This window comes from Streptomyces sp. NPDC060366, assembly GCF_042725135.1.
In the GTDB taxonomy this organism is placed as follows: Bacteria; Actinomycetota; Actinomycetes; order Streptomycetales; family Streptomycetaceae; genus Streptomyces.
This window is the reverse complement of sequence record NZ_JBHXDC010000001.1, coordinates 114,262-171,932: the sequence shown is the minus strand read 5'-3', so window position 1 is coordinate 171,932 and position 57,671 is coordinate 114,262. Positions and strand designations below refer to the sequence as shown.

The 57,671-nt window shown below is 70.8% G+C and carries 50 protein-coding genes and 1 pseudogene (2 of these 51 only partly in view); 22 read left to right on the top strand and 29 right to left on the bottom strand.

The window, feature by feature from the left end; all coding sequences use genetic code 11:
• A protein-coding gene (locus ACFWHU_RS00635; RefSeq protein WP_387222859.1) for a helix-turn-helix transcriptional regulator crosses the window boundary here: on the top strand, positions 1-845 show its 3' portion. Its footprint begins 7 nt before the window's first position; 845 of the gene's 852 nt are visible here — the last part of the coding sequence; the start codon falls outside the window, past its left edge; it ends in the stop codon at positions 843-845.
• A 547-nt stretch (positions 846-1,392) separates the two neighbouring features.
• A complete protein-coding gene (locus tag ACFWHU_RS00630) occupies positions 1,393-2,589 on the top strand; it encodes a HEAT repeat domain-containing protein (RefSeq protein WP_387222857.1) in 1,197 nt (398 codons plus the stop codon).
• Between the two features lie 121 nt (positions 2,590-2,710).
• Here the strand turns inward: ACFWHU_RS00630 and ACFWHU_RS00625 are convergent, their stop codons facing one another.
• The 5 genes from ACFWHU_RS00625 to ACFWHU_RS00605 all read right to left on the bottom strand — a co-directional run bounded on the left by ACFWHU_RS00625 (position 2,711) and on the right by ACFWHU_RS00605 (position 8,248).
• On the bottom strand, positions 2,711-3,232 hold the full coding sequence (locus tag ACFWHU_RS00625) for a YcxB family protein (protein ID WP_387222855.1): 522 nt from the start codon (positions 3,230-3,232) through the stop codon (positions 2,711-2,713).
• 203 nt (positions 3,233-3,435) lie between these two features.
• Positions 3,436-4,452, bottom strand: coding sequence for a TerC family protein (locus ACFWHU_RS00620; protein ID WP_387222853.1), 1,017 nt, complete (start codon positions 4,450-4,452; stop codon positions 3,436-3,438).
• 209 nt (positions 4,453-4,661) lie between these two features.
• Positions 4,662-5,987, bottom strand: a complete 1,326-nt coding sequence (locus tag ACFWHU_RS00615) for a geranylgeranyl reductase family protein (RefSeq protein ID WP_387222851.1) — start codon at positions 5,985-5,987, stop codon at positions 4,662-4,664.
• Between the two features lie 220 nt (positions 5,988-6,207).
• Positions 6,208-7,479 carry an LAETG motif-containing sortase-dependent surface protein gene (locus ACFWHU_RS00610; RefSeq protein WP_387222849.1) on the bottom strand — a complete coding sequence of 424 codons (1,272 nt, stop codon included), beginning with the start codon at positions 7,477-7,479 and terminating at the stop codon, positions 6,208-6,210.
• A 172-nt stretch (positions 7,480-7,651) separates the two neighbouring features.
• Entirely contained in the window at positions 7,652-8,248 is a 597-nt protein-coding gene (locus tag ACFWHU_RS00605; protein ID WP_387222846.1) for a winged helix-turn-helix domain-containing protein, read from the bottom strand.
• An 81-nt stretch (positions 8,249-8,329) separates the two neighbouring features.
• Here ACFWHU_RS00605 and def point away from each other — a divergent pair, with 81 nt between their 5' ends.
• The 7 genes and pseudogenes from def (at position 8,330) to ACFWHU_RS00570 (ending at position 14,032) form a co-directional block, all read left to right on the top strand.
• Positions 8,330-8,902, top strand: a complete 573-nt coding sequence (gene def, locus ACFWHU_RS00600; protein ID WP_385793235.1) for a peptide deformylase — start codon at positions 8,330-8,332, stop codon at positions 8,900-8,902.
• A 213-nt stretch (positions 8,903-9,115) separates the two neighbouring features.
• Positions 9,116-10,717 carry an FAD-binding oxidoreductase gene (locus ACFWHU_RS00595; protein ID WP_387222844.1) on the top strand — a complete coding sequence of 534 codons (1,602 nt, stop codon included), beginning with the start codon at positions 9,116-9,118 and terminating at the stop codon, positions 10,715-10,717.
• A gap of 68 nt (positions 10,718-10,785) precedes the next feature.
• Positions 10,786-11,355: pseudogene (locus tag ACFWHU_RS00590) on the top strand (class I SAM-dependent methyltransferase); the annotation flags it as partial.
• 48 nt (positions 11,356-11,403) lie between these two features.
• The gene (locus ACFWHU_RS00585) at positions 11,404-11,835 is read left to right on the top strand and encodes a VOC family protein (RefSeq protein ID WP_387223919.1); all 432 of its coding nucleotides are present in this window, start codon (positions 11,404-11,406) and stop codon (positions 11,833-11,835) included.
• Between the two features lie 125 nt (positions 11,836-11,960).
• Positions 11,961-12,893 carry a sigma-70 family RNA polymerase sigma factor gene (locus tag ACFWHU_RS00580; protein WP_387222842.1) on the top strand — a complete coding sequence of 311 codons (933 nt, stop codon included), beginning with the start codon at positions 11,961-11,963 and terminating at the stop codon, positions 12,891-12,893.
• A 54-nt stretch (positions 12,894-12,947) separates the two neighbouring features.
• Positions 12,948-13,331, top strand: a complete 384-nt coding sequence (locus ACFWHU_RS00575) for a DoxX family protein (RefSeq protein ID WP_387222840.1) — start codon at positions 12,948-12,950, stop codon at positions 13,329-13,331.
• A gap of 92 nt (positions 13,332-13,423) precedes the next feature.
• The gene (locus ACFWHU_RS00570) at positions 13,424-14,032 is read left to right on the top strand and encodes a TetR/AcrR family transcriptional regulator (RefSeq protein WP_387222837.1); all 609 of its coding nucleotides are present in this window, start codon (positions 13,424-13,426) and stop codon (positions 14,030-14,032) included.
• Positions 14,033-14,149: 117 nt separating this feature from the next.
• Here ACFWHU_RS00570 and ACFWHU_RS00565 read toward each other — a convergent pair whose 3' ends face one another.
• Positions 14,150-14,716 carry a TetR family transcriptional regulator gene (locus ACFWHU_RS00565; protein ID WP_387222834.1) on the bottom strand — a complete coding sequence of 189 codons (567 nt, stop codon included), beginning with the start codon at positions 14,714-14,716 and terminating at the stop codon, positions 14,150-14,152.
• Between the two features lie 147 nt (positions 14,717-14,863).
• On the opposite strand from ACFWHU_RS00565, the gene ACFWHU_RS00560 reads away from it, so the two are divergent.
• Entirely contained in the window at positions 14,864-15,799 is a 936-nt protein-coding gene (locus tag ACFWHU_RS00560) for an SDR family oxidoreductase (protein WP_387222832.1), read from the top strand.
• 27 nt (positions 15,800-15,826) lie between these two features.
• Here ACFWHU_RS00560 and ACFWHU_RS00555 read toward each other — a convergent pair whose 3' ends face one another.
• The 11 genes from ACFWHU_RS00555 to ACFWHU_RS00505 all read right to left on the bottom strand — a co-directional run bounded on the left by ACFWHU_RS00555 (position 15,827) and on the right by ACFWHU_RS00505 (position 26,066).
• A complete protein-coding gene (locus tag ACFWHU_RS00555; protein WP_385793246.1) occupies positions 15,827-16,408 on the bottom strand; it encodes a TMEM165/GDT1 family protein in 582 nt (193 codons plus the stop codon).
• Positions 16,409-16,715: 307 nt separating this feature from the next.
• Positions 16,716-17,717, bottom strand: a complete 1,002-nt coding sequence (locus ACFWHU_RS00550; protein WP_387222830.1) for a proline racemase family protein — start codon at positions 17,715-17,717, stop codon at positions 16,716-16,718.
• The gene (locus ACFWHU_RS00545; protein ID WP_387222827.1) at positions 17,717-18,676 is read right to left on the bottom strand and encodes a dihydrodipicolinate synthase family protein; all 960 of its coding nucleotides are present in this window, start codon (positions 18,674-18,676) and stop codon (positions 17,717-17,719) included. Before ACFWHU_RS00545 ends, ACFWHU_RS00550 begins: the two co-directional genes overlap by 1 nt.
• On the bottom strand, positions 18,673-20,205 hold the full coding sequence (locus tag ACFWHU_RS00540) for an NAD(P)/FAD-dependent oxidoreductase (RefSeq protein WP_387222825.1): 1,533 nt from the start codon (positions 20,203-20,205) through the stop codon (positions 18,673-18,675). Before ACFWHU_RS00540 ends, ACFWHU_RS00545 begins: the two co-directional genes overlap by 4 nt.
• 11 nt (positions 20,206-20,216) lie before the next feature.
• Entirely contained in the window at positions 20,217-20,543 is a 327-nt protein-coding gene (locus ACFWHU_RS00535) for a (2Fe-2S)-binding protein (protein ID WP_078074084.1), read from the bottom strand.
• Positions 20,540-21,772, bottom strand: a complete 1,233-nt coding sequence (locus ACFWHU_RS00530) for an NAD(P)/FAD-dependent oxidoreductase (protein WP_387222821.1) — start codon at positions 21,770-21,772, stop codon at positions 20,540-20,542. Before ACFWHU_RS00530 ends, ACFWHU_RS00535 begins: the two co-directional genes overlap by 4 nt.
• Positions 21,773-21,855: 83 nt before the next feature.
• Positions 21,856-22,449: a helix-turn-helix domain-containing protein gene (locus ACFWHU_RS00525; protein ID WP_387222819.1), complete on the bottom strand. Its 594-nt coding sequence runs from the start codon at positions 22,447-22,449 to the stop codon at positions 21,856-21,858.
• 134 nt (positions 22,450-22,583) lie between these two features.
• The gene (locus ACFWHU_RS00520; protein ID WP_387222816.1) at positions 22,584-23,837 is read right to left on the bottom strand and encodes a DUF1266 domain-containing protein; all 1,254 of its coding nucleotides are present in this window, start codon (positions 23,835-23,837) and stop codon (positions 22,584-22,586) included.
• 258 nt (positions 23,838-24,095) lie between these two features.
• Positions 24,096-24,536, bottom strand: a complete 441-nt coding sequence (locus tag ACFWHU_RS00515) for an arsenate reductase ArsC (protein WP_387222814.1) — start codon at positions 24,534-24,536, stop codon at positions 24,096-24,098.
• Positions 24,526-25,653 carry an ACR3 family arsenite efflux transporter gene (gene arsB, locus ACFWHU_RS00510; RefSeq protein WP_387222811.1) on the bottom strand — a complete coding sequence of 376 codons (1,128 nt, stop codon included), beginning with the start codon at positions 25,651-25,653 and terminating at the stop codon, positions 24,526-24,528. The genes ACFWHU_RS00515 and arsB overlap by 11 nt, the downstream gene beginning before the upstream one ends.
• Positions 25,650-26,066 carry an ArsR/SmtB family transcription factor gene (locus ACFWHU_RS00505; RefSeq protein ID WP_387222809.1) on the bottom strand — a complete coding sequence of 139 codons (417 nt, stop codon included), beginning with the start codon at positions 26,064-26,066 and terminating at the stop codon, positions 25,650-25,652. Before ACFWHU_RS00505 ends, arsB begins: the two co-directional genes overlap by 4 nt.
• Before the next feature lie 80 nt (positions 26,067-26,146).
• Between ACFWHU_RS00505 and ACFWHU_RS00500 the strand changes: the two genes are divergently transcribed.
• Both ACFWHU_RS00500 and ACFWHU_RS00495 read left to right on the top strand, forming a co-directional pair.
• Positions 26,147-26,593, top strand: a complete 447-nt coding sequence (locus ACFWHU_RS00500; RefSeq protein ID WP_387222807.1) for an ArsI/CadI family heavy metal resistance metalloenzyme — start codon at positions 26,147-26,149, stop codon at positions 26,591-26,593.
• 69 nt (positions 26,594-26,662) lie between these two features.
• Positions 26,663-26,929, top strand: coding sequence for a hypothetical protein (locus tag ACFWHU_RS00495; RefSeq protein WP_078079332.1), 267 nt, complete (start codon positions 26,663-26,665; stop codon positions 26,927-26,929).
• Positions 26,930-26,969: 40 nt separating this feature from the next.
• On the opposite strand, the gene ACFWHU_RS00490 is transcribed toward ACFWHU_RS00495, so the two are convergent.
• Positions 26,970-27,950 (bottom strand): acetylxylan esterase, encoded by a 981-nt coding sequence (locus ACFWHU_RS00490; protein WP_387222805.1) that lies wholly within the window; start codon positions 27,948-27,950, stop codon positions 26,970-26,972.
• A gap of 160 nt (positions 27,951-28,110) precedes the next feature.
• Positions 28,111-30,243, bottom strand: coding sequence for a glycogen debranching N-terminal domain-containing protein (locus ACFWHU_RS00485; RefSeq protein WP_387222803.1), 2,133 nt, complete (start codon positions 30,241-30,243; stop codon positions 28,111-28,113).
• A gap of 141 nt (positions 30,244-30,384) precedes the next feature.
• Between ACFWHU_RS00485 and ACFWHU_RS00480 the strand changes: the two genes are divergently transcribed.
• From ACFWHU_RS00480 to ACFWHU_RS00445, 8 genes are all read left to right on the top strand, one after another.
• Positions 30,385-31,434, top strand: a complete 1,050-nt coding sequence (locus tag ACFWHU_RS00480) for a LacI family DNA-binding transcriptional regulator (protein WP_385793262.1) — start codon at positions 30,385-30,387, stop codon at positions 31,432-31,434.
• Positions 31,435-31,549: 115 nt separating this feature from the next.
• A complete protein-coding gene (locus tag ACFWHU_RS00475; protein ID WP_387222799.1) occupies positions 31,550-32,791 on the top strand; it encodes an extracellular solute-binding protein in 1,242 nt (413 codons plus the stop codon).
• Positions 32,792-32,862: 71 nt separating this feature from the next.
• A complete protein-coding gene (locus ACFWHU_RS00470) occupies positions 32,863-34,020 on the top strand; it encodes a carbohydrate ABC transporter permease (protein ID WP_387222796.1) in 1,158 nt (385 codons plus the stop codon).
• Positions 34,017-34,967 (top strand): carbohydrate ABC transporter permease, encoded by a 951-nt coding sequence (locus ACFWHU_RS00465; RefSeq protein ID WP_385793266.1) that lies wholly within the window; start codon positions 34,017-34,019, stop codon positions 34,965-34,967. Before ACFWHU_RS00470 ends, ACFWHU_RS00465 begins: the two co-directional genes overlap by 4 nt.
• Before the next feature lie 55 nt (positions 34,968-35,022).
• Complete coding sequence (locus ACFWHU_RS00460; RefSeq protein WP_387222793.1) at positions 35,023-37,596, top strand: GTPase-associated protein 1-related protein; 2,574 nt, start codon at positions 35,023-35,025, stop codon at positions 37,594-37,596.
• 197 nt (positions 37,597-37,793) lie between these two features.
• Entirely contained in the window at positions 37,794-38,450 is a 657-nt protein-coding gene (locus tag ACFWHU_RS00455; RefSeq protein ID WP_387223917.1) for a tellurium resistance protein, read from the top strand.
• Complete coding sequence (locus ACFWHU_RS00450) at positions 38,447-39,373, top strand: protein phosphatase 2C domain-containing protein (protein WP_387222789.1); 927 nt, start codon at positions 38,447-38,449, stop codon at positions 39,371-39,373. Before ACFWHU_RS00455 ends, ACFWHU_RS00450 begins: the two co-directional genes overlap by 4 nt.
• A 16-nt stretch (positions 39,374-39,389) precedes the next feature.
• On the top strand, positions 39,390-40,739 hold the full coding sequence (locus ACFWHU_RS00445; protein WP_387222787.1) for a protein kinase: 1,350 nt from the start codon (positions 39,390-39,392) through the stop codon (positions 40,737-40,739).
• 62 nt (positions 40,740-40,801) lie between these two features.
• Here ACFWHU_RS00445 and ACFWHU_RS00440 read toward each other — a convergent pair whose 3' ends face one another.
• From ACFWHU_RS00440 to ACFWHU_RS00430, 3 genes are all read right to left on the bottom strand, one after another.
• Positions 40,802-43,018, bottom strand: a complete 2,217-nt coding sequence (locus ACFWHU_RS00440; RefSeq protein ID WP_387222785.1) for a hypothetical protein — start codon at positions 43,016-43,018, stop codon at positions 40,802-40,804.
• 77 nt (positions 43,019-43,095) lie between these two features.
• Positions 43,096-43,620 (bottom strand): hypothetical protein, encoded by a 525-nt coding sequence (locus tag ACFWHU_RS00435; protein WP_385793274.1) that lies wholly within the window; start codon positions 43,618-43,620, stop codon positions 43,096-43,098.
• Positions 43,617-45,158: a hypothetical protein gene (locus ACFWHU_RS00430; protein WP_387222783.1), complete on the bottom strand. Its 1,542-nt coding sequence runs from the start codon at positions 45,156-45,158 to the stop codon at positions 43,617-43,619. Before ACFWHU_RS00430 ends, ACFWHU_RS00435 begins: the two co-directional genes overlap by 4 nt.
• A gap of 293 nt (positions 45,159-45,451) precedes the next feature.
• On the opposite strand from ACFWHU_RS00430, the gene ACFWHU_RS00425 reads away from it, so the two are divergent.
• A complete protein-coding gene (locus ACFWHU_RS00425) occupies positions 45,452-46,207 on the top strand; it encodes a cupin domain-containing protein (protein ID WP_387222781.1) in 756 nt (251 codons plus the stop codon).
• 62 nt (positions 46,208-46,269) lie between these two features.
• On the opposite strand, the gene ACFWHU_RS00420 is transcribed toward ACFWHU_RS00425, so the two are convergent.
• A complete protein-coding gene (locus tag ACFWHU_RS00420; protein WP_385793402.1) occupies positions 46,270-48,636 on the bottom strand; it encodes a discoidin domain-containing protein in 2,367 nt (788 codons plus the stop codon).
• 384 nt (positions 48,637-49,020) lie between these two features.
• Here ACFWHU_RS00420 and ACFWHU_RS00415 point away from each other — a divergent pair, with 384 nt between their 5' ends.
• Complete coding sequence (locus ACFWHU_RS00415) at positions 49,021-52,293, top strand: family 78 glycoside hydrolase catalytic domain (RefSeq protein WP_387222778.1); 3,273 nt, start codon at positions 49,021-49,023, stop codon at positions 52,291-52,293.
• Between the two features lie 85 nt (positions 52,294-52,378).
• On the opposite strand, the gene ACFWHU_RS00410 is transcribed toward ACFWHU_RS00415, so the two are convergent.
• The 6 genes in view from ACFWHU_RS00410 to ACFWHU_RS00385 are tightly spaced (at most 44 nt apart) and all read right to left on the bottom strand, a layout consistent with a single transcriptional unit that may run on beyond the window.
• Positions 52,379-53,416 carry a LacI family DNA-binding transcriptional regulator gene (locus ACFWHU_RS00410; RefSeq protein ID WP_387222776.1) on the bottom strand — a complete coding sequence of 346 codons (1,038 nt, stop codon included), beginning with the start codon at positions 53,414-53,416 and terminating at the stop codon, positions 52,379-52,381.
• Positions 53,416-54,834, bottom strand: coding sequence for an arabinose isomerase (locus tag ACFWHU_RS00405; protein WP_387222773.1), 1,419 nt, complete (start codon positions 54,832-54,834; stop codon positions 53,416-53,418). The genes ACFWHU_RS00410 and ACFWHU_RS00405 overlap by 1 nt, the downstream gene beginning before the upstream one ends.
• 44 nt (positions 54,835-54,878) lie before the next feature.
• Complete coding sequence (locus ACFWHU_RS00400) at positions 54,879-55,199, bottom strand: L-rhamnose mutarotase (protein WP_387222771.1); 321 nt, start codon at positions 55,197-55,199, stop codon at positions 54,879-54,881.
• Between the two features lie 7 nt (positions 55,200-55,206).
• Positions 55,207-56,304: a rhamnose ABC transporter substrate-binding protein gene (gene rhaS, locus ACFWHU_RS00395; RefSeq protein ID WP_385793285.1), complete on the bottom strand. Its 1,098-nt coding sequence runs from the start codon at positions 56,302-56,304 to the stop codon at positions 55,207-55,209.
• Positions 56,305-56,339: 35 nt separating this feature from the next.
• On the bottom strand, positions 56,340-57,347 hold the full coding sequence (locus tag ACFWHU_RS00390; RefSeq protein ID WP_385793287.1) for an ABC transporter permease: 1,008 nt from the start codon (positions 57,345-57,347) through the stop codon (positions 56,340-56,342).
• A protein-coding gene (locus ACFWHU_RS00385; protein ID WP_385793289.1) for an ABC transporter permease crosses the window boundary here: on the bottom strand, positions 57,344-57,671 show its 3' portion. 725 nt of this gene lie beyond the right edge of the window; only the last 328 of its 1,053 coding nucleotides appear in the window; its start codon lies beyond the right edge, outside the window — the gene reads right to left on this strand; the stop codon is at positions 57,344-57,346. The genes ACFWHU_RS00390 and ACFWHU_RS00385 overlap by 4 nt, the downstream gene beginning before the upstream one ends.

Genomic DNA, 57,671 nt, shown 5'->3' with positions numbered 1-57,671 from the left:
AGCAAGAGCTGGGGGCGTTCCTCCGTACCCGTCGCGAGCGGCTCCGGCCGGAGGACGTCGGCCTCCCCTCGGGCTCGCGACGCCGGACACCGGGTCTGCGCCGTGAGGAGGTGGCGGTCCTCGCGCACATCTCCACGGAGTACTACGTCCGGCTCGAGCAAGGCCGGGCCCCACGGCCGTCGGGCGAGGTGCTCGCCGGGATCGCAGGCGCGCTGCGGCTCACGGATGCCGAGTCCGATCACCTCCACGTCCTCGCGGGCACCGCGCCGAGCCGTACCCGACTGCATCGGCGCGACGTCCGCCCGAGCATCCTCGCGCTCCTCGATCGGCTGCCGCAGACGGCCGCTTTCGTGATGTCCACCGCGTTCGAGGTGCTCGCGTGGAACGACCTCGCGGCCGCGCTCATGGAGGACTTCGCCGACCTCGCCCCGGAGGACCGAAATCTCGCGCGCCGGGCATTCCTCGGGCCGGCGCGCGCCGATACGAGGCTGTACGGGGTCTCCGACGCCGCGGAATTCCGGCACCACGTCGTGATGGAGCTCCGGTCCACCCTCGCCCGGTACCCGTCCGACCCCGCGGTGTCCGGACTCGTCGACGAACTCCGCGAGGGCAGCGCCGAGTTCGACCGACTCTGGGAGCGGCACGATGTGCAGGCCGCGCTGATGCTCACGAAGACTTTCCGTCACCCGGTCGTCGGGGAGATCACCGTCGACTGCGACTCACTCACGCTCACGGACCGCGACCAGCACCTCGTGCTCTACAGCGCGCCGCCGGGGTCCCATGCGGCCGAGGCGCTGGCTCTGCTGAATGTACTTGGAACAGAGGCCAGTGATTATCCGCGGTAGCGTCGCAGCCGGCCACGGCGAACACCCTCGTCCGCAGGGGTGACTTACTGATTTTCCAGGACGGTGGCGGTCAATCTCCGACCAAGCTCGCCGCCGTCGTACCGCCATTCATCGATCGCCCATGGACCGGCGGGCGGGTGCACCTACGCACGGGTCGCGGCCCGACCAGTCGCAGGATTTTGAATTAGCGATGCGTGTCGAGGAAATTGAGAGCGGCGGCTTTCTCTCTCGCCCGCAGGGCCCGTCTCGCGTCGGATTGACGCTTCTCTTCAAGTCGTCGGACATCGTCTTCCAGGCTCATGGGTAAACGCTACAGGGCAGGGGCGAGCTCTTTGGGGCCAATTGCAATAACTGGCTTGGGGCGAGGCTTCATTCGGGCGCGCTGCCCTGCACCAGGCGCGTCCGCGGCTGGTGCACCGTGCGATAGCTGGTCGTCTCTGCCGACTATCCTCTCCGCAGAGGCCAATTGGGTGCCGGGTGGCGGGGGAGCGATGCCGTGGCGGAGGACCCGCTGATCGGGGCGGTGCGTGCTGGGCACGCGCATATTGTGAGGGACATTCTGCGGGCGGGGGGCGCCCCGGAGACCACGGATGCTCACGGCGTTCCTGCGCTGTGCCTCGCTGTCGGCGCGTTCGACGGATACGTCGCGGAAGTCCTGCTGGAAGCGGGTGCCGATCCGCTCCGGCCGCTGCCTGACGGGAGCACACCGATACTGCGGACCGTCACCTCCGGCAATGCCGGCCTCACCGCCGGCATGCTCAGACATACCGCGAACCGGCTTGCGGAGGAGGACCAGACGGACCTCGTGGCCTGTGCGCGACGCTGGTACGAGACCGGCGCCGAAGCCGGGCTCCGTCAGGCGACCGGCGCCCCTGGTCCGGCCGAAAGCCGCAGGATCACGGACCGGTACGGCTACAACGAGTACCACGTGATCACGCTCGGCGGGGCGAGTGTGTACGACGGTCATGGCGCCGTTCTCACCTGCCTGGAGGCGAGGTTCGGGGTGCACCGGTCGTTCGACGACCTGCTCGCCCGGGCAGTCGCCCGCGGCGACGGGAGTCACGCCGACTGGTCGGAGGCGACGGCCGTGCTCGCCGGCCGGCTGGACGAGGAGACCTGGGAGGCGGCCCTGGCGCTGCGCTCCGACCTCGATCCCCTGCGCCGACTGTTTGCCGCGGACCTCGTGCGGCTTTTCTCCATCGCCAGCGGTCCGGTCATCCCTGATGAGTGCCCGTTCGAGCGGCGGGCGTTGGACGTCCTCCTCCCGTGGGCCGTCGAGGAGACGGACCCGGCGGTGCTCGCGTCGGTGCTGTGCGGATTGAGCGGCCTCGACGACCCGAGGATTGAGGGGGTGGGGCCGGCCTACCGAGCGCACCCCGACCCCCGGGTGCGCGTCCAGGTGCCGTCGACACTGCGGAGGACGCGATACGCCTACACACACCCCGAAGCATTGGACGTGCTCGCCGCACTGGCCCGCGACCCTGACGCCGGGGTCCGCCGGACCGTGTGCGAGGAGCTCCACGAATTCGAGGGCCGTGGCACTGCCGTCGCCGACATCCTGGCCGGATTCCTCGACGAGGACGACCAGTTGGTCCGTATCAAGGCCGTCAGCGGCCTCGCCGACGCCGACGACCCCCGTTGCGTGGAGGGGGCCCGCCTGATCGGCCCGGTCGATCCGGCGGAGTGGCCGGACACTTGGCTGCTCGACGCGGTGTCGCGCTATGAGCGGCGTCGCGACGGCTGAACCGGGCCGCAGCGTGATGAGCGGGCAGCTTGGTGGCACTCCCCGGCCCGCCGGCCGCGCTCCGCGTGGACCTGCGCGGCGCGCGCCATCCGGCCAGGAGCCGCCCGGGAACAGTGGACGCTCACGCTGCTGTGAGATGCCTGGTGATCAGTGACCGCAGTCGTTCGGAGTCCTGCGGAGCGCCCAGACCACGTTTGGGGAGGATCAACACTCCGGTTCCCCACACGTCCGGGGTGATCAGTACGAATACCCGCGGGCCCTCGACGCTGCGCCCGTAGAACCCCCAGTCGGTCCGGTTCGTATGCCGCTCGGAAACGGTACTGATCCCGTCCTCGTCGACCGTCACGCGATGTTCGCCCAGATGCCGGGCGTAGGCGAGCAGGGCCAGAGCCATCAGCCAGCGGACGGCCAAGAGGAGGAGGCAGGCGATCAGGAAGAACCGCCACAGGCCCAGGAAAGCGGCGTCGGGGCCGCTGGTCAGCAGGCGGGCCGCGGTCACCAGGGCGAGCAACGCGCCCAGTCCCCACAGGACGCGGTAGCACCACCGTCCGGCCGGGCTGTGCCGCATCTGAATCTTCAGTCCGTCAGATATCTCCCGCCATGTCACTACGTATCTCAGCTGCACCGAAACATCACCGGTCATGCGCCCTCCCTGGATTCGATGAGCAGGGACTGTACCGGTAGGTGATCAACGCCGGTGAGCGCATAGGGGATTGTAGGGGTCGGAACAGGCGCTTCCGAACGGTTCGCCGCCGAGGCCTCCGCCGTGGCCGGGCACTTGGGGGAGAAGGCCAACGCCAGGCCCTGTCCGACCGACGGACAGGACCTGGCGGGTGACGCGAGGGCTCAGCCCTGGGCGTCCGTCTTTTCGGCCGGCTCCGGCTTCGCCGCCTCGGCCTCCGCTACCTCCCGCTCGGCGGCCTTCTTCGATGCCATCAGGCTGGTGATCGTCGTGATGATCAGCACGCCGCAGATGACGCTCAGCGAGACCGGGAGCGAGATCTCCGGCACGTGCAGGCTCGTCGTCTCGTGGATACCGTGCAGGACCAGCTTGACGCCGATGAAGGCCAGGATGACCGACAGGCCGTAACTGAGGTGGACCAGCTTCTTCAGCAGGCCGACGATCAGGAAGTACAGCTGCCGCAGACCCATCAGCGCGAAGGCGTTGGCGGTGAAGACGATGTACGGGTCCTGGGTCAGTCCGAAGATCGCGGGGATCGAGTCCACCGCGAACAGCACGTCCGTGACGCCGATCGCCAGCATGACGATCAGCATCGGGGTGGCCAGCCGCTTGCCGTTCTCGCGGATGACCATCTTCGTGCCGTGCCACTTGTCGGTGGAGGGAAGGCGCCGTTCGATGGCTTTCATCAGGCGCCCCTCCTCCCAGTCCTCGTCCTCCTGGCCGGCCCGCGCCTCCTGGATGAGCTTCCAGGCGGTCCAGATGAGGAAGGCGCCGAAGATGAAGAAGACCCAGGCGAAGGAGTTGATCGCGGCGGCGCCCGCGGCGATGAAGACGGCGCGCAGCACCAGAGCGATCAGCACACCGATCATCAGCACGCGCTGCTGGTAGATCGAAGGGACCGCGAACTTCGCCATGATCAGCACGAAGACGAAGAGATTGTCGATGCTGAGCGACTTCTCCGTGACGTAGCCCGCGAAGAACTCACCGGACGCCTGTCCGTCGCCCCAGATCAACAGGCCGACGCCGAACAGTACGGCGAGAACGACCCAGACGATCGTCCAGATGCCCGCTTCCTTGATCGATACTTCATGCGGCTTCCGGCCGCCTATGAAGAAGTCGGCCGTGATGAGTGCGCACAGACCGACAATCGTGAGCACCCACATGGTCGTTGAGACGTCCAACCCCGGTCCCTCCCTATGGTCTGGAGCGCCAACGGTACAAGGATGACCAAGGAATGGTAAAGAGAAGGTCTAAAGTACCTGGTCGTGGCGATCCGTGCGGACAGGGCGAGTTCGCGACGTGCTGGACAAGGACCTCGGAGTCCCCGGCTACGAGTGGCCGAGAGCACCGGAGTTCACGCCGAAATCCACGCCGGAGTCCATCCCGGAGTTCACGGTTTCGGCGTCCTGCGGCTCAACGACGGTCTGGGCACCAGACGCAGAAGACCGTGCAGGACGGCGTCGATCGCGTCGTGGCCGGGCTCGTCGGCGACTTCGGTCAGCAGCCGGGCGAGCGATCGGACCAGGACGGGGGAGGCCATGACACGGCGGTGGAGGACGGGCCGGTAGCCGTACCGTCCGAGGACGCGGTCGGCGGCCTGGTTGCCCAGCCGGTAGTAGCGCCCCCAGAGGCGGTTGATCTCTTTCGGGTACTGCCGCAACGCCTCCTCCCGCCCCGGCCCGCTCGGGCGCAGCAGGGCGAGGACGACAGCTTCGGCGGCGGCTTCGCCGGCTTCCATGGCCTGTGCGACACCCTCGCCGCTCCAGGGGCTGATCATGCCCGCGCTGTCGCCGACCAGCAGCAGGCCGCGGCTGTACTGCGGCCGCCGGTTGAAGCCCATCGGCAGTGCCGCGCTCCGCAAGGGCGAATCGGCGTTCTCCTCACTCAGCCCCCACTCCTCGGGCAGGCGCGCCAGCCACTGATCCATGGTGGCCCGCAGATCGACCGCCCCGTGTCGACGGTGGGGCAGTGACCCCAGGCCGACGTTGACCCGGCCGTCGCCCAGAGGGAAGATCCATCCGTATCCGGGCAGGTCACGGCCCGTTCGGGAGCAGCGCAGATCGGCCCAGAGCTCAAGGTAGGGGTCATGGGTGCGGGAGGCGCTGCGGTAGTAGCGGCGGGCGGCGGTGGCGATCGGGCGGGTCGGGTCGCGCTCCAGGCCCATGGCGAGAGCCGTTCTGGCCGAGGCGCCGTCGGCGGCGATGACCACCGGCGCGCGGTACGTCCTCGGCTGTTTGTCCGGGCCCGCGACGGCCGTCACGCCGATGATCCGCCCGGCGCGGTCCGTCAGAGGTCCGGTGGCTTTCACTTCCGCGCGCAGCCGCGCACCGGCCTCGCAGGCATGGCGGACCAGAATGTCGTCGAAGTCGTAACGGCTGCGCGTGAGTCCGAAGTCGGGATGACCGCCGAGGCGGGGCCAGTCGATGTGCACCTGCCGTCCCTCGCACATCCAGCGCATTCCCCGGGTGCGCGTCCAGCCCGGGGCGTCGATGTCGACGCCCATGCGTACGAGCTGCCGTACGCCGCGCGGTGTGAGGCCGTCGCCGCAGACCTTCTCCCGGGGGAACGTGCCCTTCTCCAGCAGCAGGACGTCCACGCCCGCGCGCGCCAGATACATGGCGGCGGTCGCACCCGCGGGCCCCGCGCCCACCACGATCACTCGTGCCTCTTCGTCGCCGGTGACCGCGTCCGGCCGCTGCGGGTCTGTACTCGGCACGTACGCCTCCTGGAATCGTCGGCTGACCGTGTCCGCACCGTGTTGCGCGAGCTTCCGCGGCTTCGTCGCGGGTACTGCTGGTCACGTCCAATGGGACGGAGTTACCCAATCGGAAGCCGATGCAGTCCGTTCGGCCACGGCGCGCGACGACGAAAGCGCCAGCCGTCGGCGCTCCTGCTCCGGTAGTTGCCCGTAGGAGCGCCCGACGACAACGTCGGAGTCAGCCGGCGTTCTGGGCCCGGCGGCGGCGTACGACGAGGACGATGCCCGTACCCGCGACCACCGCCGCGGCTGCCGCGCCCGCGATCGGCAGCGTCGAGGAGGAGCCGGTGCTGGCCAGGTCGCCGCCGGCCGTGGCCGACTCGTTGCCGCCGGTCGAGGAGGAACCGGAACCACCGGTCGTCGACGAGCCGCCGTCAGACCCGGCGCTGCCGCCGGTCGAGCCGGAGCCACCGGAGCCGCCGGCCGAGCCGCCGCCGGTGGCGCCACTCGACCCGGACGTCCCGCCGCCCGTCACGTCGAGCGTGATGGTGGCCTTGTCGTTCGTCTTGTCGGGGTCGAAGGGCCGCGCCTCGTCGCTCAGCGCCACCGAACCCTTCGCGCCCGCCACCTGCTTGTCGATCTTCAGCTTGAAGGTGTAGGTCTCGCCCCCGCCCTCGTTGACCCACCGCTGGCTGGTTCCGCAGTCGTACGCCTTCCCCTTGGGCTCGCAGAACCCGTGCGGCTTGACGACCGACGTTCCGGCCGGGGGCGTGATGAGGACGCCGACGAGCGGGTCCCCCTCCTTCGTCAGCACCCAAGCGGGACCGGCGTTGGTGAACTTCACCTTCAGCGTGACCGTTTCACCGACGCGACCCGCCAACTCGTCGCCCGTCACCCGGTAGTCGGCCTTGTTGACGGAGGTGACCGTCACGTCGACGGCGCTCTCGGTGCCCTCGTCCCCGTCCTGGCGCTCCACCAGCTTCACCGCGGGCGCGGTTCCGGCGACCGGCGGCGTGGCGTTCTCGTCCAGCTCCGGGTCGCTGTCGCCGACGCTCACGCGCAGGTCGTCGTGGAGCGCGCGGTCCAGCGCCTTGATCGCGAGGGGCTTCTCGGGCGCGTAGACGGCGCCCGGCTCCACCGTCTGGTCGAACTCACACACGACGTTCGACTTCTCGGTCATCTCGTCGTAGGACGGGACCTGGTGGGCCTCGCAGTTGGACGGGATCGCCGCGTAGTCGAGTCCCCGGGTGACCGAGTAGTGGACCCAGACCTTGTCCGCGGCCTCGGTGCCCTTGTTCGCCACCGTAACCGGCTGATCGAAGGTGCTGCCCGGCTTCACGCCGTCGACCGGTGCGACGTCGCCCACGACCAGAGCGGGCCCGGTCTCATCGGCGAACGCGGCGGGGATCGTGCCCAGCGCGATCAGACCGGCGCCGCTCAGCGCGGCGACAGCGGTGACCGCCGCACGGGAGTTGCGGGAAGTACGACGGGTGCGTGGGGGAGTCGGCATGGAACAACCTCTGCGGGACGGGGTGAACGGACGATGTCCTGTGGTGGAAAATCCTTCGTAGGCGAAGACAGCTTTCTCCGGGGAACGGTTGCCTTCGGCCGGGTCCTACGGCCTGAAATCGGCTGCCGGCATCGAACGTCTCTCCCCCGGCGGCGAACCCGCGCCCCGCCTCTCAGCTCCGGTCCGCCTCGTCCCGCGGGTGGGGGAGCAGGGGGAACAACCGGCTGATGAGGGCCACCGGCAGAGCGCCGTCGGGCCGGGCCAGCGGGCGTTGTTCGCGGTCCTGGTAGGGCGCGAGCGCCCGCCGGACCACCTCCGCGACCCGGCTCATCTCTTCCGGTGTCAGATAGGCCACCGCGCTGAAGGCTTCGTCGTGGCGCCATTCGGACGGCGCCTCGTCCCGCTGAGTCAGCCACCGCTGCCAGCTCTCGTCCTCGAGTCCCCGGGCCAGGTCGCCGAACCGCTCCTCCGCCGGCTCCCCGACAGCGGGGTTGTGCCGCGTCAGACGCCAGGGGCGTGCGCGGCCCCCGTTGTGCGGGGCCTCTTCGACGTATCCGTGACGCGCCAGCTGCCGCAGGTGGAACGAGCAGAGTCCGGAGCTGTGGCCGAGGCGCGAGGCGGCTTCGGTCGCCGTGACGGTGCCCACTTCGGCGAGCAGGTCCAACAGTGCGGTGCGGACCTCGTGTTCGCGAAGCCCCCCGTCGGGGCCGCCGGACCGGTGAGCGCTGTCCGTGCGGTCGGGCGGAGTGTTGACGTCGTCTTCAGTCACTTTGCAAAGTCTGCTACTTTGCAAAGGACTTGGCAAGTGGCCCTTGCCGAAGAGGTCGGGTATCAGGTGGGGGAGGCAGCTGTGTCTGTTCGTCGTGGGTCGGTGCGTCGTATCACGGTGGTGGGCGAGGGGATCCTGAGCCGGCCGTGCCGGGAGGTGACCGAGTTCGGTACCGCCGAGCTGTCGACGCTGATCGACGACATGTTCGTGACGATGTACGTGGCCGAGGGTGCCGGGCTGGCGGCCAATCAGGTCGGTGTGGACTTACGGCTGTTCGTGTACGACTGCCCGGACGACGACGGGGTCCGGCATGTCGGCCACATCGTCAACCCCGTTCTGGACCAGCCCGATCCGGGCAGCCGGCGGCTCGTCGACGACGTCGAGGGCTGCCTGTCGGTGCCCGGTGCCGTTATGACGGTTCCCCGCACCGATCGTGCCGTCGTCCGCGGATTCGACCAGGACGGCAACCCGCTCGTCGTCGAGGGGATGGGCTACTTCGCCAGGTGCCTCCAGCACGAGAGCGACCACCTCGCCGGCCACACGTATCTGGACCGGCTCTCCAAGCGGGACCGCAAGGACGCGTTGCGGCAGATGGAAGACCGGCGCGAGGAGGTCTTCGCCCAACGCGCGCTCAGGGCGGCCGACTTGAGCTGATGGGGGGGACGGGCTCCGCCGATCCGGCACCCCGTGCCGACCCGTCACGCGCTTCACGCCCTCGCACGCCCACGGACGCCCACGCACGCGTATTCACGCGCATTCGCGTGAACCGTGACCACCCGAGAGTGTCGTGGTTCGCACGCTTCCTCCCGCCGCTCCATGGTGAGCCTGCCCGATACGGGCGACCCATGTGATGGCGGCAGGAAGGGAATGACTGTGCAGATCAGCGGACAACGAGCCGGCGGACAAACCAACGGACAGGCAGGCGGAGAAGCCGACGGACAAGCAAGCGGACAAGTCAGCCGACGAGTCGCACTGCGCGCGGGCGCGGCCTCGGCGGCCGGGGCCGTACTGGCCTCGGCGGCCGGGGCCGTACTGGCCGGGGCGTACGGGAGCCGTCCTGCGACGGCCGCCACCGCCCCGCGCCCCGACCCCGCCGCCTGGCGGGAGCTGCGCCGTACGGTGAGCGCGGCCGCCAAGCTCTACCGACCGGGCGACGAGGACTACTCGACCCAGGCGACCGCCAACAACCAGCGCTACGCCTCCATCCGTCCCGCCGGAGTCCTCAGCTGCGCCTCGGAGAAGGACGTGGCTGCCGCGGTCCGCTGGTGCGTGAAGAACCAAGTGCCCTTCGTGCCCCGCTCCGGCGGCCACAACTACGCGGGATTCTCGACCACCAGCGGTCTGGTGATCGGTCTGCGGGCGATCCGGAAGGTCGAGCCGAAGGGAAGCCGGCTGCACCTCGGCGGGGGCGCCACCAACTCCGACGTGTACGCGGCCCGTAAGTCGGGTCTGTACTTCCCCGGCGGGCGCTGCCCCGGCGTCGGCGTGGCGGGCCTGACGCTCGGCGGCGGCCTCGGCTTCAACGACCGCAAGTGGGGCCTGACTTGCGACCGGCTCGCCGAGACCCGGGTCGTCCTGTCCGACGGGACCGTGGTGCGTGCCGCGGACAACGAGAACGCCGACCTCTTCTGGGCGTGCCGAGGCGGGGCGGGCGGCAACTTCGGGATCAACACCGCGTTGGTCTTCGACGCCGTACCGGTGAACCGACTGCGCGCCACCGTCTTCGACATCACCTTCGACCTGCGAGCGGGCGTCGAGGTGATGGAGGAGGCGCAGCACCTGCTCGACACGGACCGCGGCAATGACCTCGATCTGCGCATCACCTTCAACCACGCGGGCGACGGCCGGACTTCCCTGTCGATGCTCGGTCACCGGCTCGGCTCCGAGGAGAAGCTGCGCGGCATCTTCGGGCGGCTGCTGAAGCTGCGACCGGCCAAGGCGTTCATCGAGGAGCGCGACTTCTGGTCCGCGCAGGACTACATCAAGGCGACCGCCTCGCCGGAGTCCCATGCCACCAAGTCCCTCGTCCCCGACCGGTGGCTGACCCCGGAGACGGTGCGCGCCATCATCGAATGGACCCGTGGCTGGCGCCCCGGCAAGGCCCGGGCCGGCGGGTACGTGACGCTCTTCGCCATGGGCGGCGCCAGCGGCGCTCCCCGCTCGGACGAGACCTCCTACCCCCACCGCGGAGCCACGTTCGTGATCGACATCGGCACCCAGTGGAAGCCGAAGACCGCCCGTACCGATGTGGACGCGCTGCTTGAGCAGACCCGTGCGATGTACCGCACGCTCAGCCGCCGACTGCGTACCGACGCGGCCTACGTCAACTTCCCCGACCCGGATCTCCGGGACTGGCAGCACGCCTACTACGGCGCCAACTACGAGCGTCTGGTGGAGATCAAGCGCCGGTACGACCCCGCGGGCCTGTTCCGCTACGCGCAGGCCGTCGGCGCCTCCGAGCGCCGCTGACCGCGCGGAGTCGGAAAAACGCGCGGAGCGCTCCACCGCACAACACCGGAGACGGAAGGCCGTACCTGATGTCCGGACCGACCCCGCCCGACGACGCGGGCACCGCGAACCCCTGGCAGCGGCTCGACGATCTGTACGCAGACCGGCCGCCGTGGGAGATCGGGCGCCCGCAGCGGGTGTTCCTCGATCTCGCGCGCTCCGGCGCCGTCCGGGGGCGGGTCCTGGACGTCGGCTGCGGGACCGGGGAGCACGTACTCATGTGCGCCGCCCTCGGTCTCGACGCCACCGGCGTGGACCTGGCGGCCAGCGCGCTGCGGGCCGCCGAGGACAAGGCACGCCGACGTGGCCTGTCCGCGCGGTTCCTCCACCACGACGCGCGCGGCGTGGCCGATCTGGGGGAGCGGTTCGACACGGTGCTCGACAGCGGCCTGTTCCACATGCTCGACCCTGAGGACCGCACCGCCTTCGCGAGCGGCCTGCGGGCGGTGCTGCGCCCCGGAGGCCGCTACTTCATGCTCTGCTTCAGCGACCGGGAGCCTTTGACACCCGGCGCCAGAGGTCCGCACCGGCTCACGCGGGACGACATCACCGCCGCGTTCGCCGGCGCGCTGCGGATCGACTCGATCGAGCCGGCCACGATCGAGATCATCTCGGACCCGGCGGGCATCCGCGCCTGGTCCGTCGCCATGACGGCGGACGCCGTGCCGACGGGGACTCTGGCCGGGGCCCGCGTGGCGACCCGGCTTCCGGCCCAGGACCTCGACCGGGCGCGGCGTTTCTACTCCGAGCGACTCGGTCTGGAGCCCGTGGACGAGCGCCCCGGTGGGCTGCTGTACCGGTGCGCGGGCGCGGAGTTCGTGCTGTTCCGGTCCATGGGGGCCTCGCCCGGCACGTTCACGCAGATGGCGCTGACGGTCGACGACATCGAGAGCGTCGTGTCGGAGCTGAAGCGGCGCGGCGTGGTGTTCGAAGAGGTCGACGCACCCGGGTTTCGGACGAAGGACGGGATCGCCGAGATCGAGGGCAACTACCCGAGCAAGGGCGCACGGGGCGAACGCGGCGCCTGGTTCCGTGACAGCGAGGGGAACATGCTGGGCATCGGCGAACCGGTCGCCTGAGGCGCACGGAGAAACGGCGACGGCCGGGCCACCCGCGACCGCAGATCTCGCGCGTCCACCGGTTACCTTCACCCTTCCGGGTTCGTCAGCACTCATGACGGAACTCGCTTGAGGAAGGTAACAACATGAGCGGACCAGCCCCGGACGAAGCCCTGGCGGGAGCCTTCGAGGAGCAGCGCGGGCGCCTCGTGGCGGTGGCCTACCGGATGCTCGGATCGCGGGCCGACGCCGAGGACGCGGTGCAGGAGGCCTGGCTGAGGCTGGCGCGCCAGGACGCGGCCTCGATCGACAACCTCGCCGGCTGGCTGACCACCGTGGTGGGCCGGGTCTGCATCGACGTGCTGCGCTCGCGCAAGGCCCGGCCCGAGGCGTCGTACGACGACCGGCTGCCCGAACTGGTGGTGACCGAGGACTTCGGCGGAGCGCCCGAGGACGACGCGCTGCTCGCCGAATCGGTAGGGCTGGCCCTGCTGGTGGTGCTCGGTACCCTCCGCCCCACCGAGCGGCTGGCGTTCGTGCTGCACGACATGTTCGCGGTGCCGTTCGAGGAGATCGGCCAGATCATCGGCAGGTCCACGGACGCCACGAAGATGCTCGCCAGCCGGGCCCGCAGGAAGGTACAGGACACACCGCGCCCGACCGAGGAACGCCACCAGCAGCGAGCGGTCATCGACGCGTTCCTCGCGGCGGCGCGCGGCGGAGACTTCGAAGGACTGCTGCGGCTGCTGGACCCGGACGTGACGTGGCGCTCCTACTCCGCGCGCGGAGTGGTCGTCAAGCTGGGCGCGGCCGAGGTGGTCGGCAGGGTCCAGGTCGGGGTTCGTGCCGCGGTGACCGCACGCCCCGTCCTCGTCAACGGTGAGTCCGGGATCGTGGCCTGGGGACCGAACGGCAAGCTGCTGGGCGTGATGGCGTGCACCGTGGCCGACGGCCGGATCGTCGAGATGCTCTCCGTGAGCGACCCGGCCCGCCTCGCGGCCATGGACCTCCCGGCACATCCCGGTCAGTGGCTGCCCCGGGGAGCGCCGGGCGGCCACGAGCGGCGCGATGTTACGTAGGGGACGGGCTCTTCGTCCAAGTGGGTGGAACCCACCGACGAAGGAAGAGAACTCATGAACACCGCTCTGTGGATCATCGCCGGACTCCTCGCCGCCGTCTTCCTGATCGCGGGCTCCAACAAGCTGTTCATTCCGCGGGAGAAGCTGGCCAAGGCTCCCGGCGGTGGATGGGTCCTGGATTTCGGCCCCCGTTTCGTGAAGGCACTCGGAGCACTCGAGATCCTTGGCGCCGTCGGGCTGATCCTGCCCGCACTGCTCGGCATCGCGCCGATTCTGGTACCGGTGGCCGCGACCGGCCTGACGACGATCATGGTGGGCGCGGCGATCGTGACCTACCGCCGCCGCGAGTTCGGCCACACGCTGCTGGACCTGACCTATGCCGTGCTGGTCGCCTTCGTGGCCTTCGGCCGCTTCGGACCTGAGTCTTTCACCGGCTGACCTTTCCGGGACGATGCTGTCCAGGGCCTGCCCCGGAGGTCCTGGACGGGACCTTGCGGACCAACCGGTACAGAAGAGATACGCTTGGTGCCATGGAGCTCAACCGAACGGCGCCGATCGGCCGCCCCAGAGGCTTCGACGCCGACAAGGCCCTCGACACGGCCATGCGCGTCTTCTGGGAAAAGGGCTATGAAGGCGCCAGCCTCACCGATCTCACCGGCGCCATGGGTATCACCCGTACCAGCATGTACGCGGCCTTCGGCAACAAGGAGGCCCTGTTCCGCAAGGCGCTGGAGCTTTACGCCGCGGGCCCCGCCTCGTACGCGACCCAGGCGTTGCGCGAACCCACCGCCCTGAAGGTGGCCACGGCGTTCCTGCGCGGTTCCATCCGTACCACCACCTCACCCGATCACCCCGCCGGCTGTTTCGGCGTCCAGGGCTCTCTCGCCGCGGGCGACCCCGCTCGCTTCGCCCGTGATGCCCTCGCCGTCTGGCGCACCGAAGGCATGCTGCGACTCCGGGACCGGTTTCAGCAGGCCGTCGCAGAGGGCGACCTTCCTCCCGGCAGCGATCCCATGCTGCTCGCCCGCTACGTCATGACCGTGGGGAACGGCATCGCCGTCCAGGCCGTCGGCGGCGCCACCCACGAGGATCTTGAACTGGTGGCCGACATGGCCCTGAGAAGCTGGCCGACTGTCTGAGGACGCTCGATCCACTGACGTCCGATCCACGGACGTCCAATGCACGGACGTCCAATGCACGGACGTCCAATGCACGGACGTCCCATCCATGAACGCTCGATCCACCGCGCCCCGCGGTCACTCGCCCGCGGCCACCGCTTTGAGCTCGTCGAGCGACTCGCGCAGGTGGTCCGCCAGGGAGCGTTCCCCGCTGTCGGCGACCCAGCGCTCGAACCCGATCTTGAAGACGGCGATGCCCGCCTCCGCGGTGAGGCTCGCGGCCGGGTCCTTGACGCCGCGCAGGCGCAGCGTGGCGGCGAGCGCCGCGGACAGCGACGCGAGCTTGATCAGCTCGCGCTCACGCAGCTCCGCGCTCGCCAGGATGATGGTCTGGCGCTGCCGGGCGAACTCGTGGCGCTCCACGAAGAAGCCGGCCACGGTCGCCAGCGTCGAGGCCATCGCGTCGATCGGCGTGGCCGTCTCCGAGGTGGCGGCGAGGGTGTCCACGAAGGTCTTCTCCAGCAGCTGCGAACCCCCGAACAGCACCTCGCGCTTGTCGGAGTAGTGCCGGAAGAACGTCCGCTCGGTGAGCCCGGCGCGTTCGGCGATCTGTGCGGTGGTGGTCTGCTCGAATCCGCGTTCGCCGAAGAGATCCAGCGCCGCCTGTTCGAGGCGCCCGCGCGCGTTCGGCTCCCATCGACCCATGCCCGGATCCTACGTGATGGCAGTCGCTGACATCAGCTGTTACTGTCGATGACAGTGACTGACATGGAGTCGCCCGCCATTCCGTCGCGCACCCTCTTGTTCCGGTGCCCGTGCGGCCGGACGGGCACCGACCCGGAGGTACTTCCCATGCGTGTGTTCATCACCGGCGCGTCCGGCTGGATCGGTTCGGCCCTCGTTCCCGAGCTCATCGGCGCCGGCCACGAGGTGGTCGGGCTCGCCCGCTCGGACGCCTCGGCAGCCGCGCTCACCCAGGCGGGCGCCCAGGTACGCCGCGGCACGATCGACGATCTCGACACCCTGCGCGACGCGGCCGCCGAGTCCGACGGCGTGATCCACCTCGCGTTCAAGCACGACATCGCGTTCAGCGGCGGCTTCGAGGACGCCGCCGACGCCGACCGGCGTGCCATCGACACGTTCGGCGACGCGCTCGCCGGCTCGGACCGTCCGTTCCTCATCGCCTCGGGGACGCTCGGGCTGGCACCGGGGCGGCTCGCCACCGAGGAGGAGGGCCAGGCATCCGGCCCGGCCGGCGCCCACATGAGCGGCGGCCCGGCCAAGCGGCTGGCCAACGCGCAGGCGACGGTCGCCCTCGCGGACCGCGGCGTGCGCTCGTCCGTCGTACGTCTGACCCCGACGGTGCACGGCGACGGGGACAACGGCTTCATGGCGACCTTGGTCGCGATCGCCCGCGACAAGGGTGTCTCCGGCTACATCGGCGACGGCGCCAACCGCTGGCCCGCCGTGCACCGCTCCGACGCCGCGCGTCTGTTCCGTCTGGCGCTGGAGGGTGCCCCGGCGGGCTCGACGCTGCACGCGGTCGCCGAAGAGGGCGTGCCGATCCGTGCTGTCGCCGAGGTGATCGGGCGCCACCTCGGCGTTCCCTCGGCCTCCGTCTCCCCGGACGACGCGGCAGGCCACTTCACGTGGATGGCCGGCTTCCTCGGTCTGGACTCGCCCACCTCGGGCGCGTACACCCGCGAACTGCTGGGCTGGCGGCCGACCGGACCGGGCCTCATCGACGACCTCGACAAGGGCCACTACTTCGCCACGCCTTCCAGCTGACCGGCCCCGCGTCCGGGCGGCCCCGCGTCAGAGCGTGAACGCTTCGACGAGCGTCCAGACGGCGAGGCCCGCCATGCACGCCGCACCGATGCGCTGCACGGTCTTCAGGGGTACGCGCTGCGCGATGAAGCGGCCCACCAGCAGGGCGAGCGCGGAGACCGACATCAGCGCGAGGGCCGAGCCGATCGCGGTGGGCAGCCAGCCGTTGCCGGCCGCGAGGTTGGCCGTGGTGATCTGGGTGAGGTCGCCCCATTCGCTGATGAACACGGCCATGAACGCGGTGGTGTAGACGGGCCAGAAGCCGGTGACGGTCTTGCCGGCGCCCTCTTCCTCGTCGTCGTCCCCGCCGCGCAGCAGGACGAAGGCGCCGAACGCGAACAGCGCCGCCGATACGAGCTTGACGGCCATCGCCGGGAGCATGCTCAGCAGGCTGCCGGCGCCGACCGCGATGGCGACGTGCACGAGGAAGGCGGTGGACGTGCCGAACCACACGTACAGCGGCCGCATCCGGGTGCCCATGGCCAGCGAGGCGAACATGGTCTTGTCGGGGAGCTCCGCGAGGAAGATCAGCCCGAAGGCGGTGAGGATCGCCAGGGGGTCGAAGGTCATTCTCTTGCTCTCTGCCGGGGCCGGGCCGTAGCTCGTGCGGCACCCGGAGGGCGACGGGAAGAACCACTCGACCCGGCACGATGGTGCGGCCCACACAGCGTGCGGGCCGGAATCATGCCTTGGTCGAAGGTCTCGTCCGCCCCCGCAGAGTATGCGGCGGCCCGGTGGCCGGGACGCCCTGGGGCGTCCAGTGTGTCGACCAGCGGTTCTCGGGACTACTCCCCTTCGCTGCCACCGATCGTAACAGGCGCCGTCCGACGGCCGTCGAGGCGGGAATGACGTGCGCGGACACGGCTCGGTGGACGGCTCACAGGACGAAGCCGTTCGGGAACGGATCCGCCGGATCCAGCAGATAGTTGGCCGTTCCGGTGATCCACGCGCGGCCCGAGAACTCCGGCACCACGGCCGGTACTCCCGCGACCTCGCTCGTCCCCACCAACTGCCCCGTGAACCGGGTCCCGATGAACGACTCGTTGACGAACTCCGTGTCCAGCGCCAGCTCTCCACGGGCATGGAGCTGCGCCATCCGGGCGCACGTACCGGTGCCGCAGGGGGACCGGTCGAACCAACCGGGCCGGATCGCCATCGCGTTGCGGGAGTGCCGGGCGTCCGAGCCGGGCGCGAGGAACTGCACGTGCTTGCAGCCGCGGATCGCCGGATCCGCCGGATGCACCGGCGGGTTGTGCGCGTCGACGGCCTCCGAGATCGCGAGCCCCGCCGCGAGGATGTCGTCCTTGCGCGCCCGGTCGAAGGGCAGCCCGAGGGACGCCAGATCCACGATGGCGTAGAAGTTGCCCCCGTACGCCATGTCGTACCGGACCTCGCCCAGTCCCGGCACCGTCACCTTCGCGTCGAGCTCCAGCGCGAACGCGTCGACATTGCGCAGCGTGACCTTCTCGGCGACGCCCTCGCGCACCGTCACGCGGGCCTCGACCAGGCCGGCGGGGGTGTCGAGACGTACCACGGTCTCGGGCTCGGTGACCGTGACCATCCCGGTCTCCACCAGTACCGTCGCCACCCCGATCGTGCCGTGCCCGCACATCGGCAGGAAGCCGCTGACCTCGATGTACAGGACGCCCCAGTCCGCGTCACCGCGGGTCGGCGGTTGCAGGATCGCCCCGCTCATCGCCGGATGCCCACGGGGTTCGTCGACCAGGAACCGCCGCAGCGGGTCCAGGTGTTCCATCGCGTAACGGCGGCGCTCGGCCATCGTGGCGCCGGGAACGGGCGCCACACCTCCGGTGACCACGCGCGTCGGCATGCCCTCCGTATGGGAGTCGACCGCGCTGATCGTCCTTACGCTGCGCATCAGTCCAGCCGTCCTTCCGTGGCGAGGAAGTCGATCGCCTGCCGCATCTCAGCTGTGATCTGCTCGCGGTGGGCGGGGATCAGCGGGCCGCGCGGCGGGCGGCAGGGGCCGCCGTAGCGGCCGACCATCTCCATGCCCAGCTTGATGGCCTGGACGAATTCGGTACGCGAGTCCCAGCGGAACGCGGCGACCAGCGGCCGGTAGAGGGCGCGCGCTTCGTCCAGCCGCCCTTCCGTGGCGAGCCGGAACAGCCGGGCGGACTCGGCGGGGAAGACGTTGGGGAAGCCGGCGAACCACCCGGTGGCCCCCATCAGCAGGCTCTCCAGCGCAACGTCGTCGGCGCCGCTGATCACGTCGATGCCGGGGGCCCGCTCCTTGATCTCCAGCACGCGCCGTACGTCGCCGGAGAATTCCTTGACCGCCAGGACGTTCTCTATCCCGGCGATCTCCGCGAGCAGTTGGGGCGTCAGGTCGACCTTGGTGTCGACGGGGTTGTTGTAGACCATGACCGGCAGGCCGACCGCCGCCACGGCCTCGAAGTGCGCCACGACCTCGGCGGGGCTGGCCCGGTACATCGTCGGGGGCAGACAGAGCACCCCGTCGGCGCCGTCCTCCGCCGCGGCCTCGGCCCATCGCACGGCCTGGTGCGAACCCGGTCCGTGTACGCCGACGACGACCTTGCCGCGACCACGTACCGCTTCGATGGCGGTACGGGCGACGGTGCGGCGTTCGTCGTCGGTCAGCGACGAGTACTCGCCCAGCGATCCGTTGGGGCCGACCCCGTCGCAGCCGTTGTCGACGAGCCAGCGGCAGTGCTCCGCGTAGGCGTCGTAGTCGACGGCGAGGCCCGCCGGGGCCGACGCGTCCTGTCGGTAGGGGAGCGCGGTCGCGACGACGACCCCGGTCAGCGGGTTGGGACGGTTCGGCAGGTTGGGCTCGTCGGTGGTGGTGCTGTTCATGAAGTGCTCTCCTCCACAGGGGAGTCGGGGTGCGCGGACGGGTCGGAAGAACCCTGCGGGGGCTCGGGTGGACGGGCCAGCTCGCCGAGCCTGATCGGCTCGGCGACGGGCCGGTGATGGGGGCCGGCGCCCGCGTCGGCGCTGCGGCGCAGTTCGGCGACCGTGGGCCCGCACATACGGGCCTGGCAGGGCCCCAGTCCGGCCCGCGTCGCCAGCTTCGCCACCCCCGGTTCCGTACGGGTGGGGTCGTCGGCCGATCGGCACACCGCCGCGTACGTCGTCTCCTCGCAGCGGCAGATCACGGTGTCGGGACGCAGCCAGCCGGACCAGGCCCGGCCGATGGGATGCGCGGCGGCGAGCCGGGCGGCGAACGCCCGGCCCCGGTCGCGGTTCACGCGCAGCGTGGCCAGGGCGCGGGATTCCGGGGCGCCGCCCGCCGCGATCCAGCCGGCCACGGCGCCCTCGGCGCGTGAGGCCGGGGCACCGGCGACACCGGTGATCTCGCCCGCCGCGTACACGCCGGGCCGGCTCGTCCGCTGGTCGTCGTCCACGTCCACGAAGACGTCGGCGGGCGAACCGGCGGGTGAATCCGCCGACGGCCCGGCGGGTACCGGGCGGAGGTCGCACCCGGCCGCGACCGGCAGCTCCAGCCGTGGGGTGAACCCGTGACCGACACAGACGGCGTCCACGGCGACGACGCTTTCGCTGCCCGGCACCACCGACCAGTCCGCGCGGACGCGGGCGGTGACGATCTCCTCGACCCGGCCGTCCCCGCGCGCCTCGACGACCGCTCTGCCGAGCCGGTACGGGACCCGATGGCGCCCCAACGCCGCCGCGTACGCGAGGAGTTCACCGGACTTGCCGAGCTGCGGTCCCAGTTCCCACGGGCGGCGCAGCCAGCCGCCGGCCACCGCCCCCGGCCGGCCCGCCTCCAGCACCTCCAGCACCCGGGACCCGGCCTCCAGCAGTGACGTCGCCACCGGCAGGAGGAACGGCCCCGTGCCGGCGACCACCACCCGGTCCCCGACAGCCACGCGTTCTCCCTTGGCCAGCGCCTGGGCCGCGCCCGCGGTGTAGACGCCGGGCAGATCCCAGCCGGGGAACGGGAGCACCCGGTCGTGGGCCCCGGTGGCGAGCACCAGGGTGTCGGGCTCCAGCACATGGCGGCGCCGGGGCGTACCGCGCAGGACGTGCACCAGCGGCGGTCCGTCCCCGGTCGAGCCGGCCATGTCGGCCGTGTCAGCCGCGTCGCGGCGCTCCAGCGCCCATACGGAACTCTCCGCCCACCAGGTACAGCGCGGGTGCCCGAGCACCCGGCGGGCGCGGCGGTCGAAGGAGCGGTAGCCGTGCTGAAGGGCTCCGGGGTCGGTCGCCTCGTACGCCTCGGGCAGCATGCGGTGGTACTGGCCGCCGGGCCGTTCCGCCGTGTCGATCAGCGTCACTTCGGCGCCCGCCGCCAGTGCCGCGTCGGCGGCGGCGAGACCGGCGGGTCCGGCTCCCACCACGACGACATGACGACGACCCGTCACCGGGTTCCCCTTCATGGGCGCTGCCCGTCCCGCTCGCCGGTGGCACGTGACTGGGTGGTCACCGCGTCACCGTCGCGGGCACGGCGGCGGCACGCCCGTACGTCACGCTCGTCGTTCACCGTCACCAGACAGTCGAAGCAGACACCGATGCCGCAGAACACACCGCGCGGCGCTCCCGAGGGGGCCTGGCGCCAGGACGTCCGGCCCGCGGCCAGCAGCACCCCGGCCAGGGTCTGGCCGGCGACACCGGTGTACGGATCACCGTCCACCGTGATGGTCAGCGGCCGGTCCCGGCGGCCGGCCGGGTCGGACCCGGCGGGTACGAGACGTGGGCTCATGATCCCTCCTCGCTGGTGGCCGAAGCGTCGACCGCGTCGCCGAGCACCGCAGGCCGGTCCACCCGGAACGGACTCGCGTCGATCGCCGTCTCACCACCCGTCAGCAGCTCGCGCAGCAGCCGCGCGGTGCCGACGGACAGTCCGATCCCCGCGCCCTCGTGACCCGTCGCGTGCCAGAGTCCGGCCAGTCGCGGGTCGGCGCCGATGACGGGCAGATGGTCGGGGACGTACGGGCGGAAGCCCCCGTACGCCCGCATGACGTGAACGCCCGCCAGGGACGGGAAGAGTTTGAGGGCCTTGGCCGCGACGGCGGACAGCACCTCGGGGCGCATGCGGTCGTCGAAGCCGACACGCCGCCGGGACGACCCGAGCAGGATGCTGCCCGCCCGGGTGGACTCGACCACGGCCGAGGTCTGAAGATCGCCCGCGCCGCTGCCCACCGCGCCCACGTAGTCGGCGTCGTACACCTTGTGGAAGACCGTCGGCGGCAGGGGAGTGGTGACCAGCACCTCACCGCGGCGCGGGCGGACGTCCAGCGGGACGCCGAGCCGCCGGGCGACCTCGCCCGACCACGGCCCTGCGGCGTTGACGAACACGTCGGCCTCGACCGGCCCGTCCGCCGTGCGCACGGCCGTCAGCCGGCCGCCGCGTGTGACGGCGCCGAGCACCTCGCGGCCGGTACGCAGCCGCGCCCCGGCCCGCAGGGCGTCGGTGAGCAGGGCGGTCGCCGCGCCGGCCGGCTGCACCTGCGCGTCGTCGGGGTAGTACACGGCGGCGGTGCGTCGCTCGGTGAGGAAGGGTTCGGCAGCGGTCAGGGCGTCGTCGTCCATGGCCTCGGCCCGTACCCCGGCCGCGCGCTGGGCCGCCGCGAAGGGGAGCAGCGCCTCGGCGCCCTCGTCCGTGGTGGCCACGACGATGCCGCCCTTGGGGTCCCACTCGACCGTGTCCACGCCGTCCGGCTCATCCGGCGCGTGGTGCGAAGACGGGGGCCGTTCGGCGAGAGCGGCCAGCACCTCGGGCCACAACCGGCGGGACAACTGGGCGAGTTCCAGCTCCGGACCGGGGCCCTTGTCGGAGACCAGGACGTTCCCCTCGCCGTGCGAGGTGGTCGCGGCGGCGGCCCCGGCGCGGTCCAGTACGAGTACGTCGAAACCGGCGACGGCGAGTTCGCGGGCGCAGGCGGCGCCGATGATCCCGGCGCCCACAACGACGACTCGTGTTCGGTTCACCAGACCTCCGCGTTCTGCATAACGAACGAAGTTGAGGCTATGGCGACGTACCGGAGGTGTCAACGACACCCCCCGAGCCGTTGCTAGTGAGGCGTTCCCGAACCCTCGTGTTGGGCGCCGCTTCCCGACCGGTAGTGGAGCAGCAGTACCGATCGCACCGGCCCGTCGTGCGCCGCGTAGCGGTGCGGCAGCGAGGCGTCGAACGAGACGTAGTCACCGGGTCCCAGTTCCACCTCGTGCCCGTCCACCTCCACGGAGAGCGTGCCGCTCTGCACCACCGTGTGCTCGGTCCCGGCGTGTCCGAGCGACGGCTGCTGCGCGTCGGCGCGTACCTGCTGGTCGTACACCTCCATGATGACCCCGCCCGCCTCGATCCGCCGGAGCGGGCGCAGATCGACGCCCTCGCCGCTCAGTACGTCGACCTCGGCCGCCCGCACCACGGTCATCGCCTCCGCGTGGCCGGTCTCCAGCAGGTCGGAGATGGGCACCTCCAACGCGCGGGACAGGCTGAAGACCGTCTCGATGGTCGGGTTGCCGGTGGCCGACTCCAGCTGCGACAGGGTCGCCTTGCCGATCTTGGAGAGTCGGGACAGCTCGGAGAGCGACAGGCCGCGCCGGCCCCTCTCCCGGCGGAGATTGGCGGCCAGCGCGCTTCGGACCGGGCTGCTGGGGGACATCGGGCGATCTCCTTCGACCGTCAGGTCTGTTCGCTTCGATCTGTTCACTTCGATCTGTTCACTTCGACCTGTTCACTTCAGTGGGTGGCGAAGAGGCCGGTGCGTTCGATATCGCGAACGTTACTCGACCGCCGTCACCTCGCGTCGAAGGGAACCGTCAGCCATGGACTGTCCGGCGTGGTCGCCAGCGCCCGGTGGGCGTCGAGCACGGTCGTGTACCAGGGGCCGAACTCCTCATCGTCGAAGTGGAGACACCGCCCCAGCACATAGCCGGCGGAGAACTCCTCCCACGAGCCGTACGCCGCCCGTGCCGTCGCTGACGCGCGTTCGAGCGCCGCGTGCATCTCGGCCTCGGTGGCGTACCGGGCACCCAGGCCCCAGCGGGCCATCTTGGAGCCGCGGCCGATGTCCCACGCCGCGACCGACCGGACGACGGCGTCGGGCGGCAGGAGACCGTCGGCGCGGAAGCGGGACTCGTAACGGAGCAACTTGCCGACCAGTGCGCGGAGATGGGCCACGAAGTCATCGAACTCGGCGTCGTCGGTGGACGTTCCGGTCCGGGCGGCCTGGTCGCGCATCGTGGCCTCCACGCAGTCGCGCCACTGTTCGGCGTCGACGCGGGGGCCCTGCGCGGCGATCAGCGCCGCACGCGCGCCGAGGACGAAGTCCCAGTACCACGGGCTGACTTCACGTTCGAGCAGTCGCTCCTCGATCGCGAGCCAGTCCGCGCGGTCGTGGACGCCCCACGAGTCCGCGACGCGCTCCCGCTCGCCCTGGTGGCCCATGCCGTGCCAGTGCGTGGTGTTCCACGCGTCGCCGTTCGTGAAGCACAGGTGCGCGCCGCAGGCCAGGCCGTGCAGCAGCGGTCCCGCCGGCGGAGCGCCGGTGCGCCGGGTCACCACACGGTCCATCAACTCCTCGGAGGAGAACAGCTCGTGATGCAGGTCCAGCCAGACGTCACGCTCCTCGTCGTCGGTGGGGAAGTACTGCTCGCAGGGCGTGGCCACGTTGACCGCGAGGATGTCCACACCGGCGGGGAGTATCTGCGCGAGCGCTCCCAGGGTCGCGTACTCGTAGACGAGATACGGGTGCGGCCTGGGCAGCAGGCCCGCCGTGTAGACCTGGGCCACGGTGCGGCCGTCGGGGATCTGGTTGGTCAGCATCGGGTACGTGCCCTCGTCGGCCGCAAGTGCCTCGTCGAGCCTGACCGGGTAGTACACGCCCTCGATGGCGAGGGCACGCAGATACGCGTACGCGTTGCCGGTCCCGGCCAGCTTGTGGAGATGCTGCTCCAGGTCGGCGGGTGCCTGCCAGCGGCTGCCGTCCTCCGGGCCGGGGACGAACGGGAAGAATTCGTCGTGGACCTCGTCCTCGGCCGCCGTCCGCATGGGTGCCCCTCCGTACCGTACCGGTGCCGGCCCGCCTCAGGGCCGCAAGATCGTCTTTATACGGTACCGGTGCCGACGGACGCTCCCGTACGCCATCCGCACAGACCGCTCAGCGGTCCTGTCGGTCGTCAAATGGCCCTCGGGTCAAGCGATATGACGGTTCATCAGTGAGCGGGCTTCTCCCACACCGAGACGTGCCGGTCGCTCTCGCTAGTGAAGGGCTCGCCCTTCCAGCCCGCCCGTGGCGCGAGCAGGGATTCAGCGCGGCAGCAGTTCGGTGAGGAGGTCGCGTACGCGGCGCTCGATCTCGTCCCGGATCGGCCGCACGGCATCGACGCCTCGGCCCGCGGGGTCGTCCAACCGCCAGTCGAGATACGTCTTGCCGGGGAAGACGGGGCAGGTGTCGCCGCAGCCCATGGTGATCACCACGTCGGACGCCCGTACGGCGTCGACGGTCAACACCTTCGGTGTCTCGGCGGACAGGTCGATCCCGGCTTCCGCCATGGCCTGTACGGCGGCCGGGTTGACGGTGTCGGCGGGTGCGGATCCGGCGGAGCGGACCTCGACCCGGTCGCCCGCGAGGTGGGTGAGGAAGGCGGCGGCCATCTGTGAGCGGCCCGCGTTGTGGACGCAGACGAACAGCACGGACGGCTTGGATTCGGGCGGGATGGATTCGGACGGCTGAGACTCAGACGACATGTGCGGGACCTTCCGGGGAGACGGCCGGTTCGGCCGTCCGTGCGGGTCGGGGGAAGAAGCGGCGCGCGGCGAGGGCGACGTGGACGAGGCCGATGAGGACGGGGACCTCGATGAGCGGGCCGACGACTCCTGCGAGGGCCTGGCCGGAGGTGGCGCCGAAGGTGGCGATGGCTACCGCGATGGCGAGTTCGAAGTTGTTGCCCGCGGCCGTGAACGCCAGCGTGGTCGTCTTCGGGTAACCGAGTCCCGCCGCGCGGCCGGCGGCCATGGACCCGGCCCACATGAGGGCGAAGTACACGAGGAGCGGCAGCGCGATCCGGGCGACGTCCAGCGGCTTGGAGGTGATGGCGTCGCCCTGGAGGGCGAAGAGCACGACGACCGTGAACAGCAGCCCGTACAGGGCGAACGGGCCGATGCGCGGGATCAGTTGCGTCTCGTACCAGGTACGGCCCTTTGCCCTCTCGCCGATGCGGCGGGTCAGGAACCCGGCCAGGAGCGGGATGCCGAGGAAGATCAGCACGCTGCGGGCGATCTCCCACACCGACACGTCGAGCGCGGTCTGCTCCAGGCCGAGCCAACCGGGCAGCACGTCGAGGTAGAACCAGCCCAGCGCGGCGAACGCGAACACCTGGAACACCGAGTTCAGGGCGACGAGGACGGCGGCGGCCTGGCGGTCGCCGAGGGCGAGGTCGTTCCAGATGATGACCATCGCGATGCAGCGGGCGAGGCCGACGATGATCAGGCCGGTGCGGTACTCGGGCAGGTCCGGCAGGAAGAGCCAGGCGAGGGCGAACATCAGGGCCGGGCCGACGATCCAGTTCAGGACCAGGGACAGGAGGAGCAGCCGGCGGTCGCGGGTGACGGCGTCGAGACGGTCGTAGCGGACCTTGGCCAGGACCGGGTACATCATCACGAGCAGACCGAGCGCGATCGGCAGCGAGACGCCGGTGACGGTGACCTTCGCGAGCGCGTCCCCCAGGCCGGGGACGAGGCGGCCCAGGCCGAGGCCGGCGGCCATCGCGAGCAGAATCCACACGGCGAGGAAGCGGTCCAGGAACGACAACCGACCGACCGCCTGCCCCGTCGCTCGCGCCTTCGAGGTCACTTCGGCGCTCACGAGGCGGCTTCGACGGCTTCGACGGCTTCGACGGGCGCGGTCGCGGCCGGAGGCTTTCCGCCCGGTCGGGTCAGGATCGCGGCCAGCCGGTCGGTCATCTCCGGCAGCAGCCGGTAGTAGACCCAGGTCCCGCGCCGTTCGGAGTCGATGAGCCCGGCCTGTTTCAGCAGCTTGAGGTGGTGGGAGATCGTCGGCTGCGACAGGTCGAACGCCGGGGTGAGGTCGCAGACGCAGATCTCGCCGCCCGCGCGGGAGGCGATCATCGACAGCAGTCGCAGCCGGACCGGGTCGCCCAGGGCCTTGAACACCCTCGCCAGCACGTCGGCCTGATCGGCGTCCAGCGGCGCGGTCAGCAGTGCGGGGCAGCATTCGTCGGCGTCCTGACCGAGGACGACGAGCTCTTGTTTCGACATTCTTCTATGTTGACGGATATCAAAACAAGACGCAAGCTTGTATCGACAGTCATCGATACAAGAAGACCGGGGAGACAGTCATGTCCCGTGCCCAGCTCGCTCTGAACGTCGCCGACCTCGAAGGCTCGATCGCCTTCTACTCCAAGCTCTTCGGCGTCGAACCCGCCAAGCGCCGCCCCGGCTACGCGAACTTCGCGATCACCACCCCGCCGCTCAAGCTCGTGCTCATCGAGGGCGAGCCCGGCCAGGAGACCCGCCTGGACCACCTCGGCGTCGAGGTCGACACCACCGACGAAGTCACGGCCGCCACCACCCGGCTCAAGGACGCCGGGCTCGCCACCTTCGAGGAGAACGACACCTCCTGCTGCTACGCAGTCCAGGACAAGGTGTGGGTCCACGGTCCCGGAAAGGAGCCGTGGGAGGTGTACGTGGTGAAGGCCGACGCCGACCGGATGGGCAAGAGCGCCGCCGTAGCCGATGCCGATGCCCGCCCTGTCGCCGGCTCGGGCGACGGCTGCTGCCGCTGACCCCTGTCCGTAACTGATGCTCCGTCCGCCCGGGGCCCGGCTGTCAGTGGTGGCTGAGATGCTGCGTTCATGGACGAACTGAAGCGGCGCCGGGTGTACGGCGCCGACCACGAGGACCCGGACCCCGGGCCGCGGACCGGCCACAGCTACCGGGAACTGTGCGCGGGTCCGCTCGACGGGCTGCTGCTGGACGTCACCGGCTGGACGGATCAGGAGCTGGCCGAGGGCGCGACGCTCCCCACGGAGATAGGTGCGTACGGGCCGGGCGGGCGCACCCTGTACGGCCCGCGCGCCGATGATCCCCGGCGCTGGGACTGGCAGGGCGACTCACGCTGAATCGCGCCTTCGAATCGCCCCTTCCGCCCCGCCGCCGTGCTCAGCTCCCGCCGAGCCCCGGCAGCGTCCGCAGGAAGCGCAGTTGCTCCAGGTCCTGGAAGTAGCCGCCGCCCTCGTGGCGGTTCCACGGCCAGACCCGGATGTCCTTCGGTCCCGACCAGTGGTTGTACGCGGCGAACACCGTGGACGGTGGGCAGATGTCGTCCATCAGCGCCGCCGAGAACAGCGCCGGGGCGCTTCCGCGGGCCGCGAAGTTGACCCCGTCGAAGTACGACAGCGTGCTGAACACCCGCTCGGCCGACTCCCGGTGGGTGCGCAGATACGTCCAGATCTCGCGGTACGCGTTGCCCTCCACCACCTGGAGCGCGCGCCGGTAGTGGCACAGCGAGGGCTGGTTGACCAGTGCGGCGCTCACGTTGTCGCTCAGCGCCGACGCGGCGAGCGCGATACCGCCGCCCTGGCTGCCGCCCGCGATGACGATCCGTGCCGGGTCGACCGACGGGTGGGTTCGGGCGGCGTCCACGGCACGGACCGCGTCGGTGAAGACCCGGCGGTAGTAGTAGTCCGCCGGATCCTCGATGCCCCGGGTGACCATGCCCGGTGACGAGGCGCCGCCGCTGCCGTGCGGGTCGCCCGTCGCGCCGGGCTGGAGCGAGCCGCCCTGGCCGCGGGTGTCCATCAGCAGATGCGCGTATCCGGCGGAGGGCCAGGTCAGCCACTCGTACGGGAAACCGCGCCCGCCGCCGTACCCGAGGAAGCCCACCACGCACGGCAGCGGTCCGGTGGCGGAGGCCGGGACCAGCAGCCAGCCGGCCACCGGGTCGCCACCGAAGCCCGGGAAGCTCACGTCGAAGACGTTCACCTCGGTCAGGCAGGCGTCGTACGGCGTGAAGACGGGCGGTCGGTCGTGGCTCCGCGCCTCACCGAGGGTGTCGGCCCAGAAGGCGTCGAAGTCCGACGGCTCCTCCCGGTCGGGGAGGTAGCCGCGAAGTTCCTCCGGGGGCAGGTCCATCAGCGGCATGGCGGCGGTTTCTCTCTCTCGGTGGGTCCGGCGGGGTCAGATGCCGGAGGTCCCGTCCGGCACCGGGCGCGCGGCACCGGCGCGCGGTGGTGCCGGGGCCGCTCATGCGCGGGCGCGCCCGGACCAGGCGACGTGCGCCCGGCCTTCCGGGCGGCCGACGCTACTTCCGTGACGCGTCCCCGGCGCGGTCGGCGCCGTGCACGGTGAGCGTGTCCGGTGCCTCCACCCGGATCCGGCCGGTCGCGTCCAGCCGTACGGCCAGGGGCGCGCCCGCCACCCGCAGACCGGTCAGGTCCAGCGGGCCGATGCCCTCGGCGGCGCGCGGCGAGAAGCGCAGCGTGCCGGCCGGTACGTCGGCCTCCAGGCCGAGCGCGGCCTGGAGCAGGGCGACGGCGGACGCCGCCGACCACGCCTGCGGGCGGCAGGACGCCGGATACGGGGCGGGCACGCTGTCGGTGGCCGAGCCGTGACCGGCGAACAGTTCGGGCAGCCGGCCCTCGAACGTCGTGGACGCCGCGACCAGACCGCCGGCCAGTGACGCGGCCTCCGCCGGGAAACCCGCCCGTGCCAGGCCGTGCACGGCGATGGCGGTGTCGTGCGGCCAGATCGACCCGATGTGGTAGCCGAACGGGTTGAAACCGGTGGAATCCGTGCTCAACGTACGCAGCCCGAAGCCGGAGTTCAGCTCCGGCCCCGCCAGCCGGGCGGCGAGCAGCGCGCTCTCCTCCTCGTCGAGCAGTCCGGTGCCCAGCAGATGACCGAAGCCCGAAGTGACCGAGTCCACCGGGCGCTTGGCGGCGTCGAGCGCCACGGCCGGGTAGCGGCCGGTCTCGTCCTCGACCCAGAAGCTCTCCCGGAAGCGGCGCTTGAGCCGGTCCGCCCACTCCTCCCAGCGCTCCGCGCCGGGCCGGCCGAAGGCGCGCAGCAGCGCGGCGCCGCCCATCGCCGCCTCGTAGCCGTACGCCTGGACCTCGCACAGGGCGATGGGGGCCTCGGCGAGCCGGCCGTCGCGCCAGCGGATCGCGTCGCCCGAGTCCTTCCAGCCCTGGTTGGCGAGCCCCTGGCCCGAGACGTCGATGTACTCCAGCAGGCCGTCGCCGTCCGCGTCGCCGTACGTCGCCAGCCACTCCAGCGCGGCCTCGGCGTGCGGCAGCAGGTCCCTGACCTGCTCGGGGTCGAGGCCCCAGCGCCACGCGTCGTGCAGCAGGATCACCCAGAGCGGCGTGGCGTCCACCGTGCCGTAGTAGACCGGCGGCAGCGTCGGGCCCTCGTTGAGCTTCAGTCCCTCGCGGCGCACCTCGTGCAGGATCTTGCCGGGCTGCTCGTCGCTGCGGGCGTCGGTGGTGATGCCCTGACGGCGGGCGAGGGTACGCAGCGTGCCGGCCGCCAGTTCGGTGCCGAGCGGGAGCAGCATCCGTGCCGCCCACAGGGAGTCACGGCCGAACAGGGTGAGGAACCAGGGGGATCCGGCGGCCAGGAACTGGTCCTCCGGGTGCTCCGGGTCGGCCAGCAGCAGCCGCTCCAGGTCGCCGACCGAGCGGGCGAAGAACTGGTCCATGCGGTGGTCGGCGCTGCGCAGTCCGGTGGGTGACCACGGCACCGCGTCGCGCGCCACGGCCGGGAAGCGCAGCGGTTCGTCGTCGGTGACGACGCACTCCAGGGTCGTACGCCACGACTGGCGGGCGGCCAGTGCCACCTCGAACCGCAGCTCACCCGTGGCCGCGTCGATCCGGGGGGAGCCCGATGTCGCGCGCAGCCGGACGGTGACCTCGTCCCGGTGCCAGACCAGCGCGTCGCCCTCGATGCCGGCGGGCAGCTCGGGCGACGTACGGCCGGACTTGACGTCGATCATGCTCGCCAGGTCGCTGCCGGCGCCGACGACGACCTCGACCCGTATGTCCTTGACGCCCGCGTTCGCGATCTCCAACTCCTCGCGCAGCACGCCCGGTTCGACCGAGCGCACGCGGTGCAGCGTGACGGCCGGGTCGGCGGTGTGCTCGCCGACGCCGCGCAGTACGGCACGGAAGGCCGTGCGGTCGGCGGAGCTCATCGTGTTGCTGACGGGGAGGACGGGCACGCCCTCGACCCGGACCGAGAGCCTTGAGAGCAGCCGGCGATCGCCGTGGAAGAACCCGTCGGGCCCGCCGGCGATGTCACCGGCCGGCCGGGACAGCACCAGGCTGGGCGCGTAGAGCGTGGTGCAGACGTCGTGCAGAAAGGGCTGGAGGCCCTCGGTGACGACGTCCGCGGGCGGCTGGTGACCGGCGGGGTTTCCCTGGACGACCGTGTTCACTGTGTGGCGCCTCTCGTGATTTGGATCGATCAAAATTCACCTTAACCCTTGCCAAGCTGCCATGGGAAAGAGTTTTATCGATCCATTGCAGATGCGGCGCCGCATTTCGAGCGGCTGCCGTGCGAGGAACGGAGGCCGTTGGTGGCACGTACGACGTCGGCAGGCGGGCGCAAGGGAGGGCCGGTCACCCTGGCTCTCGTCGCCCAGCGGGCTGGGGTGTCCACACAGACGGTCTCCAACGCGCTCAACTCGCCGGAACTCCTCGCGCCCACCACCCTGAAGCGGGTTCGCGAGGCGCTCGACGAGCTGGACTACCGGCCCCACCAGGCCGCCCGTTCACTGCGCACGCGCTCCAGCAGACTGATCGGATACGGCGTCCAGCCCACGCCCCCCGGCCTGTCGACGCCCGTGTCCGACCACTTCCTGCACGCGCTGTCGGACTCGGCGGACCAGGCCGGTTACCGGATACTGCTCTTCGCCGCGCCCCTGGGCGCCGACGACGAGGCCGAACGCTACGACGAGCTGCTGCGGGAGCACTCGGTCGACGGGTTCGTCCTCAGCAACACCTACCGGGGCGACAAACGTCCGGGCTGGCTGCACAAGAACGGGGTCCCGTTCATCGCGTTCGGCCGGTGGTCGGCGAAGGACACCGGCGACTGGGTGGACGTCGACGGTGCGCACGGCACCGCCGCCGCCGTCGACCACCTGGTGGCGGCCGGGCACCGGAAGATCGCGTTCCTGGGCTGGCCGCGCGGCTCGGGCGTCGGTGACGACCGGGCCGGCGGCTGGCGCGAGGCCATGCGCAAGCACGACCTGCCCATACGCGATCTGCGGGTGTCGTCGGTGGACGACGTGGACGCCGCCCGCACCGCGGTCGCCCGCGTCGTGGACCGCGCCACCGCCGTGGTGGCGGCGAGCGACACCCTCGCGCTCGGCTGCTACCGCGCGCTGCGGGACGCGGGGCTGAGCCCGGGGCGTGACGTGGCGGTCGTCGGCTTCGACGACTCGCCCGCCGCCGGTCTCCTCTCGCCGAGCCTCAGCAGCGTCCGCCAGCCGCTGGACGAGGTCGGACGGGCCTGCACCCGGATCCTCACGGCCCGCATCAAAGACCCGGATTCCGCACCGGAGCGCGTGCTGCTGGCGCCCGAACTGATCGTCAGGGAGAGCTCGTCGGCCGAGCCCCGGCCCTGAACCCCGCCCTGGTCCCGGCCTCCCCGGCCACCCGCCCTCCCCGGCCACCCGGCCTCCCCGGCCACCGAAGCCCCCACAGCACGTCCCCAACAGCGACAGCTGGAGAGAGAAGCAGATGAAAAAGAACAGAGCCGCGACCGCTGCCGCCGTGTGCGGCGCGCTCCTGATAACCGGATGTTCGTCCGACTTCGGCAGCGACAGCAGTGGCGAACAGGACAGCTCCGGCAAGCAGGAGCTGACCGTGATGATCGGCTCCTCCGGCGACGCCGAGACCAACGCCGTCAAGGCCGCCGCGGCGGCCTGGGCGAAGAAGACCGGCAACACCGTGACCGTCACCCCGGCCCAGAACCTGGACCAGCAACTCGGCCAGGCGCTGGCGGGAGGCAAGCCGCCGGACGTCTTCTACGTCGGTTCGTCGGTCTTCGCCAACTACGCCAAGGGCAACTCCCTGTACGCGTACGGCGACAAGCTCACGGACAAGGAAGACTTCTCCGCCACGCTGCGCAGCTCCTTCAGCTACGACGACAAGTTCTACTGCGCCCCCAAGGACAGCTCCACCCTCTCGCTCGCGATCAACACCAAGATGTGGAAGGACGCCGGGCTCACCGACGCCGACTACCCCCAGACCTGGGACGATCTGGCGAAGGTCGCCAAGAAGCTCACCAAGGGCAAGGTCAGCGGCCTGGTCGTCAACAGCTCGTACAACCAGCTCGGCCCGTTCCTCAAGCAGGCCGGCGGCTGGATCACCAACGCCGACCAGACGCAGATCACGGCCGACAGCCCCGAGAACGTCGAGGCGCTGACGTACGTGAAGAAGCTGCTCAACGACGGTGTGCTCAGCTACCCCAAGCAGGTCGACGCGGGCTGGGGCGGTGAAGCGCTCGGCAGCCAGAAGGCGGCCATGACCATCGAGGGAAACTGGCTCTCCGGCGCGATGACCAACGACTTCCCGGACGTCGAGTACACGGTCGCCCCGCTGCCCAAGGGTCCCAAGGGCCAGGGCACGCTCTCCTTCAGCACCTGCTGGGGCATCGCCAACAAGAGCACCCACCACGACGCGGCCGTCTCGCTCGTCGAGGCGTTCACCACCGCCGACCAGCAGGTGAAGTTCGCCGACGAGTACGGCGTGATGCCCTCGCGCGCCAGCGCACTGGACACGTACGCGAGGAAGCACCCGCAGGACAAGGCGTTCGTGGACGGATCCGCCTACGCGCAGGGCCCGGTCACCCTGCCCGGCTTCACCAAGGTGCTCGAACAGTTCGACACGGACCTGGCCGGGCTGGCGAAGGCCGACCCGAAGAAGATCCTCGGCGACCTTCAGACCAACGGCGAGCAGGTCCTGAAGAGCAACGGCTGAGGCCGGTCCCACCCCGTACGACACCCGCCGGGAGGACGATCCCGGCGGGTGCGGGAGGAAAGAGAAAGACAATGAGTCAGTACGGCAGCGGCAGCGGCTCTGTCGCGGCGCCGCCCGCCGCGGCCGGAGGCGAAGGGCGGCGCCGCCGCCGTGAGCCGGCGTCCCGCATCAAGGGCCGGCAGGGAGTGTGGGGTTGGCTCTTCGTCAGCCCGATGGTGCTGGTCCTCGGACTGTTCCTGCTGCTGCCCATCGGGATGGCGCTGTGGGTCAGCCTGCTGGACTGGGACGGGCAGTCCAACCCCTTCACCGGCGCCGCCGACTTCGTCGGTCTCGACAACTACTCCAACGTCCTGACCAACGAGGGCCTGGACCGCACGCTGTTCATGACCTCGGTCCGCAACAACCTCTACTTCGTCCTGCTGGTCGTGCCGCTCCAGACGATCCTCGCCCTCGCGCTCGCCGTCGCGGTCAACAGCCGCCGAATAAAGGGCAAGAGCCTCTTCCGGACGATCTTCTACTTCCCCTCGGTGACCAGCTCCATCGCCATCTCCACCGTCTTCCTCTTCCTGTTCCAGGGCAGCGGCGCCGTCAACGCGCTCCTGAAGTGGGTCGGCATCACCGGACCGAAGTGGTTCACCGACGCCGACGGCCTGGTCTGGACGGTGCTCGGCGGACTCGGCATCGTCGACCCCGACAAGCCGACCGCGGCGCTCGCGTCCAACGGGTTCCTCGGACTGTCCTGGTGGGACTGGCTCTCCGGCCCCTCCATCGCGATGTGCACCATCATCGCGCTGGTCGTGTGGACCTCGTCCGGCACGTACATGCTGATCTTCCTCGCCGCGCTCCAGGACGTCCCCGCCGAACTGGAGGAGGCCGCCCTGCTGGACGGCGCCAACCGCTGGCAGTCGTTCCGCAACGTCACGATCCCCGCGCTCCGGCCGGTGATCTTCCTGGTCCTCACACTCGGCCTGATCGGCAGCTGGCAGATCTTCGACGCCGTCTACGTGATGAGCCAGGGCGCCCCCGGCAACACCACCCTCACCCCTGCCTTCCTCTCCTACACCGCGGGATTCCAGGACTCCGAATACGGCCGTGCGGCGGCCATCGCCTTCATCCTGCTGGCGATCATCATGGTGATGACCCTGATCCAGCGCGTCCTGCTGCGCGACCGGGACAAACCGGCCAGGACGGCCGGCCGGTTCGGCGCCCTTCGCCGGAGGACTTCATGAGTACGCTACCGACGACCCCCCCGGCGCGGAAGAGCCCGGCGACCTGGCAGCCCCGGACCTCCGACGGCCCTTCCGCCGGGCCGCGACCCTCGCGCAGCGCGGGCCGGTGGACCCTGCTCGCCTTCGTGTATCTGGTGCTCACGGCGGTCGGGCTGATCTATCTGCTGCCGTTCGTCATCCAGATCGTCACGTCGTTCAAGACCGATCCGGACGCGGCGTCCAATCCGCTGGGCCTGCTGCCGAACCCGTTCTCGCTGGAGTCCTACCGGCGGCTGTTCGGGCTCGGGAACTCCGGTGACGCCGTGCCGTTCAGCACCTGGCTGAGCAACTCGGTCCTCGTCACCCTGTTCATCACCGCCGGGCGGGTCTTCTTCGACTCGCTGGCCGGCTACGCGCTGGCCCGCCTCGACTTCCGCGGGCGCAACCTGCTCTTCAACGGCCTGCTGACGATCATGGCGGTGCCCGGCGTGGTGCTGCTGATCCCGAAGTTCCTGGTCCTCAACCAACTGGGCATCTTCGACACGTACTCGGCCATGATCATCCCTCTGATGGTCGACGCGGCCGGGGTGTTCATCATGCGGCAGTTCTTCCTCTCCATCCCCAGGGAGGTGGAGGAGGCGGCCAGGATCGACGGCGCCAGTGTCTTCCGGACCTTCTGGTCGGTGGTGCTGCCGATGGCCAAACCCGCACTGATCACCCTGACGATCCTCTCCTTCCAGGGGTCGTGGAACGAGTTCACCCACTTCCTGGTCGCGACCCAGTCCCCGCAGTACCAGACACTGACGACCGGCCTCGCGTCCTTCGTCTCCGGAAGTCTCAGCAGCGGAACGCAGTATCCGCTCAAGCTGACGGCGGCCCTGCTGGCGACCATCCCCGTCGCGGTGCTCTTCTTCACCTTCCAGCGCCACTTCGTACGCAGCGCGAACTCGGGGGCGGTCAAGGAATAGGTCAAACTTCGCGTGACCGCCTGCGATCGGGTCGGACGGCTGGTCAGAATGTGGCATGGTCATCCGCCGTCTCAGCTACCTGCTCGACCGGGAGCCGGACACCGGCAGCGTCCGCCTCCAGCCGATCCGGTCGCCCGAGCCCCCGCGGTCAGGGGGCGAGGGCGGCGTCGATGCCGGAGCCTTCGACGATCTGCTCGCACAGGTCGAGCAGGTCATCACGCTGACCCATCGCCGGACCCCGCACGGAGTCCTCAGTTGCAGTCGGCTCCCGGACGGCGGCAGTCTCCTCTGCAACGGCCGCACGGACGGCGAACAACCGGGCGAGCGAAGGCAGTTCATCGACGTCGTACACCTTCCGACGGGCGTCGCCGGGTTCGACCGGATGTGGCCGATCGACACATGGCGCTCCCGGTCCTGGGACGCCCCCGGCCCCGCCGACGGGCGCGGGGACCCGCTGCCCGTGCCCGAAGGGCACCTCGACCTCCCGCTGCTCGTCCGGTTCGCCCAGGAGCAGGCATCACGCGTCGCACCGTTCCTCGCCGACGTACGGCGGCTGTGGGCCGACCCCGCCGGCCGGCAGATCGTCATCGCCGAGGAGGACCCCGAGACGGTCGTCCGCTGGATCGCCCTCGCCTGCGCGTCACTGCCCGAACAGCACGCCAGGGAACTGACGTTCGTCACCCGCGCCGACGAGCCGCACGACGCGCCGCAGCAGATCGTCGGGATCGGCCCGGACTCGTCGTTCGACCGGCACGACCCGCTGCTCGTCGAGCACCTGTACCGCCTCCACGACGGTCTCGGAGGGCCGGGGAGCCCGTATGTCCCCGACACCTGGGCCGAGTTGACGGCCGCGCTCTGGCAGGCGGGCGCCCCGCCGACCCCTTCGGCGCCCGGTACGGCGGAGACCGGCGACCCGTTCGCCCCCGCGACGCTCGTGCGCCAGCTCCTGCGTACGGGAACGGCGTCGGGGGACGGACTCACCACACTCCACAGGGACTCCCTGCGCGCGGTCGTCGACACACTCGCCCAGGCCGCCCGGGACCAGAGCCAAGGCTCCCCGGCCATCGAGGAGTTGACCCGCGTCTGCCAGGAACTCGGCAAGCACTGCACCGAGAGCGTCACCGACCCGCTGGCCCTGGCCCTCGTCCGCCGGCGGCTCGCCGCGGCCCTCGACCAGGACACCGCACTGGGGCAGGACCCGCTCGTCGGCCTGCCACTCGGGGAGGCGGCCAGACGCTCGCTGCGCTCCGAGTTCGGACTCGGCTTCGACAAGGGACTGGTGCGCAGGATCCGCGGCCCGGTCGCCACCTGGGCGGAACCACTGCATCTCGCGCTCGTCCTGCACGGCGACCAGGGCCCCGGCGTCGAGGACGCCGTGAACAAGCTCGTACGCGTGCTGCTCCAGCCCCGTGGCCGCGAGTGCGCCGACGCCGTCAACGTCCTCAAGAGCGTCGGTCACCAGGGGCTGAACCGGCTGGTCCTCGCCCGGATCGCCGTCGAGACGACCGGCCGGCGAAGTCATCTCCTGCGGGAGTTGCTCAGGTCGCCCCACGGTGAGTGGGTACGGGCCCACCGCGACATCGCACCGCCCTCCGTACGCCTTGTCGAGCAGGCGGTGTGGTGGGGCGGCTCGCCGCACCACCTGCGCGGGATCGACCTGTTCGCGAAACTCGCCGAACCGGCCCCCGGCGCGACCGTCTCGCCCGCCGCGGACCCGCCGACACTGGAAACCCTGTGGGGACTCGTCTGGGGTGCCGACCAGCCCGAGCGGCCGGACTTCCCCCGTATCGTCCGTATCTGCGGCGCGGAAGCCGTTCTCGGCGCCAACCTCGGCACCCGGTTCCTGGCGTGGCTCACCTCGCCCGGACGGTTCGACCAGGAACTGGTCGACTTCGCCCGTGCGGTCCACCGCCGGCCGGAGCTGACCAAACGGGAGCGTGCCATCGCCCAACTGCTCGCCCTCGCCGACGACTTCGCCCGCACCAGCCACGCGCCCCGCGATGTCGTGGACCGGGTCGACGAGCTGCGCCGGGCCGGATCGCCGCTGGACGTGCCGCTGTGGGACGGCGTCCAGTACCTGCTCGCCCGCGGCCTCGCCGGCCTCTCGCCGCACGACCTCTACCAGTCGGGCGCGCTGTCGTTCCTCGCCACCGCCGAACCCGCGTTGCAGCGGCACTACCGCGCTGCCGTGGTGGCCGAGTTCGCCGACGACGCCAAGGTGAACCGCATGGCCGCGCAGCCGGAGACCGTCGCCGATCTCTTCTACGTCTGGCGCAGGGAACTGACCAGGACCTCCCGCGACTGGCCCTTCGTGGTCGACGAGTTGCTACGGAACACGCTGGGCGTCGTGGTCCGCCGGATGAACGACGAACAGCGCGGCGCGGTCGCCACCCGGCTGGCGGGACGGTCGAACAACTGGGTCCAGAACTGGCTGCGGTGGACGAACGGGGTCGGCGACGGCGCGGACACCCGGATCCCGGGCCGGCCCGCCCCGCACCCACCGGGACAGGGACGCCCACAGGGCGGCGGCCATGTCCCCGGTCAGCCACCACCCCCGCGGCCCGGCGAGCTGCCCACGTACCCGCCCGAATATCCGTCCGGATACTCGCCGTCGCACCCGCCGCGCTGACCCGGGGCCTCAATATCCCCGCTCGGCAAACCTACCGAGGTGCCCTCAACTAGGCTTTCCACCACCGCTTTCGGCGGCATCGGACCGCATCACCACACCCACACGGCACCACACAGCTAGAACCAGGCGTGCGCGAATGGGACGCCTCGGGGGAGAGGACCAGCGTGACCATCATTCTCGACGTTCCCGGCGGCAGTATGGCCAGCCGCCCGGCACACTTCATCTGGATGCTCGACTGTTCGGGCTCCATGGGAGTGAACGGCAAGATCGGCGAGTTGAACTTCGCCATCCGTGAGGCCATTCCGGAAATGCAGCAGGCCGCCCAGTCCAACCCGGCCGCCTCGCTGCTCGTCCGCGCCATCTCCTTCGCGAGCGGCGCGAGTTGGCACATCCAGGAACCCACCCCGGTGGACCGGTTCACCTGGGAGGACGTACACACCTACGGCGCCACGGACATGGGCGCCGCCTTCCGCATGGCCGCCGCCGCGCTCCAGACCCCGCCGATGCCACAGCGCGCCCTGCCGCCCGTCCTGGCCCTGGTCTCCGACGGTCAGCCGACCGACGACTGGCGCTCCGGACTGCGCGCCATCGACGACACACCGTGGGGCAAGCGCGCCGTGCGGGTCGCTGTGGCGATCGGCGACGACGCGGACAAGAGCATGCTCAAGGAGTTCCTCGGCAATCCCGAACTCGAACCGCTGCTGGCCAAGAACCCCCGCCAACTGGCCGCCGCGATCCGCTGGATGTCCACCGCGGTCGTGAAGGAGGCGTCGGCGCCGAAGATCGAGGACGCCGCACCCGCGAACGTATCGCCCGTCGTGCCGCTCACCAAGGACGAGACCGACATCTGGTGAACGCGACCGGGACACCCACCGCGACGTGGGAACTCCTCGACGGAGGAGTCAAAGGAGTCGCCAAGAAGTACAGCCAGGACCGGGGCAGGGCGCTCACCACGGCGGACGGCCGCGCCGTCGTGCTGGCGGTCGCCGACGGGCACGGGTCGCGCGCGCACTTCCGCAGCGAACTCGGCGCACGCTGGGCCGTGGAGGCGTTCACGGCCAGCGCCCGGATCTACGCGCACGAGGTCGTACGGCGCGGGCAGGACGCGGCGAACTTGCCCCGGCTGCTCGCCGAGGCCCGCTCGCTCCCGCAGCAGGTCGTGCACGCCTGGCGCCGCCGCGTCCTGATACACGAGGCCAACTCCCCGGCACACGGCGGGAATCCGGGCGCCGCGCCGGGCGGCAAGGCCGGAGCCACCACCGGAACCGGCGTCCGGCCCACCGCCGGGTCCGCGCCCGAGGCCGACCTCGCCGTCTACGGCAGCACGCTCATCGGCGCCGTCATCACCGAACGCCTGCTGGTCTGCTGGCAGTTGGGGGACGGCGACATCGTGCTCGTCGATTCGGACGGCGCGACCCACATGCCGTTCTACACCGGCCCCGACATGGGCGACGAGACGGAATCGCTCTGCGAGCCCGAGGCCTGGCGCAAGGCGCGCCTGCACTGGCAGCCACTCACCGGCGGCCCGCCCCCGTGCGTACTGATCTCCACCGACGGACTCTCCAAGAGCTTCGCCGACCACGAGGGATTTCTCGCCTTCGCCACCGGGGTCCGCTCCCGCGCCGCGTCCCACGGCGTCGCGGCCGTGCAGGCACAGCTCCCCGACTGGCTCGGCCACGCGGCCAAGTACTCGGGGGACGACGCGACACTGGCGGGCGCCGTCCCGGCCGCCGGCCCCGGCACCGCGCCGGCCCACCCCCACACAGACACGCACTGACGCAGAGAGGAACAGCATGGCGAACGGCATGCTCGCAGCCGGACAGATCCTGGTCACCGAATCCGGGGACCAGGTCACGGTCGCCGAGCTCTTCGGCTCGGGCGGCCAGGGCGAGGTCTACCGGGTGCGGACACCGCACGGCGACCGGGCCGTGAAGTGGTACTACCCGCAACTGGCCGACGCCCGGCAGAGGCAGATCCTCGAAGGGCTCATCCACCACGGCTGGGGCGACGACCGGTTCCTGTGGCCGCAGACGGTCGTGATGGACCCGAGCGCCTCCTACCCGGGCTTCGGCTATCTCATGGACGTACGGCCCCAGCGCTTCCACGACCTGCCGGCGCTCTTCCGCCGTGACGCGTCGGTGGCGGCGACCACACTGCGTACGCTCGTCGCCGCCGCGCTGCACACCGTCGAGGCGTACTTCACCCTGCACTCCAAGGGCATCGCCTACCGCGACATCAACTGGGGCAACATCTTCTTCGACCCGGCCACCGGCGACGTGCTGGTGTGCGACAACGACAACGCCGTGGTGGACGGCGAAGCCGCCGCCGTCGCCGGGACGATGGACTTCATGGCGCCCGAGCTGGTACGCGGCGACAAGGGCGCGCTGCCCGGCATCCAGAGCGACCTGCACTCACTCGCCGTCCTGCTGTTCCTGCTCCTGATGAACCATCACCCGCTGGACGGCGCACAGGCGTTGCAGATCCGCTGCATGGACGAGGCGGCCAAGCGCAAGATGTACGGCACCCATCCGCTGTTCATCTACGACCCCGCCGACACCGGCAACAGGCCCGTGCCCGGCGAACACCCGACCGTCATCGCCACCTGGGGCGCGCTGCCGAAGATCCTGCGCGACCTGTTCGTCAAGACCTTCACCCACGGGCTCAACGCACCGTCGACACGGGTCCGCGAGTCGCAGTGGCGGGACGCGCTGAGCCGGGTACTCGACGCGATCACGGTGTGCGCCTCGTGCGGCAGGCAGAACATGACCCAGCCCGACGGTCCCGCACCCGACTGCTGGAAGTGCGGTAACGCAGTGCTGCTGCCCCCGAAGCTCGAAGTCGTCACGGGTCGCGGCGCGCTGCGCACCCGCCGCGGCATCCGGCTCGACCCGAAGGCGCGGGTGTACGCGCACCACCTGGTCGACGACCCGGAGCGGCACGACTTCACCGCCGTGGTGGGGGAGATGACCGAACACCCGCAGCAGCGTGGGCGGTTCGGGCTCACCAACCGTACGACGTCCGGCTGGACCGTCCGCCGCGACGACGGCACGGTCCAGGAGGTCGCCCCCGGCCGCACGGTGGCACTGCGCCCCGGACTGCTGCTGGAGTTCGGCGGCGGGACGGAGGCGGAGGTACACGCCTGAGCGGGGCGGGCGGGGCGGCCGGGACACGGAGTCCGGGCCGCCCCGCCCGATGCCCTGGCGTCTCAGCTGCCGGAGCGGGGGCGCCGGCGGCGCCACCACGGGCGGCCGCGGGGCGCGCCGCCGTTGCCCCAGGGTGTCCACGGGAACGTCAGCAGAGCCAGGGCGCGGCTGTTGCGGGGCGGCTGCGGAGGCGGTTCGGGGACATGCGGCAGGGACGTCGTGGCCGGGACCGTGGGGATCGACACCGCGTCCGGGCGGGGCACCGCGCTCACCTCGATACGGCACGGGCGCCCGGACAGCGGGATCTCGACGCGCCGCTCGGCCAGATAGCGGCTGCGTGCCACCCGCATCTCCCGCCGAAGGCCCTCCTGCTCCCACGCCACCAGCACCAGGACCGCGGGCTCGGGCCAGCGGAACCGCAGCTCCGCCGTACCGGGCGCGAGACGCCGCACGGTCAAGTCCTCAACGGCGCCCGGCCGTTCGACCAGTACGCTCGGTCCGGCAACCGCCCGGTCGCCGAGCACGCTGACCGCCGTCATCCGGACCCGGGACCGCGCCTCGGGCACCACACTGACCGGACCCTCACCCGGCGCCGACCGCGCGGCCGGTGTGCCTGACACATCGTCACCCGACGCCATGGGCAGACCGGGCCACTCCACCAGACGGCTGTTCCCGCGCGCCGGGGGACGCCAGTCGATCGTCACGGTGCCGCCTTCGAGGCTCCGTACGGTGACGTTCTCCACCGGCGACGGCCACTCCACGGACGTCGCCGCCACCCGCAGCCCCGGCGACCACACCAACTCCCCGTCGTCGCCCGGCAGATCGGGTACCGCCGGATAGCCGCAGGAGATCTCGTACAGATACGTTCCCGGCCGCAGCGGGCGGTCCGTGAACCCCTTCCGCCCGGCCGGCACCAGCAGCCCGTCCACCGGCACCCCGTCCACCGGCTGCCCGGACCGGTCCGGCCCCCCGGCCCGGCGCGCGGTCGAGCGCACCGCCCTGAACCCCTTCGCCGCCGGATGCGCGCGCCACTCCAGCCGTACGCCGTCGGGCACCGGCACGGCACGGACCTCCTCCACGTCCGGCACCAGCAGGACGGCGCCGGTGACACGCGGCACCCCCGCCAACTGGCCCCGGCGCAGCGGCAGTACGGCGTACCGCACCCGCCTGCCGATCGGGGCGTCCAGGTCGAGCACCGACAGCGAGCTGTCCGAGTACGGCACCTCGGCGGCCTGCTCCGGCGCGCCGTCCGGGAAGCGCAGCACCCGGTACGACACCGGCCCTCCCCGGTCCTTTCCGGTCCGGGCCGTGTCACGCGGCAGACGCGCCGCCGTCCACCTCAGTGTGACGGCACGCCGCTCGACGCCCACCCGCACCGTCGAGTCGACGGGGGACGGCGCGTCGGGGGAGTGGCGTTCGTCGGCGAGCAGCGTGGCGGCGCCGAGCAGACCTGCCAGCGCGCGGTCGTCGTCGGTCGCCCGCCGTACGGCCGCGAGCCAGGAGACCGTCGCGGCGCGCAGCTCACCGAGCTGCCCGAGCCGCCGCGCCTCCTCCATCAGCCGGTCCACGGCCGCGGCCCGGTCGTTCAGACGGGTCAGGAAGTTCGCCAGCACATGGTCCGTGGGGTTCGACGGCAGGAGGTCGGCGACCCGCAGGGCCTCCCGCAGCCGCTCACCCGGCCAGACCTCGTTGACCGACTCGGCCGCCTCTCGCACCGGCCCCCGGCCCGGAAAGCCCGCCGCGACGGCTGCCGCCAGCGGTGCGGCGTCCGCGCTGTGCACACCCAGTGCCTCCGCCGCCTCGGCGGTCGGCCCGCCGGCCCGGTCCTTCAGCTCGCGGCACACCTGCCACAGCACGATGCGCCGAGGCCCCATCGGATCGTCGCGCACGACGGTCTCCATGGTGTCCATCAGCGCCGCCGCCGTACCGCCACGCGGATCGGTGGAGGTGCGCCACCGCTCGGCCGTCTCCTGGATGTGGCGCAGGTCCACCCGCGTCCACGCCCGCCCCCGGGCCGGGAACCAGAGGCCGTCCAGGATCCGGAACCCGTCGTCCGTCGTCGCCTTCGGCAGAGTCGCGAAGACGCTCGTCCCGGCCTCGACGGCCGGGCCCCGCAGCAGATCGGCGGCATGCCGGAATCCCAACCTGCCGATCACCGAGTCGAGTTCGGCGAAGCCGCGCATACCGGGGAACTGCGGCAGGACGGGCGGTGGCAGCCGCCGCCCCTCCGTACCGCCGCTCGCGCCTTCCGCCCGTGCGCCGGGCCGCCACCGCTCCACGCCGTGGGTCCTCTCGTTCGTCGCGGCTCTCCGGCCGCCCTGTCAGCGGTCGGGGGTCACGGGTCGGGGGTCGGGGCTCAGCGGGGCGAGGTGTAGAAGTAGATCCTGATGATCGCCGTGTTCGACGGTTCACCGAGATCGTGGAAGTCGTCCGTCGCCGTCTTCTTGGAGAACATCTCCGGACGCGCCTTGCTGAGCAGCGAGTTGACGCGGTGCGCGTACTCCGTACCGCCCTGGCTGCCGCCGAAGGTCAGGACCAGCGCGGCCGTGCGCCCCGGCCACTTCTTCGTGCCCTTGTTGATCTGGGCGACGATGTCCTCGCTCGCGCCGCCCTTCACCCGGATCTGCTGAGGCTTCAGCTCCACCGACCTCGGACCGACGGGAGACGGCGTCGGTGAGGGCGACGGGGAGGGAGAGCCGGACGGCGACGGCCCGGCGGCGGGGCGGGCGGCCAGTGGGTCCGGCCGGTCCGCCATCGACACCAGCGCGAGCACCAGCACCAGGTCGGCGAAGAGCCAGCCGGCCAGCATGACGACACCGGGCCGCCCACCGCGCCGTACCCGTCCGGCCAGTTGGCCCACGCGGCGTACGGGACGGCTCACGAGCCCACCCCGTCCTGCGGCGGATACGGCGGACGGGCCGGGCCCTGCTCGGGGATGCCGGGCGTGGTCGGCGCGTCGGGTCCGGTGCCCGCCCCGCCGTTGGAACTCCCGTTGGCGCCGCCGTTCGCGCCGCTCAGCAACAGCCGCTCCGTGGGCGTGTCGTACTCGAATCCCGCTCCGTACGCGCGCCCGCCCGCGAGCGTCGGCGCCGACGCCGAGTCCGGTACCGGATGCGCGGCCGGTTCGGGTGTCACGCCGTAGCCCGCCTCCGGCGCCGTCACGGCCCCGGCCCTAGGCACCGTCAGCCCGCGCAGTCCGGTCTCCAACCGGGCCGCCGCGTCCTGCCAGTGCGCCGCCGCGGCGTCCCAGCGCTCCGTGGCGTCCCGCATCCCGTCGACGGCGTCGTTCGTCCGCCCGGCGCTGTCCACCAGCGCCTTGGACGCGCGCTCCGTGGCCTGCGCCACCGTCTCCGACTTCGTCGCCAGCGTCTGCTGCGCGGCGGCGAGCGCCTTCAGCGACGCCTCCACCGTGTCGCCCGCCGACTTGATCCGGTCGGCGATCCGGCCCGCCGCGGCCTGGTTCTCGGCGCCCGCCTGCGCGGTCGCCGCCTGCCCGCCCCGTACGGCCGCCTCGATACGGTCGGCCGCCGTGCCGAGCTTCGGCAGCTCGCCGGTCAGCGCCAGGGCGGCGTTCTCCAGCGAGGTGGTCGCGTCCTCCAGGGCCTTCGCCGAGCTGACCAGCGAACTGTGACTGCGGTCGGCGCGGGAGGCCAGCGACTCCATACGTGTGGCGGCCTTGCTCAGACCGGCCGTGAACTGCTGCGGAGAGGCGGCGCGATGAGGCACGAGCGCCAGCTGGATCCGGGTGAGCAGCGACGCCAGCCGGCCGAGCGAGTACTCCTGCTCCGCGTTCAGCTTGGCCTCCACCCGGTCCGCGCGCGAGCGGGCGCGCGCGTGCCAGACCGAGAGCACCACCAGAAGGCTGATCAGTACGACCGCCATCAGCGCCACGTTCTCGAAGCGGCCCGTCGAGGAGAGATGACCGCCGAAGCCTGTCTGCCACAGTTGGAGGAACGGCCGGGTCGCCTCCTTGGGATTCTCCTGGCTCAACTCCCCGTAGGCGCGTACCGCTTCCAGCAGCCCGAACCAGGTGATGAGCAGCGGGACGAACACCAGAACGCCCAGCGATGCCTCCAACGCACCGTCCCGGACGGGGCGTTGCCGGATCTCGTCACGCACCACCCGCACGAGCGCCCCGGCGCCCGCCTTGGCCGCCAGCGCCACCCGCAGCTGCGAGCGGAGCGGTGCGCGGGGGACCGGTGGCGGCTGGGCCAGGCTCTCCGGACGTACGTACGCCTGCACCAGATCCACGTCGGCCCATCGGTCGAGACGTGTGTGCTGCTCCAGGTCATGAGCGAGATCGATGAGTTCCGCACGACGCAGTTCGAAGGCGGGCTCGGCGGCGAGGAGCCTCAGTTCCCCTGCCAGTCTCTTCTGCCGCGGGTCCGCCTGCGCCGTGTTGGGTGATACCTGTGCCAACCCTGTTTCCCCCTGAAATCGGGTGCTCCCCGTGAACGCGCACCGTGAGTCGCGGCCCGGTCGCCCACCTCGCCGCGACCTTATGGGGGGACGCCCCCGAGATCGCGGTGGTTCCTCGCGCCGTGCTCCGGTCGTTGCGAAAGTGTGTCGCGCCGGGCCGAGTTGAGGATGCCACACGTGGCATCGCCGCCGTGCCACGATCCCTTCGCACCTGTCGTTGACAGGGGGACGGGGTGGATCTACGTTCTGACAGAAAGCGCTTACTCGGTACTCGGCTCGTTCTAGGGGGAGTGTTGACGCCGTCCCGCACAGGCTCATCCGCAGGTACGGGCACGGCCTCGGGGTTCGCCGGACTGCCCGGCGCCGTCGCCGTGTCGCATCTGACCGTGTACGACTGGGAGGCGGCCGACGGCCTCCGCGGTGGCACCCCGCATCTGCATCTGACCTGCTCGGAAGGGTATGTCGTGACCGCCGGACGCGGCGCCGTGCAGACCCTCACCGCGGAGGGGTTCGAGAGCACACCGCTGGAGCCGGGAGCCCTGGTGTGGTTCACCCCCGGCACGATTCACCGGCTCGTGAACGAGGACGGACTGCGGATCGTCGTACTCATGCAGAACAACGGACTGCCCGAGGCCGGGGACGCCGTGCTGACCCTGCCGTCGGAACATCTGACCGACCCCGAGACGTACGGCCGCCTCGTCCGCGTTCCCGACGGCACCGAGGCCGAACAGGCGGCCTTCGCCCGGCGCAGACGGGACCTGGCGGTCGAGGGGTTCGCGGCGCTGCGCGCGGCCTGGGACGCGGGCGACGAGAAGCCGCTGCTGGACTTCCACCGGGCGGCCGGTGCGCTGGTAGGGCCGAGGCTGGCGGACTGGCGGGCGCGCTGGGAGTCCGGTGGGGCGGAGGCCGCGCGGCAGACCGGCGCGCAGCTCGACCGGCTCACCGAGGGGGACGCGGCCCATCTCGCCGACGCGCGGGTCCATGCCCGACTGCCGCACGCACGCGGGAAGTTCGGGATGTGCGGGCGGCTCGACACATACGCGGTGTGAGGCACGGGCCGGGCGGAGTGGGATGGTGCGCCGGTCGGACCGGCGCACCACACCGTGTCGAATCAGTCGGCGTAGACCTCCAGTTCGGAGAGCTGCGCCGCCGGCCAGCCGGTGTTGGCGGTGACCGTGACCCGTACGTAGCGGGTCGCCGTTCCCGGCAGGGTGACGGTGGCGGTGTTGGCGCTCGACGGGTTGAAGGTGACGCCCGCCGACGCCTTGAGTGAGGTGTAGGTCGAGTTGTCGGTGCTGCCCGAGACGCCGAGTGTCTGCGTACGGGTCTGCCAGGCGGCGGCCGGCGGCAGCTTCAGCACCAGCCGGTCGACGTTCTTCGCCGCGCCGAGATCCACGGTGATGGACTGCGGGAAGGCGTTGTTGGTGCTCTCCCAGTAGGTGTTCGCGTTGCCGTCGACGGCGTTGCCGGGGCCGTACGTCTGCGCCTGGCCGGTCGCGGTGACCGGACGGCCCTCGGCGAGGTTGCCCTCGTCACCCGGCGGGTCGGTCGGCGGGTCCGTCGGGTCCCCGGGGTCGGACGGACCGCCGGGTACGCCGCCGTTGGTCCACTGCGGCGCGGGCCACACACCGGTGCAGGCGGGCGGGTTGGAGTACCAGCCGGAATTGCCGCTGCCGACCTGGGTGATCTGGAATCCCGCGCCCACACAGTTGTGGATCTTGTTGGACTGGGCGATGTTGGTGGCCTTGACGTTCTCGAACGTGGCCTTGCCCGGTGCCTGGATCTGGAGCGCGTAGGTACCCGCGCCGTCGATCTTGATGTTCTTGAAGTTCAGCCCGTTCGTCGCGCCCTCGATCAGATGGATCGCGGCGTACGAGCTGTCGAGTATCTCGGTGTCGGTGATGTTGATCGTGGCGTTGTTGATCGGTTCGTTGAGCCCGCTGAACCACACCGCGCCGACGCCGAACTGCCAGTTGAAGTCGTTGTTCCCGGCCCGGATCAGAGTGTTGCGCGCGGCCGTGTGGGTGCCCGAGACCGCCGTGCCCTGACCGGAGTTGACACCTGGATAGCGGTTGGCGATGTGCAGCCCGCCGCCGTTGGTGATGGTGTCCGACATGACGTTGTCGGAGATGGTGATGTCCTTGCCGCCGTACGTGACGATGTTGTTCGCCAGGATCGGCAGGATCACCGTGTTGAAGGTGAACTTGTTGTTGACGTTCGGGATGTTCTCCGCCCACATGGCCAGACCGTCGTCACCGGTGTTGCGGACGAAGGTGTTGGTGACGGTGGAGTTCGTGACGCCGTAGTGGAAGTTCACACCGTCGGCCGTCTGGTCCAGGATGCGGCTGTTCTTGATGGTGAGGTTGTTCATCGGACCGTCCACCCAGACACCGCACTTGGTGTGCTGCATCCAGATGTTGTCGATGACGGAGTTGGACAGCGCCCCGCCGATGGCGTTGACCTGGTCGTTGTCCACGCGCTCACGGATGTCGCCGATGATGGCGAAGTCCTTCAGGGTGACGTCGCTGCTGCCGCCCTGGTTCGCGTACTTGCCGTAGACGCCCACCGCCTTGCTGCGGTCGGTGGGGTGACGGCCCTTGAGCACGCTGTACCAGGGTCCGGCTCCGGCGAGCGTCACCTTGTCGACCACGATGTGGTCGCGGATCTCGAAGTTGCCCTGCGGGATGTAGACGGCTCTGTTCTGTGCCTGGCCGGCGGCCACCGCCGCCTGGAACTTGGCGGTCGAGTCGGCGGCGCCGGACGGGTCGGCGCCGAAGTCGGCCACGACGTCGAGTGCGCCCGAGGGCTTCGCCTTCGGCGCGTCCACCAGTTCGAAGTCGGCGAGGTCGATGGTGAACGTCGGTGACTGCGCGGTCGAGGACACCTGGAGGCGGACCTTGGTACCGGTCGCCAGGGTCGAGCCGAACATGGTGCGGGTCTCGTCGTAGAAGTGGTGGGGGTTGGTGTCGCCGGGGTTGTTGTTGAACGGGTAACCGCCGTAGTACCAGCCGTACTTGGAGGTCACCGGCACGTTCTTGAGCTGATTGCCGTTGACCCGCACGTCGATTCCGGCGTCCCGGCCGGTGCCCGCGGAGTTGTCGGGCAGCGAGTAACGGAAGGTCATGGCGTTGGCCGGCTTGGTGAGGGTGAACTCCACGTACTCACCGACCGCGTCGAGCGTCACGGCCTGCCGTCCGGAAGCCTCCGAGGGAAGCGATCCGTACAGCCGGTTGGGGCCTATCAGGGTGCCGTTGGTGGCCGCGTACTCGGCCTCGTGCTCCACGAAGGGCACGGTGGCGCCACGGCCGGGGATGCCGACGGGGGAGGGGGCGGGGATCCCGGCGGCGACGGCTGCCGGGGCGGCGGTCATGACGACGGCGGCGGCCGTCCCGGCCACCGCCGTCGCGAAAGCCAGGGAGGCGGACAGGGAGGCGGACACGCCGCGGCGGAGCAGGCGGCGTCTTGGGGGAGGTGTCACAGACATACGTCCTTGCGGCTCGTGGGGACTCTGCGGACGCGAAAAGGGTAAAAGTGGTTCCGCAGGAAGTCTATGAATCTGCGCAAGAAATGAATGCTCAGTCAGAATTCTCATGCGTCCTGGACCGTCTGATTCCCGCTATATCAGCGCAAGTTGGGCTCGAAGGTGATCTCGGGCGGGGTCACCCACGTTGATCACGTGGGTACTTGGCGGGAATCGCGATCACGTCTCGGCCGCAAAACTCTCTCTGATCACAGCAAGAAGCGAAGTTGCGATGGACTGCCACATCGGCCCCTTGCGCGCCTCTTGTGAGCCCTCCGTGGTCGGCCCTACGATTCTTGACACGGGACATGAAACGATTCAATCAAAGGGGCGGGCATGGGCATGGGCTGGACACGCAGAGGTCTCCTGGGCACATCCGTGGTGGGCGCGGGCGCCGGAATCGTCTCGCTCGCCGCGGGTCCGGCGGCCTCGGCCGCCACACCCGCGAAGGGCGGTGGGTCTCCGCGCGGCAACGGCGGCGGGCTGCGCGTCGTCGCCCCGAAGGTGGAGTACGCGGAACACGTCCTCGGCACCGACAATCCCACCCCGCTGCTCTCCTGGGAGCTGACGGCCGACGGCCACGGCGCCCGGCAGAGCGCGTACCAGATCAGGGCCGCCACCGACCCGCACGACCTCGCCAAGGGCCGCGAACTCCTCTGGGACACCGGCAGGGTGACCTCCGGGCGCGCCGTCGCCGTCCCCTACGCCGGACCCGCCCTGCCGCCCCGTACCCGCTGCCACTGGCAGGTGCGCGTCTGGGACGGCGACGGCGACGTCTCGCGCTGGAGCACCGCCGGCTGGTGGGAGACCGCCCTCGGCGACGAGAAGTGGGGCGCCCGGTGGATAGGCGCCGATGCCGCCGCCGCGCCCCCCGGCTTCGACGGCGCGTCCTGGATCTGGTCCGAGGGCGCGACCACCGGCGACGCCCCCGCCGGACCGGCGTGGTTCCGCGCCGCCCTCGATCTCCCCGCCGGCGCCGGAGTCGCACGCGCGACCGTCGTCGCCACCGCCGACGACGACTTCACCCTCCACCTAGACGGCGCTCAGGTCCTGCACGCCCCACAGCAGCAGGACGGCTGGCGCACCGGCAGGACCGCGGACGTCACCGAGGCGGTCAAAGCGGCCGGGCAGCGCGTCGTCCTCGCCGCCGTCGCCACCAACCGGGGTGGCGCATCCGTCAATCCGGGCGGATTCGTCGTCCGTCTCGTCGTGGAGACCACCGACGGGCAGACCCGCGAACTCGTCTCCTCCGGCGACTGGCTGACCGTCAAGAGCGAACAACAGGGCTGGCAGCGGCCGGACTTCGACGACAGCGGCTGGACGGCGGCCACCGTCCTGGCCCCGTACGGCGAAGGCCCCTGGGGCGACGGCGTGTCCGTCTCCCTGCCCGAGGCACCCGCGCCGCTGCTGCGCCGCGAGTTCGCCGTACGCAAGCCGGTCACCCGCGCCCGCCTCTACATCAGCGGACTCGCCTACTACGTGGCCGAGTTGAACGGCCGGCCCGTCGGGGAGCAGGTGCTCGACCCGGCCTTCACCGACTACGACGAGACCGTCATGTACGCCGTGCACGACGTGACGTCCCTCCTGCGCCGGGGCGACAACGCGATAGGAGTCACTCTCGGCCGCGGCTTCTACGGCATGACCACCCCCAACGTCTGGAACTGGCACCGGCCGCCGTGGCACGGCGAGCCCCGCCTGCTGTGCCGCCTGGAGGCCGAGCACCCGGACGGCTCCCGCACCACCGTCGTCTCCGACACCGACTGGCGCATGACCGAGGGACCCACGCTCACCAACTCCCTCTACGCGGGGGAGACCTATGACGCGCGCCTGGCCCCCACCGGCTGGACACGGCCGGGCTTCGACGACGGCGCGTGGCGCGCCCCGGGCGCCCAGCAGGCCCCGAAGGGGGCCCTGCGCGCCCAGCCGCACGACCCCATCGAGATCATCGACACCATCACGCCCACCGGGATCAGCGAACTGCGCCCCGGTGTGTACGTGGTCGACATGGGCCGCACCACCGCCGGCTGGACCCGACTGACCGTCAAGGCGCCTGCGGGCACGACGATTTCCCTCACCCACGGCGAGAAGCTCAAGGACGACGGCAGCGTCCACGCCGAGACCGGACACGTCCCCGGCCGCTTCCAGCGCGACGAATACATCTGCGCGGGCGGCGCGAAGCCCGAGGTGTGGGAGCCGTCCTTCTCGTACAAGGGCTTCCGCTACGTACAGATCGAGGGCCTGCCCGCCCGGCCCGACCCGGCCGACGTGCTCGGCCGGACCGTCCACACCAAGGTCGAGGAGGTCAGCGCGTTCTCCTGCTCCGAGCCCTTCTACGAGACGCTCGACAAGGCCATGCGCCGCACCCTCCTGAACAACCTGCACGGCATCCCGACCGACACCCCCATGTACGAGAAGAACGGCTGGACCGGCGACGCGCAACTCGGCGCGCCCACCCTTGCGTACGGCTTCGGCGTCCACCGCTTCCTCGCCAAGTGGCTGGACGACCTGAAGGACAGTCAGAACGCGGACGGACAACTGCCGGTGATCGTCCCGAGCGGCGGCTGGGGCTACGGCGACCTCGGACCGTCACCCGAGTGGACCACCGTCTATCCGTTCCTGGTGCGGGAGATGTACCGGGTGTACGGCGACGACCGCGTCGCCCGGCAGCACTGGCCGGTGCTGACCCGGTATCTGGACTGGGAGCTGGACCGTCTCGTGGACGGCCTGGCCATCACCGCCCTCGGGGACTATCTGCCGCCCGGCTACGGCGGCAACCCGCCCGAGGACACCCGGCTGACCGCCACCGCGTATCTGCACCGCGCCCTGGTGGGCACCGCCGAGATGGGTGAACTGCTGGGCCACGACGCCGTGGCCGGGCGCTACCGCACGGCCGCCGCAGGGCTCAAGGACGCCCTGAACGCGGAGTTCCTGAACGACGCCGGGCACTACAGCACCGCCAAGGACCCGGACTACCGGCAGACGTCCAACGCGATCCCGCTCGCCTTCGGCCTCGTCCCCGCCGGGGCCCGCGCGTCCGTCGTGGACAGCCTCGTCGCGGACATCAAGGAACGCGGCAACCACCTCAACACCGGGGCGCTGGGCACCAGCGTGCTGCTGCGCGTCCTGTCGGCGCACGGCCACCCGGACATCGCCCACGCCATCGCGACCCGGCGCACCTACCCGAGTTGGGGCTACTGGTTCGACAACGGCGCCGACACCATGTGGGAGATGTGGCAGCTCGACTCCCGCTCCCGCGACCACTACTTCCAGGGCACCGTCGCCCAGTGGCTGTACGAGAACGTCGCCGGTCTGCGCCCCGGCGACGACGGCTACCGCACCTTCACCGTCCGCCCGGACGCCCGTACCGGGGTCAGCTGGGCGCGCACGTCGATCCGTACGGTGCGCGGGCCGGCCTCGGTCGCCTGGTCCAAGGTCGGCCGTGACCTGCGGCTGACGGTGAAGGTGCCGGTCGGGTCGAGCGCGGAGATCCATGTGCCGGCCGACCGGAAGGACAAGGTCACGGCGCCGAAGGGGGCCACGTACGTCCGAACGGAGCCAGGCTTCCAGGTGTACCGCGCCGACCACGGATCGTGGGACTTCGTGGGCCGCGGCTGACCCGAACGGTCCGGTCGCCGGGTCTCAATGGCCGGACGGGCTTGAAGCCCGTCCGGCCATTGAGGACAACCGTGCTGACGGGGCGTCAGCTCCGATGCGTGCCGCCGGCGCGCGGCATCGAGGACTCCCGCACCACCAACTCCGGCTGAAGCACGATCCGTTGATGCCGGTGATCGGCCGCCGACTCCCCGGTCTCCTCGATCAGCAGCTCCGCCGCGAGCCGCCCCATCTGCGAGGCCGGCTGCCGCACCGATGTCAGCGGCACCGCGGCGGCCGACGCGAACTCGATGTCGTCGTACCCCACCAGCGCCATCTCGTCCGGGACGGCGACCCCCGCCCCGTACATCGACTGAAGCACCCCCAGGGCCAGCAGATCGTTCGCGCAGAACACCGCGCTCGGCCGGCTGTGCATCCCCAGCAGCCGCGCGCCCGAGTCGCGCCCCGCCGAGACGTCCAGCCGCTCCGCCTCCACCACCCGCAGCCGGTCGGCCGGCAGCCCGGCCTCCTCCAGCGCCAGCAGCGCGCCCGCCCGCCGGTCACGGCACTGCGAGAGATGCAGCGGCCCGCACACATACGCGATGTCGGTATGTCCCTGGGCGAGCAGATGGCGCATCGCCAGCGCCCCGCCGGTGACATCGTCCACGGACACCGAACAGCCCTCGTCGCTCGACACCACCCGGTCCACGAAGACGAACGGGATGTCCTGCCGCCGGAAACTCTCCAGATTCCGGCCGGTCTCGTCGGTCGGTGTGATCAGCACGCCGCGCACCCGCTGCTCGCTGAAGAGTCCCAGATACTCGGCCTCCTCGCTGCTGCTCTGCGCGCTGTTGCAGAGCATCACCCCGAGTCCGGACCCCCGCGCCACCCGCTCGGCGCCGGTGGCGACGTCCACGAAGAACGGGTTGGCCATGTCGAGCACCAGCAGCGCGATGATGCGGCTGCGGCCCGCGCGCAGATGGCGGGCCGACTCACTCCGTACGTAACCGAGCCGCTCGATGGTGGACAGCACTCTCGCCCGTGTCTCCTCGGCCACCGAGTCAGGCCGGTTGATCACGTTGGACACCGTGCCGACCGAGACGCCCGCCACCCGGGCGACGTCCTTGATACCCACCGATTGCACCATCAGTCAGTGACCTCCACCAGCTCCAGACCGCTCAGACCGCCCAATGCGCGCAGCTCCGGAATGATGTCGCCGGTGGCGAGCGCCCAGTGGTGCCCCACTCCGCTCGCACTCCACGCGTCGGTCCACTCGCCCGGGTCGCGGCCGAAGTCGACACGCGAGGTGGTGTTGCCGATTTCCAGCAGCGGGCCTTCGACCACTTTACCCACCGCGGCGACCAGCCTGTAGCGACCGTCCCTGGACTGGCCGAGTCCCACCAGTGTCACCGGCCCCCGCCGGACGTCGCACTCGACGGACACGCCCCAGCCGCGCTTGCCGTGGTAGACACCGAGACCGCGCAGCACCGGGCGGCGCTCGCAGACGGTGAGATTGGCCGGCCCGTCGTGCCCCATCTCGACCACGCCGTCCCGGAAATTCAGCGCCTGGAGCTCGGTGAAGGTGCCGCCCGCGCCGAGCCGGTCCGTGATCAGCATCGCGAGTGACGTGCGCAGTTCGTACTCCCCGCAGGCGGGGACGCCACGCGCCGTCAGCAGCGAGGAACCGAGGATCATGCCCGCACCGAGGCGTTCGTGGATCTCGCCCTCCAGACCCCGGTGGTAGTACGCCAGCGAGTCCAGCCCGAAGTCGTCCACCAGCCGGTCGAGACCGACCGACACCCTGGCCGCCCACGTCAGGTCCTCCTCGACCACGGAGTCCGCGATCTCGAACGCCGCACGGGTCTCGGCCAGCTTCGCCGTCACCGCCGCGCCGTCGGCCTTCATGGCGCGTACACGCAGATCGTCGAACTCCAGGACCTCCACATGGCCGCCGAGATTCGCCGGCACCATCGTCAGGTCCGTCGACACGTCGTACATGCCGGGATACAGATGGCCCATCAGACCGTGCCGGCCCGTACGCAGCACGCCGCGCACCCCGGCCGCCCTGATCCACCGGCCGATCCGCTCCCACGCCCGCTCGTCCTCCAGATACCCGGAGACGGAGCGGAAGGGCACCCCGACCCGTTCGAAGGCGTTCGCCATCTCCGGCAGGGGACAGGCGCCGCAGTACGCCAGCCACTCGCCGGTGCCGAACGTCGCGTGGTCCATCGCCTCGGTGGGCTGGAGATTGATGAGCAGCACCGGCGCGCCGCTGCGCTGGGCGACGGGCACCAGCATGGTGGCCGTCATATAGGTGGTGAGGAAGCCGACGATCAGATCGCAGTCGGCGGCGCGCAGCTTCTCGGCCGCCGCCGCCCCCTCCTCGGCGTCGGAGATGAATCCGACGTCCACGACCTCGGCATCGAACTCCGTCAGACGGTCCGTCACCCGCTGTGCGGAACGCCTCAGTTGGGGCAGCAGATCGGGGAACTGGGGCCAGTACGCGCCGAGTCCGCCGGAGACAAGACCGATCCGGGTACGGCGAGGCGTGGTCGGTGCGTTCATGGGCGCTGCTCTCACTTTCCTGGCTGGGTCGTGCGGTGATCACCTCAGTCGAGATGGAAGATCTCGGTGAGCGGCACCATCGCGTCGTCCGGTCCCGTGCCGTCCGGCGACTCGAAGTACGGCGCCATCTCCGCCTGCCAGCGGGCGTTGACGTCCGTCGCCGCCATCGCGGCCCGGGCCGCTGCGAAGTCCTCGGTCTCCAGACAGCCGACCAGCAGCCCGTCGTCGCGCAGGAAGAGCGAGTAGTCGCGCCAGCCGGCGGCGCCGAGCGCCGCGAGCATCTCGGGCCAGACGGCCCGGTGACGCTCGCGGTACTCGGCCAGCCGCTCCTGTCTGACCTTCAGTACGAAGCACACACGCTCCACGGGGACCTCAGAAGTCGAAGTCGCCGATGTTCTTCTCGTCGAAGACCGTCGGCGGGCCGAGGATGATCTCGCCGTCCTTGCCCACCGTGTACTCGCCCAGGTCGCCGGCCTTGAACTTCTCGCCCTCGGCCCCGGTGATCTGCCCGGAAGCCAGGGCCGCCGCCGCGTACGTACCGAGGTAGCCCAGCTCCTTGGGGTTCCACAGCGAGAACTGTTCGAGCGTGCCGTTCTCGATGTACTTGCGCATCTGGTTCGGCGTGCCGAGGCCGTTGAGGACGACCTTCCCCTTGTAGGAGGAGTCGCCGATGTACCGCGCCGCCGCCGCGATGCCGACCGTCGTGGGCGAGATGATGCCCTTCAGGTTCGGGTACGCCTTGAGCAGCCCCTGAGTCTCCTGGAACGACTTCTGGTCGTCGTCGTCCCCGTACGCGACCTTGACCAGCTTCATGTCCTTGTAGGCGGGCTTCGTCAGCTCGTCCTTCATGAACTCGATCCAGGTGTTCTGGTTCGTCGCGTTCTGCGTCGCCGACAGGATCGCGATCTCGCCCTTGTTGCCGAGCTGCTCGGCGATGTTGCGGACCTGGCTGCGGCCGATCTCCTCGGAGCTGGCCTGGTTGATGAAGAGCTGACGGCAGTCCTTCGCGGTGTCGGAGTCGTACGCGACGACCTTGATGTTCTGCTTCATGGCCTGCTTGAGCGGGCCGCACACCGCGTTGGGGTCGTTCGCCGCGATCAGGATCGCGTCCTGCTTCTGCTGGATGAGCGTGTTGATGTACGACACCTGCGAGGAGGCGTTCGCGGTGGACGGGCCGACCTCCTTGCCCGTGGAGCCGATCTCCGCGGCCGCCGCGATGCCCGCGTCGTCGACGATCTTCTCGTACGGGTTGTTGATCTGCTTGGGCAGGAAGGCGATCTTCAGGCCCTTCTTGAGCGGGGCGTCCGGATTCGCCTTGGCGTCGGCCGCCTTGGCCGGGCCGTCGTCCTTGACGGAGTCCTTGGTGGTGCCCGAGCAGCCGGTCACGGCGAGCGTCAGGGCACAGAGCGCGGCGGACGCGGCGACGGCTCGGCGCCGGGTGCGCGTCTGCGACAGCGTGGTTGGTGTCACGGTGGGTGCCTTTCGGGAGGGTCGGAACGGGGAAGTCAGATGGCGGCGGAGACCGGGACGGATTCCTCGGCAGCCTTGCGCCGGTGCCGGCGCTCCGCGAGCACGGCGATGATCCGGGGCGTCAGCACGGAGGCGACGAGCAGCAGGCCGGTGACGATCACCTGGATCTCGTTGGAGATGTCGTTGAGGGTCAGCAGATTCGTGAGGAGCCCGATCAGCAGCACACCGGCCACGGCTCCGCCGAGCGTGCCCTTGCCGCCGTCGAAGTCGACGCCACCGAGCAACACCGAGGCGATGACGACCAGTTCGAGCCCCAGCCCGTTGTCGGCGCGCGCGCTGCCGTAGCGCAGGGTGTAGACGATCCCGGCGAACGACGCGACGAGACCGGACACCACGAACAGCGCCAGCTTGAGCCGCTTGACGCGGATGCCCGCGAACCACGCGGCGTCCTCCTGGGCGCCGATCGCGAACAGCGAGCGGCCGAAGCCCGTGCAGTGCAGGGCGATCGCCGTACCGACGGCGAGCACGGCGAACAGCGCGACCGGATACGGGATGAAGGTGCCGGGCACCGTCTCCGTGTACGCCGCGTACCGGGCGTACGTCTCCGGGAAGTCGGCCACCGCCTCGTCGCCGAGGATGACGGACGCGAGCCCTCGGTAGAGCGTGAGTGTGCCGATGGTGACGGCCAGCGAGGGCAGCCCGACCCGTGTGACGAGCCAGCCGTTCAGCAACCCGCCCACCGCGCCCGCCAACAGGCAGAGGGGCACGATCAGTTCGAACGCGAAGCCCGCCTGCCAGAGCGAGCCGGCGAGCGCGCTGGAGAGCCCCAGCATCGAGGCGACGGAGAGATCGACCTGCCCGGCGACCACCAGCAGGGTCATCGGCAGCGCGATCAGCGCGATCTCCGAGACGTCACCGAGAGCGGCCGAGAGATTGTCCGTGTTGGCGAACCCCTCCGTGGTGCCACTGCCGGCGAGGAAGACCGCGATCAGCAGGATGCCGACCGCCGTGTCCCAGCGCAGATACTTCGACAGTGCGGTCATCGTCGGCTCCTCTTCCTGAGCGCGCTGGTGGTACGCACCTGCAAGACGCGGTCGGTGGTGATGGCCGCGAGCAGCAGTACGCCGGTGATGGCCTGCTGCCAGAAGGAGTCGACCTTGAGGACGACCAGTGCGCTGCCGATGGTGGTGAGCAGCAGCGCGCCGAGCGCCGCGCCCCAGACGCTGCCCGTGCCGCCCGTGATGGCGACGCCGCCGACGACGACGGCGCTGACGACCGTCAGCTCCCAGCCGTTGGCCGCGTCCGCGACGACGGTGCCGAAGCGCGCCAGCCACAGTGCGCCGGCGAAGCCCGCGATCGCGCCGGAG

What these genes read in the sequence shown, in the direction of transcription:
- ACFWHU_RS00445 (WP_387222787.1), top strand. Translation starts at nt 39,390, where the DNA reads ATGGCGAACGGCATGCTCGCAGCCGGACAGATCCTGGTCACCGAATCC.
- ACFWHU_RS00560 (WP_387222832.1), top strand. Translation starts at nt 14,864, where the DNA reads ATGCGTGTGTTCATCACCGGCGCGTCCGGCTGGATCGGTTCGGCCCTC.
- ACFWHU_RS00520 (WP_387222816.1), bottom strand. Translation starts at nt 23,837, where the DNA reads ATGCGGACGGCGGCCGAGGACGAGGTCCACGACGAATTCTTCCCGTTC.
- ACFWHU_RS00475 (WP_387222799.1), top strand. Translation starts at nt 31,550, where the DNA reads ATGAAAAAGAACAGAGCCGCGACCGCTGCCGCCGTGTGCGGCGCGCTC.
- ACFWHU_RS00470 (WP_387222796.1), top strand. Translation starts at nt 32,863, where the DNA reads ATGAGTCAGTACGGCAGCGGCAGCGGCTCTGTCGCGGCGCCGCCCGCC.
- ACFWHU_RS00505 (WP_387222809.1), bottom strand. Translation starts at nt 26,066, where the DNA reads ATGTCGAAACAAGAGCTCGTCGTCCTCGGTCAGGACGCCGACGAATGC.
- ACFWHU_RS00625 (WP_387222855.1), bottom strand. Translation starts at nt 3,232, where the DNA reads ATGACCGGTGATGTTTCGGTGCAGCTGAGATACGTAGTGACATGGCGG.
- ACFWHU_RS00595 (WP_387222844.1), top strand. Translation starts at nt 9,116, where the DNA reads ATGACTGTGCAGATCAGCGGACAACGAGCCGGCGGACAAACCAACGGA.
- ACFWHU_RS00515 (WP_387222814.1), bottom strand. Translation starts at nt 24,536, where the DNA reads ATGTCGTCTGAGTCTCAGCCGTCCGAATCCATCCCGCCCGAATCCAAG.
- ACFWHU_RS00405 (WP_387222773.1), bottom strand. Translation starts at nt 54,834, where the DNA reads ATGAACGCACCGACCACGCCTCGCCGTACCCGGATCGGTCTTGTCTCC.
- ACFWHU_RS00500 (WP_387222807.1), top strand. Translation starts at nt 26,147, where the DNA reads ATGTCCCGTGCCCAGCTCGCTCTGAACGTCGCCGACCTCGAAGGCTCG.
- ACFWHU_RS00455 (WP_387223917.1), top strand. Translation starts at nt 37,794, where the DNA reads ATGGCCAGCCGCCCGGCACACTTCATCTGGATGCTCGACTGTTCGGGC.
- ACFWHU_RS00545 (WP_387222827.1), bottom strand. Translation starts at nt 18,676, where the DNA reads ATGAACAGCACCACCACCGACGAGCCCAACCTGCCGAACCGTCCCAAC.
- ACFWHU_RS00550 (WP_387222830.1), bottom strand. Translation starts at nt 17,717, where the DNA reads ATGCGCAGCGTAAGGACGATCAGCGCGGTCGACTCCCATACGGAGGGC.
- ACFWHU_RS00525 (WP_387222819.1), bottom strand. Translation starts at nt 22,449, where the DNA reads ATGTCCCCCAGCAGCCCGGTCCGAAGCGCGCTGGCCGCCAATCTCCGC.
- ACFWHU_RS00610 (WP_387222849.1), bottom strand. Translation starts at nt 7,479, where the DNA reads ATGCCGACTCCCCCACGCACCCGTCGTACTTCCCGCAACTCCCGTGCG.
- ACFWHU_RS00585 (WP_387223919.1), top strand. Translation starts at nt 11,404, where the DNA reads ATGACGGCGGACGCCGTGCCGACGGGGACTCTGGCCGGGGCCCGCGTG.
- ACFWHU_RS00555 (WP_385793246.1), bottom strand. Translation starts at nt 16,408, where the DNA reads ATGACCTTCGACCCCCTGGCGATCCTCACCGCCTTCGGGCTGATCTTC.
- ACFWHU_RS00575 (WP_387222840.1), top strand. Translation starts at nt 12,948, where the DNA reads ATGAACACCGCTCTGTGGATCATCGCCGGACTCCTCGCCGCCGTCTTC.
- ACFWHU_RS00570 (WP_387222837.1), top strand. Translation starts at nt 13,424, where the DNA reads ATGGAGCTCAACCGAACGGCGCCGATCGGCCGCCCCAGAGGCTTCGAC.
- ACFWHU_RS00535 (WP_078074084.1), bottom strand. Translation starts at nt 20,543, where the DNA reads ATGAGCCCACGTCTCGTACCCGCCGGGTCCGACCCGGCCGGCCGCCGG.
- ACFWHU_RS00490 (WP_387222805.1), bottom strand. Translation starts at nt 27,950, where the DNA reads ATGCCGCTGATGGACCTGCCCCCGGAGGAACTTCGCGGCTACCTCCCC.
- ACFWHU_RS00415 (WP_387222778.1), top strand. Translation starts at nt 49,021, where the DNA reads ATGGGCTGGACACGCAGAGGTCTCCTGGGCACATCCGTGGTGGGCGCG.
- ACFWHU_RS00565 (WP_387222834.1), bottom strand. Translation starts at nt 14,716, where the DNA reads ATGGGTCGATGGGAGCCGAACGCGCGCGGGCGCCTCGAACAGGCGGCG.
- ACFWHU_RS00410 (WP_387222776.1), bottom strand. Translation starts at nt 53,416, where the DNA reads ATGGTGCAATCGGTGGGTATCAAGGACGTCGCCCGGGTGGCGGGCGTC.
- ACFWHU_RS00460 (WP_387222793.1), top strand. Translation starts at nt 35,023, where the DNA reads ATGGTCATCCGCCGTCTCAGCTACCTGCTCGACCGGGAGCCGGACACC.
- ACFWHU_RS00465 (WP_385793266.1), top strand. Translation starts at nt 34,017, where the DNA reads ATGAGTACGCTACCGACGACCCCCCCGGCGCGGAAGAGCCCGGCGACC.
- ACFWHU_RS00495 (WP_078079332.1), top strand. Translation starts at nt 26,663, where the DNA reads ATGGACGAACTGAAGCGGCGCCGGGTGTACGGCGCCGACCACGAGGAC.
- ACFWHU_RS00390 (WP_385793287.1), bottom strand. Translation starts at nt 57,347, where the DNA reads ATGACCGCACTGTCGAAGTATCTGCGCTGGGACACGGCGGTCGGCATC.
- ACFWHU_RS00580 (WP_387222842.1), top strand. Translation starts at nt 11,961, where the DNA reads ATGAGCGGACCAGCCCCGGACGAAGCCCTGGCGGGAGCCTTCGAGGAG.